The sequence below is a fragment of the Klebsiella sp. HMSC25G12 genome (assembly GCF_001807705.1).
Lineage (GTDB): Bacteria > Pseudomonadota > Gammaproteobacteria > Enterobacterales > Enterobacteriaceae > Klebsiella > Klebsiella variicola.
Genome location: NZ_KV789801.1, coordinates 27,394 through 83,965, shown reverse-complemented (window position 1 = coordinate 83,965; position 56,572 = coordinate 27,394). Strand labels below are relative to the sequence as shown.

General features: G+C 56.6%; 55 protein-coding genes and 1 pseudogene (1 of these 56 cut by a window edge). 25 read left to right on the top strand and 31 right to left on the bottom strand.

Annotation, left to right across the window (positions count from 1 at the left end):
- Positions 1-528, top strand: the 3' portion of a protein-coding gene (locus HMPREF3096_RS02370; protein WP_032731553.1) for a substrate-binding domain-containing protein. It extends 489 nt beyond the left edge of the window; the window shows 528 of its 1,017 coding nt (coding positions 490-1,017); its start codon lies beyond the left edge, outside the window; it ends in the stop codon at positions 526-528.
- 2 nt (positions 529-530) lie between these two features.
- Here the strand turns inward: HMPREF3096_RS02370 and HMPREF3096_RS02365 are convergent, their stop codons facing one another.
- Positions 531-1,439: a LysR family transcriptional regulator gene (locus tag HMPREF3096_RS02365; RefSeq protein WP_032731552.1), complete on the bottom strand. Its 909-nt coding sequence runs from the start codon at positions 1,437-1,439 to the stop codon at positions 531-533.
- 91 nt (positions 1,440-1,530) lie between these two features.
- On the opposite strand from HMPREF3096_RS02365, the gene HMPREF3096_RS02360 reads away from it, so the two are divergent.
- Complete coding sequence (locus HMPREF3096_RS02360) at positions 1,531-1,902, top strand: carboxymuconolactone decarboxylase family protein (protein ID WP_008807865.1); 372 nt, start codon at positions 1,531-1,533, stop codon at positions 1,900-1,902.
- Between the two features lie 38 nt (positions 1,903-1,940).
- Here HMPREF3096_RS02360 and HMPREF3096_RS02355 read toward each other — a convergent pair whose 3' ends face one another.
- Both HMPREF3096_RS02355 and metB read right to left on the bottom strand, forming a co-directional pair.
- Positions 1,941-4,373 (bottom strand): bifunctional aspartate kinase/homoserine dehydrogenase II, encoded by a 2,433-nt coding sequence (locus tag HMPREF3096_RS02355; RefSeq protein ID WP_008807866.1) that lies wholly within the window; start codon positions 4,371-4,373, stop codon positions 1,941-1,943.
- Between the two features lie 2 nt (positions 4,374-4,375).
- Complete coding sequence (gene metB / locus HMPREF3096_RS02350; RefSeq protein ID WP_008807867.1) at positions 4,376-5,536, bottom strand: cystathionine gamma-synthase; 1,161 nt, start codon at positions 5,534-5,536, stop codon at positions 4,376-4,378.
- A gap of 267 nt (positions 5,537-5,803) precedes the next feature.
- Here metB and metJ point away from each other — a divergent pair, with 267 nt between their 5' ends.
- The gene (gene metJ / locus HMPREF3096_RS02345) at positions 5,804-6,121 is read left to right on the top strand and encodes a met regulon transcriptional regulator MetJ (protein ID WP_004107547.1); all 318 of its coding nucleotides are present in this window, start codon (positions 5,804-5,806) and stop codon (positions 6,119-6,121) included.
- A gap of 102 nt (positions 6,122-6,223) precedes the next feature.
- Here metJ and rpmE read toward each other — a convergent pair whose 3' ends face one another.
- The gene (rpmE, locus tag HMPREF3096_RS02340; RefSeq protein ID WP_008807868.1) at positions 6,224-6,436 is read right to left on the bottom strand and encodes a 50S ribosomal protein L31; all 213 of its coding nucleotides are present in this window, start codon (positions 6,434-6,436) and stop codon (positions 6,224-6,226) included.
- A gap of 252 nt (positions 6,437-6,688) precedes the next feature.
- Between rpmE and priA the strand changes: the two genes are divergently transcribed.
- From priA to rraA, 7 genes are all read left to right on the top strand, one after another.
- Positions 6,689-8,884, top strand: a complete 2,196-nt coding sequence (gene priA / locus HMPREF3096_RS02335) for a primosomal protein N' (RefSeq protein ID WP_008807869.1) — start codon at positions 6,689-6,691, stop codon at positions 8,882-8,884.
- Between the two features lie 150 nt (positions 8,885-9,034).
- On the top strand, positions 9,035-10,063 hold the full coding sequence (cytR, locus tag HMPREF3096_RS02330; protein WP_004203676.1) for a DNA-binding transcriptional regulator CytR: 1,029 nt from the start codon (positions 9,035-9,037) through the stop codon (positions 10,061-10,063).
- Between the two features lie 93 nt (positions 10,064-10,156).
- Complete coding sequence (gene ftsN, locus HMPREF3096_RS02325) at positions 10,157-11,107, top strand: cell division protein FtsN (RefSeq protein WP_071983335.1); 951 nt, start codon at positions 10,157-10,159, stop codon at positions 11,105-11,107.
- A gap of 91 nt (positions 11,108-11,198) precedes the next feature.
- Positions 11,199-11,729, top strand: a complete 531-nt coding sequence (gene hslV, locus HMPREF3096_RS02320; protein ID WP_002882918.1) for an ATP-dependent protease subunit HslV — start codon at positions 11,199-11,201, stop codon at positions 11,727-11,729.
- A gap of 9 nt (positions 11,730-11,738) precedes the next feature.
- Positions 11,739-13,073, top strand: coding sequence for an HslU--HslV peptidase ATPase subunit (gene hslU, locus HMPREF3096_RS02315; protein ID WP_008807871.1), 1,335 nt, complete (start codon positions 11,739-11,741; stop codon positions 13,071-13,073).
- Positions 13,074-13,142: 69 nt separating this feature from the next.
- Complete coding sequence (gene menA / locus HMPREF3096_RS02310; protein ID WP_032731549.1) at positions 13,143-14,063, top strand: 1,4-dihydroxy-2-naphthoate polyprenyltransferase; 921 nt, start codon at positions 13,143-13,145, stop codon at positions 14,061-14,063.
- Between the two features lie 92 nt (positions 14,064-14,155).
- Complete coding sequence (gene rraA / locus HMPREF3096_RS02305; RefSeq protein ID WP_002882913.1) at positions 14,156-14,641, top strand: ribonuclease E activity regulator RraA; 486 nt, start codon at positions 14,156-14,158, stop codon at positions 14,639-14,641.
- Between the two features lie 61 nt (positions 14,642-14,702).
- Here the strand turns inward: rraA and pfkA are convergent, their stop codons facing one another.
- The 3 genes from pfkA to cpxP form a co-directional block, all read right to left on the bottom strand.
- Positions 14,703-15,665 (bottom strand): 6-phosphofructokinase, encoded by a 963-nt coding sequence (pfkA, locus tag HMPREF3096_RS02300; protein ID WP_002882911.1) that lies wholly within the window; start codon positions 15,663-15,665, stop codon positions 14,703-14,705.
- Positions 15,666-15,861: 196 nt separating this feature from the next.
- Entirely contained in the window at positions 15,862-16,764 is a 903-nt protein-coding gene (gene fieF, locus HMPREF3096_RS02295; RefSeq protein ID WP_070544268.1) for a CDF family cation-efflux transporter FieF, read from the bottom strand.
- 158 nt (positions 16,765-16,922) lie between these two features.
- Positions 16,923-17,426, bottom strand: a complete 504-nt coding sequence (cpxP, locus tag HMPREF3096_RS02290; protein WP_004178004.1) for a cell-envelope stress modulator CpxP — start codon at positions 17,424-17,426, stop codon at positions 16,923-16,925.
- A gap of 149 nt (positions 17,427-17,575) precedes the next feature.
- On the opposite strand from cpxP, the gene cpxR reads away from it, so the two are divergent.
- Together cpxR and cpxA are read left to right on the top strand one after the other, a co-directional pair.
- Positions 17,576-18,274 carry an envelope stress response regulator transcription factor CpxR gene (cpxR, locus tag HMPREF3096_RS02285; RefSeq protein WP_002882901.1) on the top strand — a complete coding sequence of 233 codons (699 nt, stop codon included), beginning with the start codon at positions 17,576-17,578 and terminating at the stop codon, positions 18,272-18,274.
- Positions 18,271-19,644 carry an envelope stress sensor histidine kinase CpxA gene (gene cpxA, locus HMPREF3096_RS02280; protein WP_008807874.1) on the top strand — a complete coding sequence of 458 codons (1,374 nt, stop codon included), beginning with the start codon at positions 18,271-18,273 and terminating at the stop codon, positions 19,642-19,644. The genes cpxR and cpxA overlap by 4 nt, the downstream gene beginning before the upstream one ends.
- Positions 19,645-19,707: 63 nt before the next feature.
- Here cpxA and yiiM read toward each other — a convergent pair whose 3' ends face one another.
- Complete coding sequence (gene yiiM, locus HMPREF3096_RS02275; RefSeq protein ID WP_032731548.1) at positions 19,708-20,382, bottom strand: 6-hydroxyaminopurine reductase; 675 nt, start codon at positions 20,380-20,382, stop codon at positions 19,708-19,710.
- Positions 20,383-20,454: 72 nt separating this feature from the next.
- On the bottom strand, positions 20,455-21,075 hold the full coding sequence (gene sodA / locus HMPREF3096_RS02270) for a superoxide dismutase [Mn] (protein WP_004203668.1): 621 nt from the start codon (positions 21,073-21,075) through the stop codon (positions 20,455-20,457).
- A gap of 289 nt (positions 21,076-21,364) precedes the next feature.
- On the opposite strand from sodA, the gene rhaT reads away from it, so the two are divergent.
- Positions 21,365-22,399, top strand: a complete 1,035-nt coding sequence (gene rhaT, locus HMPREF3096_RS02265; RefSeq protein ID WP_012543269.1) for an L-rhamnose/proton symporter RhaT — start codon at positions 21,365-21,367, stop codon at positions 22,397-22,399.
- Positions 22,400-22,431: 32 nt separating this feature from the next.
- On the opposite strand, the gene rhaR is transcribed toward rhaT, so the two are convergent.
- Together rhaR and rhaS (HMPREF3096_RS02255) are read right to left on the bottom strand one after the other, a co-directional pair.
- Positions 22,432-23,277 carry an HTH-type transcriptional activator RhaR gene (gene rhaR / locus HMPREF3096_RS02260; RefSeq protein ID WP_008807878.1) on the bottom strand — a complete coding sequence of 282 codons (846 nt, stop codon included), beginning with the start codon at positions 23,275-23,277 and terminating at the stop codon, positions 22,432-22,434.
- Positions 23,278-23,350: 73 nt separating this feature from the next.
- On the bottom strand, positions 23,351-24,187 hold the full coding sequence (rhaS, locus tag HMPREF3096_RS02255; RefSeq protein WP_008807880.1) for an HTH-type transcriptional activator RhaS: 837 nt from the start codon (positions 24,185-24,187) through the stop codon (positions 23,351-23,353).
- Between the two features lie 310 nt (positions 24,188-24,497).
- Between rhaS (HMPREF3096_RS02255) and rhaB the strand changes: the two genes are divergently transcribed.
- The 9 genes from rhaB (at position 24,498) to rhaM (ending at position 34,550) form a co-directional block, all read left to right on the top strand.
- Positions 24,498-25,964: a rhamnulokinase gene (gene rhaB, locus HMPREF3096_RS02250; protein ID WP_032731547.1), complete on the top strand. Its 1,467-nt coding sequence runs from the start codon at positions 24,498-24,500 to the stop codon at positions 25,962-25,964.
- Complete coding sequence (gene rhaA, locus HMPREF3096_RS02245) at positions 25,961-27,220, top strand: L-rhamnose isomerase (protein ID WP_012543272.1); 1,260 nt, start codon at positions 25,961-25,963, stop codon at positions 27,218-27,220. Before rhaB ends, rhaA begins: the two co-directional genes overlap by 4 nt.
- 151 nt (positions 27,221-27,371) lie before the next feature.
- Positions 27,372-28,202, top strand: a complete 831-nt coding sequence (gene rhaD, locus HMPREF3096_RS02240) for a rhamnulose-1-phosphate aldolase (protein WP_008807883.1) — start codon at positions 27,372-27,374, stop codon at positions 28,200-28,202.
- An 81-nt stretch (positions 28,203-28,283) separates the two neighbouring features.
- On the top strand, positions 28,284-29,270 hold the full coding sequence (rhaS, locus tag HMPREF3096_RS02235) for a rhamnose ABC transporter substrate-binding protein (protein ID WP_022064613.1): 987 nt from the start codon (positions 28,284-28,286) through the stop codon (positions 29,268-29,270).
- A gap of 146 nt (positions 29,271-29,416) precedes the next feature.
- Entirely contained in the window at positions 29,417-30,928 is a 1,512-nt protein-coding gene (locus tag HMPREF3096_RS02230; protein WP_032731546.1) for a sugar ABC transporter ATP-binding protein, read from the top strand.
- Complete coding sequence (locus HMPREF3096_RS02225) at positions 30,925-31,932, top strand: ABC transporter permease (RefSeq protein WP_008807886.1); 1,008 nt, start codon at positions 30,925-30,927, stop codon at positions 31,930-31,932. The genes HMPREF3096_RS02230 and HMPREF3096_RS02225 overlap by 4 nt, the downstream gene beginning before the upstream one ends.
- Positions 31,929-32,933, top strand: a complete 1,005-nt coding sequence (locus HMPREF3096_RS02220) for an ABC transporter permease (RefSeq protein WP_012969223.1) — start codon at positions 31,929-31,931, stop codon at positions 32,931-32,933. The genes HMPREF3096_RS02225 and HMPREF3096_RS02220 overlap by 4 nt, the downstream gene beginning before the upstream one ends.
- Before the next feature lie 157 nt (positions 32,934-33,090).
- Complete coding sequence (gene fucO / locus HMPREF3096_RS02215) at positions 33,091-34,239, top strand: lactaldehyde reductase (protein WP_032731545.1); 1,149 nt, start codon at positions 33,091-33,093, stop codon at positions 34,237-34,239.
- The gene (gene rhaM, locus HMPREF3096_RS02210; protein ID WP_002882870.1) at positions 34,236-34,550 is read left to right on the top strand and encodes an L-rhamnose mutarotase; all 315 of its coding nucleotides are present in this window, start codon (positions 34,236-34,238) and stop codon (positions 34,548-34,550) included. Before fucO ends, rhaM begins: the two co-directional genes overlap by 4 nt.
- Before the next feature lie 90 nt (positions 34,551-34,640).
- On the opposite strand, the gene HMPREF3096_RS02205 is transcribed toward rhaM, so the two are convergent.
- From HMPREF3096_RS02205 to HMPREF3096_RS02155, 11 genes and pseudogenes are all read right to left on the bottom strand, one after another.
- Positions 34,641-36,014 carry a NosD domain-containing protein gene (locus HMPREF3096_RS02205; RefSeq protein WP_032731544.1) on the bottom strand — a complete coding sequence of 458 codons (1,374 nt, stop codon included), beginning with the start codon at positions 36,012-36,014 and terminating at the stop codon, positions 34,641-34,643.
- 104 nt (positions 36,015-36,118) lie between these two features.
- Positions 36,119-37,507, bottom strand: coding sequence for a glycoside-pentoside-hexuronide (GPH):cation symporter (locus HMPREF3096_RS02200; RefSeq protein WP_004187899.1), 1,389 nt, complete (start codon positions 37,505-37,507; stop codon positions 36,119-36,121).
- 70 nt (positions 37,508-37,577) lie between these two features.
- A pseudogene (locus tag HMPREF3096_RS02195) lies at positions 37,578-38,588 on the bottom strand (LacI family DNA-binding transcriptional regulator).
- A 379-nt stretch (positions 38,589-38,967) separates the two neighbouring features.
- Positions 38,968-40,233 (bottom strand): MFS transporter, encoded by a 1,266-nt coding sequence (locus HMPREF3096_RS02190; RefSeq protein WP_012969227.1) that lies wholly within the window; start codon positions 40,231-40,233, stop codon positions 38,968-38,970.
- 41 nt (positions 40,234-40,274) lie between these two features.
- The gene (locus HMPREF3096_RS02185) at positions 40,275-42,398 is read right to left on the bottom strand and encodes an alpha-galactosidase (protein WP_032731543.1); all 2,124 of its coding nucleotides are present in this window, start codon (positions 42,396-42,398) and stop codon (positions 40,275-40,277) included.
- A 115-nt stretch (positions 42,399-42,513) separates the two neighbouring features.
- Positions 42,514-43,509: a substrate-binding domain-containing protein gene (locus HMPREF3096_RS02180; RefSeq protein WP_012969229.1), complete on the bottom strand. Its 996-nt coding sequence runs from the start codon at positions 43,507-43,509 to the stop codon at positions 42,514-42,516.
- A 103-nt stretch (positions 43,510-43,612) separates the two neighbouring features.
- Positions 43,613-44,890, bottom strand: coding sequence for an MFS transporter (locus HMPREF3096_RS02175; RefSeq protein ID WP_022064607.1), 1,278 nt, complete (start codon positions 44,888-44,890; stop codon positions 43,613-43,615).
- Positions 44,887-45,378 (bottom strand): NanQ anomerase/TabA/YiaL family protein, encoded by a 492-nt coding sequence (locus HMPREF3096_RS02170; protein WP_022064606.1) that lies wholly within the window; start codon positions 45,376-45,378, stop codon positions 44,887-44,889. The genes HMPREF3096_RS02175 and HMPREF3096_RS02170 overlap by 4 nt, the downstream gene beginning before the upstream one ends.
- A 13-nt stretch (positions 45,379-45,391) precedes the next feature.
- Positions 45,392-46,315, bottom strand: coding sequence for a dihydrodipicolinate synthase family protein (locus tag HMPREF3096_RS02165; RefSeq protein ID WP_032731542.1), 924 nt, complete (start codon positions 46,313-46,315; stop codon positions 45,392-45,394).
- Positions 46,316-46,330: 15 nt separating this feature from the next.
- Positions 46,331-47,542, bottom strand: coding sequence for a PfkB family carbohydrate kinase (locus HMPREF3096_RS02160; RefSeq protein ID WP_032731541.1), 1,212 nt, complete (start codon positions 47,540-47,542; stop codon positions 46,331-46,333).
- Between the two features lie 200 nt (positions 47,543-47,742).
- The gene (locus tag HMPREF3096_RS02155) at positions 47,743-48,291 is read right to left on the bottom strand and encodes a helix-turn-helix domain-containing protein (RefSeq protein ID WP_002882865.1); all 549 of its coding nucleotides are present in this window, start codon (positions 48,289-48,291) and stop codon (positions 47,743-47,745) included.
- Between the two features lie 100 nt (positions 48,292-48,391).
- On the opposite strand from HMPREF3096_RS02155, the gene HMPREF3096_RS02150 reads away from it, so the two are divergent.
- Together HMPREF3096_RS02150 and HMPREF3096_RS02145 are read left to right on the top strand one after the other, a co-directional pair.
- A complete protein-coding gene (locus tag HMPREF3096_RS02150) occupies positions 48,392-49,051 on the top strand; it encodes an AzlC family ABC transporter permease (RefSeq protein ID WP_008807892.1) in 660 nt (219 codons plus the stop codon).
- Positions 49,051-49,374 carry an AzlD domain-containing protein gene (locus tag HMPREF3096_RS02145; RefSeq protein ID WP_008807893.1) on the top strand — a complete coding sequence of 108 codons (324 nt, stop codon included), beginning with the start codon at positions 49,051-49,053 and terminating at the stop codon, positions 49,372-49,374. Before HMPREF3096_RS02150 ends, HMPREF3096_RS02145 begins: the two co-directional genes overlap by 1 nt.
- Here the strand turns inward: HMPREF3096_RS02145 and HMPREF3096_RS02140 are convergent.
- The 9 genes from HMPREF3096_RS02140 to fdhD all read right to left on the bottom strand — a co-directional run bounded on the left by HMPREF3096_RS02140 (position 49,371) and on the right by fdhD (position 55,802).
- A complete protein-coding gene (locus HMPREF3096_RS02140; protein WP_032731540.1) occupies positions 49,371-49,964 on the bottom strand; it encodes a P-loop nucleotide/nucleoside kinase family protein in 594 nt (197 codons plus the stop codon). The two genes, HMPREF3096_RS02145 and HMPREF3096_RS02140, sit on opposite strands and share 4 nt — an antisense overlap.
- Entirely contained in the window at positions 49,961-50,398 is a 438-nt protein-coding gene (locus HMPREF3096_RS02135; protein ID WP_008807895.1) for a PTS sugar transporter subunit IIA, read from the bottom strand. The genes HMPREF3096_RS02140 and HMPREF3096_RS02135 overlap by 4 nt, the downstream gene beginning before the upstream one ends.
- A gap of 9 nt (positions 50,399-50,407) precedes the next feature.
- Entirely contained in the window at positions 50,408-50,677 is a 270-nt protein-coding gene (locus HMPREF3096_RS02130) for a hypothetical protein (RefSeq protein ID WP_002882858.1), read from the bottom strand.
- A gap of 58 nt (positions 50,678-50,735) precedes the next feature.
- Positions 50,736-51,578 (bottom strand): class II fructose-bisphosphate aldolase, encoded by an 843-nt coding sequence (locus HMPREF3096_RS02125; protein WP_008807896.1) that lies wholly within the window; start codon positions 51,576-51,578, stop codon positions 50,736-50,738.
- Complete coding sequence (locus tag HMPREF3096_RS02120) at positions 51,565-52,932, bottom strand: PTS sugar transporter subunit IIC (protein WP_032731539.1); 1,368 nt, start codon at positions 52,930-52,932, stop codon at positions 51,565-51,567. The genes HMPREF3096_RS02125 and HMPREF3096_RS02120 overlap by 14 nt, the downstream gene beginning before the upstream one ends.
- Positions 52,925-53,239, bottom strand: a complete 315-nt coding sequence (locus HMPREF3096_RS02115; RefSeq protein ID WP_004151864.1) for a PTS sugar transporter subunit IIB — start codon at positions 53,237-53,239, stop codon at positions 52,925-52,927. Before HMPREF3096_RS02115 ends, HMPREF3096_RS02120 begins: the two co-directional genes overlap by 8 nt.
- Before the next feature lie 11 nt (positions 53,240-53,250).
- A complete protein-coding gene (locus HMPREF3096_RS02110) occupies positions 53,251-54,231 on the bottom strand; it encodes a 6-phosphofructokinase (RefSeq protein ID WP_032731538.1) in 981 nt (326 codons plus the stop codon).
- Between the two features lie 393 nt (positions 54,232-54,624).
- Positions 54,625-54,837 (bottom strand): YdgH/BhsA/McbA-like domain containing protein, encoded by a 213-nt coding sequence (locus HMPREF3096_RS02105; protein ID WP_004127125.1) that lies wholly within the window; start codon positions 54,835-54,837, stop codon positions 54,625-54,627.
- 128 nt (positions 54,838-54,965) lie between these two features.
- Positions 54,966-55,802 carry a formate dehydrogenase accessory sulfurtransferase FdhD gene (gene fdhD / locus HMPREF3096_RS02100; protein WP_012969233.1) on the bottom strand — a complete coding sequence of 279 codons (837 nt, stop codon included), beginning with the start codon at positions 55,800-55,802 and terminating at the stop codon, positions 54,966-54,968.
- A 156-nt stretch (positions 55,803-55,958) separates the two neighbouring features.
- On the opposite strand from fdhD, the gene HMPREF3096_RS31280 reads away from it, so the two are divergent.
- On the top strand, positions 55,959-56,572 hold a 614-nt coding region (locus tag HMPREF3096_RS31280), incomplete at its 3' end, for a molybdopterin-dependent oxidoreductase (RefSeq protein WP_228704795.1).

Here is a 56,572-nt window from a genome sequence, read left to right as displayed (position 1 = left end):
CGCCAGGCCGCCAGCATCGCCACCCGTTATCTGATTGAGCGCGGCCATCGCTACATTGCCTACATCGGCGGACAGGATAACGACCTGATCCGTCAGCAGCGGCTGCTTGGCTTATTCAGCACACTGGAGAAGAACGGCATGACGGTGCGGGAAGAATTTGCCCCCGCCTGCAGCGACAACACCCAGGCCGCCAGTATCGCCACCCGCCAGCTGCTGGAAAAAAATAATGCCATTACCGCCCTGCTGTGCCACTCGCCTGATGCAATGATTGGCTGCCTCAGCGGCATTCATCAGGTTGGACGCACGGTGGGAAAAGATGTCTTTCTCACTCAGCAGGTGGCGCTGGTGGGTTTCGAAGACATGATGCACGTGAATTTAACCTCGCCATCCTTCACTTACGTCTCTTCCGCCAGCGAAGAGACAGGACGTCAGGTTGCCTCGCTCATTATCCGCAAGATCAAAGAACCTGCCCTGCCGACCCAGCGCATTACCCTTTCCGGACAGCTGGTGGCTCGAGAGTCAGCCTGAGGCTAGCGCGTCGTCAGATGGTCATCCAGCAGAGGAAGCCATTGCTGCACGGATTCTGCCTGGTGAGGCGCATAGACCACGCCAAGGCTTAACGGCATGCTGTCGCCTTCAGCGACAGGACAGAACACCACCCCCTGACGCTGGATCGCGGAAAAGGACGCCGGCAGCAGGATCATGCCTTCGCCACGCGCAATTCGCGCCAGCAGTACATCATGTTCGGCAGGCTCTTCCACGTAAGCGGGGGTATAACCAGCCCGGTCGAAAATACGTCGCGTGTAGTCAAAGAAATCGGGATTGCGCTCGCGTTTAAACCAGAACAGCGGCCGATGATTGAGCGCGCGTAGCGTTAACGCTGGTCTGGCGGCTTCCGGCCAGGAGACAGGCAATGCCGCGATGAGCGGCTCCTGATACGGCAAAGGATGCAGGTGCAGCCCTTCAGTATTCAGCGGCAGCGCGACCAGCGCCGCATCGAGTTTGCCTTTGCGTACCTGCTGAGCCAGTGCCGGTGAGGCGTGGCGGGTAATATGCAACGCGCGGGTATGATCGCTCAGCGCAGATTCAACGGCGGCGAAAATGCCCTGTTCAAAGGCGGTGGTCAATCCCAGACGCAAGGGCTGCGGCGAGTGAGCGGAGAGCTGGCTCAATGCCGCCAGCGTGCGTTCCTGGAGCACCAGCAGAGGTCGAATCATCTCCAGCACCTCTCTTCCCGCGTCGGTCAGGATCAAGCCTTTGCTGTGGCGCTGAAACAGCGTCACCCCCAGCTGCGCTTCCAGATGGCGGATATGGCGGGTCAGCGGCGGCTGCGAGATAAATAACCGCTGCGCCGCCCGGCTGATGTTATTTTCCTCCGCCACCACGGCAAAGGCGCGCAGCAGGCGAATATCCAGGGAATGTAATCGCGAAGTTGTCATACTGAAAAGGTATCACGAAAAGGGTATTACTCAAGTCCGGCACACTTCCCTACCCTTCCTCTCAACGCTTCATCACAGAGAGGAAAAAATGATGTCCAGCGAACGTTATATCACCGGTCAGGAAATGCTGCAGCGGGTGGATGGCCACGGCGGGGAAGCCGTCGTCGACAGCCTGCAGGATATCGCCCCCGATTTCGCCCGCTATCTGATTGAGTTCCCCTTCGGCGATATTTACGCCAGGCCAGGGCTCGACTTACGCAGCCGGGAAATCGCCACTATTGCCGCGCTCACCGCGCTGGGTAACGCCGCGCCGCAGCTGAAAGTACATATTGCCGCGGGATTAAATGTCGGTCTGACGCAAGAGGAGATTACGGAAGTGATCATGCAGATGGCGGTCTACGCCGGATTCCCGGCGGCGCTCAACGGCCTGTTTGCCGCTAAAGCGGTTTTTGCGGCGCACTAACAAAAAAGACCAGGCAGCGCCTGGTCTTTTTCTCGGAACTACAGCAGCTGCGCCAGACGGTTAATATCCGACTGGATCGCCCCGGCGGTCACATCGCGCCCGGCGCCGGGCCCGCGGATCACCAGCGGGTTATCGCGATACCAGCGGCTTTCGATGGCGAACACGTTATCGCACGGCAGCAGCGCCGCCAGCGGGTGCTCTTCGCGTACCGCTTCCACGCCGACGCGTGCTTTGCCGTTAGCATCAAAGCGCGCCACGTAGCGGAGCACCAGCCCCATCTCGCGGGCCGCTTCCAGACGCTGCAGCATTTGCTCGTTCAGCTCTTCGCCATTTTCAAAGAAGTGATCGACCGACCCCTCTTCGCAGTGTGCAGGGACCAGTGATTCCACACGGACCTGATCCGGTTCGATGTCATAACCCGCTTCCCGCGCGAGGATCACCAGCTTACGCATCACATCCTTACCGGACAGATCGACGCGCGGATCCGGCTCGGTCAGCCCCTGCTGCCAGGCCTGGTCCACCAGGTCGGTGAACGGCACGGTGCCATCAAACTGCAGGAACAACCAGGAGAGCGTTCCCGAGAAGATACCGCTCAGGCCGAGGATGGTGTCGCCGCTGTCGATCAGATCGCGCACCGTATGGTTCACCGGCAAACCCGCGCCAACGGTAGCGTTATACAGCCAGTGGCGACCCGTCTTCTCAAACGCGTCGTGGATCTGGCGATATTTATCACTGCTGCTGGCGCCCGCCAGCTTGTTGGCGCTGATCACGTGGAAGCCATGGCTGGCGAAATCAAGGTACTGGTCGGCCAGCTGTTCGCTGGCGGTGACGTCCAGTACCACTAAATCATCGTACGGATGCGCGCGCATCCACAGGAACAGCGACTCTTCATCCTGCTCCACCGCTTCATCGTTGAAGAAGGCCAGCGCCCGGCTGGCATCCAGCCCGTCGTAGTTCAGCAGGCTGCGTTTACTGTCGACTACGCCGGCGAGAACAAACTCGAAGCCAGTGCGCGCCGACAGCGTAGTTTGTTCACGGGCAAACAGCTCCAGCCAGCGGGAGCCAATGTTCCCTTTGCCGAACAGCATCAGGCCAATACGCTTCTCTGCACGAAACAAGGTCTGATGCAGACCCTGGATCAGGCTTTCCGTTGGTCCGGCGCGCAACACGGCTACCAGACTGATCCCCTCTTCGGACTGCCAGGTGAACTCCACCGGTTGCCCTTTCAGTTGCTGCCAGAAACGATGGCAGTGCAGTGGGTTACGGGTGACACCCGCGCCCACCATCGCCACCAGCGCCAGCTTCTGACGCAGACGCAGCTCGCCCGGCAGACCCGCTTCATCGAGCAGCTTCAGCGCGCTGTCGGCGACCTCGGAGGTATAGCAGAACTGCAGCAGCTTACGGTCGGCATGGACGCCAACGGCTAACGGGCGCAGCTGGGCGCGTTTGAGCAGGGCATCCAGCTCTTTATGCGCCAGTTTGAAATCATGGCTGGCCGGCACCTGGAACTCCACCAGACAGACGTCATCATGGCTGGTGACAATCCGCGCGCCGGTACCGGAGGCCAGCACGCGCTCAATGCGCGTAGAACCCTGTTCCGGCGTATAGCTGCAACGTAACTGCAGATCGATATCGCTGGCGGACACCGGCTGCAGCGTGCGGGCGTGGAGCACTGGAGCGGCCAGACGCGCCAGCTCGCTGGCTTCATCCAGACGCAGCAGCGGCAGCAGACAGGCATCTTTGACCTTACGCGGATCCGCGCTGTACACCCCGGCGACATCACTCCAGATGGTGACGCGAGAGGCGCCCGCCAGCGCGCCGATCTGCGTGGCGGAGTAGTCAGACCCGTTACGGCCCAGCAGGACGGTTTCCCCGGCCTGGTTGCGGGAGATAAAGCCGGTCACCACCAGACGCTTATTCGGATGTTGCGCCATCAGCTGTTGCAGCAGTGGATAAGATAATCCTTCATCCACCTGCGGCTGCGCGGCGCGTTCCGCACGCAGGAAAGCGCGAGCATCCAGCCAGGCCGCTTCCATACCCAGTTGGTTAAGGACCGCCGCCATCAGGCGTGCGGACCAGACTTCACCATGGCCGACTACTTCCGCATAAACCGCTTCGGTAACCCCGCCATCAAGCAGCCCTGCCAGACGCTCAAGGTCATGGATGAAGGCGGCGATCAACGTATCCGCCGCCGCCGGCTCCACCAGACCGCCAATCAGCTCGGTCTGATAACGGCGAAGCGACTGCTGAACCTGATGCGCAGCAAGGCGATCGCTCTGGCTAAGTTTAAGCCAGCTGATCAGCTGGTTGGTGGTGCTGCCAGCGGCGGAGACAACCATCATGTCGCCCGCCTGCGAATATTCCTTCATGATCCCCGCGACGCGCAGGTAACATTTCGCATCCGCTAAACTACTCCCACCAAATTTGTGCAGCTGACGACCCTTCGCCCCTGCCTGCGCAATCACACTCATTTTTATTCCTCGTTTGCTGCCCGGAAGCCATTTTCCAGGTCGGCAATTAAATCTTCACCATCTTCAATACCGGTTGAAATACGCAGAAGCGTTTCTGAAATTCCGGCGGCGGCACGCGCTTCAGGCGCCATGCCGGCATGCGTCATCGTTGCCGCATGGGAAATCAGGCTTTCAACGCCCCCCAGCGATTCCGCCAGTGTAAACAGCGACAGCCCGCTCAGGAAACGGCGCAGCGTCTGCTCGTCACCGTCCAGCTCGAAGCTTAACATTGCGCCAAAACCTTTTTGCTGACGCGCCGCAATTTCATGCCCCTGGTTTTCCGGCAGCGACGGATGATACAGCTTTTTCACCAGCGGCTGGGTTTTCAGATACTCAACAATCGCCAGGGCATTACGCTGCGCCACTTCCATACGCGGAGACAGCGTCCGCAGACCGCGCAGCAACAAATAGCTGTCGAAGGCGCCGCCGGTGACGCCAATATTATTCGCCCACCATGCCAGTTCGGTGACAGTCGCCGGATCGTTGGCAATCACCACCCCGGCCACCACATCGGAGTGGCCATTCAGGTATTTAGTACAGGAATGCAACACCAGATCGGCACCCAGCGCCAGCGGGTTTTGCAGCGCCGGGCTCAGGAAGGTGTTGTCCACCACGCTCACCGCGCCTGCCTCACGCGCCAGACCACAGATTTTCGCAATATCCACCACCCGCAGCAATGGATTACTTGGGCTTTCGACCAGCACCAGCTTCGGTTTTTCCGCCAACGCCGCCCGCAGCGCCTGCTCATCATTTTGATCGACGAACTGGACGCGATAACAGCCGCGCTTCGCCAGGCTGTCGAACAGACGGTAGCTGCCGCCGTAGCAGTCGTGCGGCGCCACCAGCAGATCGCCCGGCTTAAGGAACACCGTCGTCACCAGCAGGATCGCCGACATACCGGTATTGGTCAGCACCGCGCCGGCGCCACCTTCCAGCTCCGCTAAGGCGCGCTGCACCACATCACGCGTCGGGTTGCCGCGGCGGGAGTAGTCGTGGGCGCGAGGTTCATTAAAGCCGGTGAAGTTATAGGTACTGGAAAGGTGGATCGGCGGGACAACGCAACCGTACTGCTCGTCGTCATTTAAACCGCTACGCACTGCGATGGTGGCCTGTTTACGCGTCATGTTGGGAAGTTCCTGGGCTGAATCGGTGAAAAGTCAGGCTCCAGAGTAAACATTGTCACAATAGACGTCAATACATCTGGACATCTAAACTTCTTTGCGTATAGATTGAGCAAAGTGCAAATAGCCGTTAAAATTATATGCATTAGCGCACGTCGGTAGCGGCTTATCTCATGTTAGAAAGCGCGCTCATACGGTAAACTACGCGCAATTATAGCCCGGGCGGAATATTCTGGCCCTTCACTAATAAACAGAGGATTAAGGTATCTCATGGCTGAATGGAGCGGCGAATATATCAGCCCATACGCTGAGCACGGTAAGAAGAGTGAGCAAGTAAAGAAAATTACGGTTTCCATTCCTCTGAAGGTGTTAAAAATCCTCACCGATGAACGCACGCGTCGTCAGGTGAACAACCTGCGTCACGCGACCAACAGCGAGCTGCTGTGCGAAGCGTTCCTGCATGCCTTTACCGGACAACCGTTGCCTAACGATGAAGACCTGCGTAAAGAGCGCAGCGATGAGATCCCGGAAGCGGCGAAAGAGATTATGCGTGAACTGGGGATCGACCCGGATACGTGGGAATACTGAGTTGATAAAAAGGGCGGAAGCAATTTTCCGCCCTTTTTTGTGTCCCGCCCAGGCTGGCGAGAGGCACAAAAAAGCCGCCCTGAGGCGGCTTCTTCTGGCAACTTACTTGCTGCCCGGGATGCTGAAGCGCTTGTTGAAGCGGTCAACACGGCCACCGGTAGCAACATCACGCTGTTTGCCGGTGAAGAACGGGTGGCATTTACCGCACACGTCGAGGTTCAGGTCGTGACCAACGGTGGAACGGATTTTCATGACATTACCGCAAGAACAGGTAGCAGTAATTTCTTCGTATTTTGGGTGAATACCTTTTTTCATGGGAGAACCTCAGTTAAGGCCGCGTCGCTCTTCCAGCCCTAACGCCAGACACCACGCGATATTAATAATTTCCCGTCGTCTTCCACGCTGCTGACAGCGCGAAGCGTACGGTAATGGTCAATCTCCAATGCGGTATAAAGTGCATTGAAGGCGGCGAATCATACAGAATTTGACCAGCATATGCAAACTGATCCGCGCCGCCTTATCGTAATGTGTATACTATCCCGCCAGATTTCAAGTCAGGAAGATGACATGCCCGTCGCCCACGTTGCCCTACCCGTTCCGCTACCGCGCACCTTTGACTATCTGCTGCCTGATGGCATGACGGTCAAAGCGGGCTGTCGGGTGCGGGTGCCGTTCGGCAAACAGGAGCGGATCGGCATTGTCGCGGCGGTGAGCGAGCGCAGCGAGCTGCCGCTGGATGAACTCAAACCGGTCGCCGAAGCGCTGGACGACGAGCCGGTCTTCTCTGGCACCGTCTGGCGACTGCTGATGTGGGCGGCTGAGTATTACCATCATCCGATTGGCGATGTGCTGTTCCATGCGCTGCCCATTCTGCTGCGCCAGGGCAAACCCGCCAGCGCGACGCCGCTGTGGTACTGGTTCGCCACCGAGCAGGGGCAGGCTGTCGACCTCAACGGTCTGAAACGCTCCCCAAAGCAGCAGCAGGCGCTGGCGGCGCTGCGCCAGGGAAAGATCTGGCGTCATCAGGTTAGCGAACTGGAATTTAATGAAGCGGCGCTGCAGGCGCTGCGTGGCAAAGGGCTGGCGGAGCTGGCCTGTGAAGCGCCCGTCCTCACCGACTGGCGCAGCACGTATTCGGTTGCCGGCGAGCGCCTGCGTCTGAATACCGAACAGGCCACCGCCGTCGGAGCGATCCACAGCGCTGCCGATCGCTTCTCCGCCTGGCTACTGGCAGGCATCACAGGCTCAGGGAAAACGGAAGTCTACTTGAGCGTGCTGGAGAATGTACTGGCGCAGGGGCGCCAGGCGCTGGTGATGGTGCCGGAGATCGGCCTGACGCCGCAAACTATCGCCCGTTTTCGCCAGCGCTTTAATGCGCCGGTGGAAGTGCTGCACTCCGGACTCAATGACAGCGAACGTCTCTCGGCCTGGCTGAAGGCGAAAAACGGCGAAGCGGCCATTGTGATAGGCACTCGCTCCTCGCTGTTTACGCCGTTTAAAGATCTCGGCGTCATCGTCATCGACGAAGAGCATGACAGCTCCTACAAACAGCAGGAAGGCTGGCGCTACCACGCCCGCGACCTGGCGGTATGGCGCGCTCACAGCGAACAGATCCCGATTATTCTCGGCTCGGCGACGCCGGCGCTGGAGACCCTGCACAACGTCCGCCAGGGCAAATATCGGCAGTTAACCTTAAGCAAACGCGCGGGCAACGCGCGTCCAGCCCAGCAGCACGTGCTCGACCTGAAAGGACAGGTGCTGCAGGCGGGTCTGTCACCCGCGCTGATCAACCGCATGCGCCAGCATCTGCAGGCGGATAACCAGGTGATCCTGTTTCTTAACCGCCGCGGCTTTGCGCCGGCGCTGCTGTGCCACGACTGCGGCTGGATCGCGGAGTGCCCGCGCTGCGACAGCTACTATACGTTGCACCAGGCGCAGCACCATCTGCGCTGCCACCACTGCGACAGTCAGCGCCCTATCCCGCGCCAGTGCCCTTCCTGCGGTTCCACACATCTGGTGCCGGTGGGTATCGGCACCGAGCAACTGGAGCAGTCCCTAACGCCGCTGTTCCCTGGTGTGCCCATCTCGCGTATCGACCGCGATACCACCAGCCGTAAAGGGGCGCTTGAGGAACATCTCGCCGCAGTCCACCGCGGCGGCGCGCGCATTTTGATCGGCACCCAAATGCTGGCCAAAGGCCACCACTTTCCGGACGTGACCCTCGTCTCCCTGCTGGACGTCGACGGGGCGCTATTTTCCGCTGATTTCCGCTCCGCAGAGCGTTTCGCTCAGCTCTATACCCAGGTCTCCGGACGAGCGGGCCGGGCAGGAAAACAGGGCGAAGTGATCCTGCAAACCCACCATCCGGAGCATCCTCTGCTGCAGACCCTGCTGTATAAAGGCTACGACGCCTTTGCCGAGCAGGCGCTGGCCGAACGCCAGACGATGCAGCTACCGCCGTGGACCAGTCACGTGTTGATACGTGCTGAAGACCATAACAACCAGCAGGCGCCGCTTTTTTTACAGCAGTTACGTAATCTCTTGCAGGCCAGCCCGCTGGCCGACGATAAACTGTGGGTGCTCGGTCCGGTTCCGGCGCTGGCGCCGAAGCGCGGCGGCCGCTGGCGCTGGCAAATATTACTGCAGCACCCTTCGCGGGTGCGCCTGCAGCACATCGTTAGCGGTACGCTGGCGTTAATCAATACGCTACCGGAGGCGAGAAAAGTGAAATGGGTGCTGGATGTCGATCCTATTGAAGGGTAAGGCTTCTCTTGCGAGCCGGATCGAAAAATTCAACAAGCATCACGTTTTTCATGAAAATTCTGTAACTCACTGCCGCGACTATCTGATAAAAATGATGCAGCAGTTAGCGCGCAAGGGAAATGTCAGCGCCATTCAGCGAGGAGAAACCAGGTGAAGCCCAAAAAACAAGTGGTTGCCGCCACCATGAAAGACGTCGCCCTCAAGGCAAACGTTTCCACGGCAACCGTGTCCCGAGCGTTGATGAACCCTGATAAGGTGTCGCAAGCCACCCGTAACCGGGTCGAGCAGGCGGCGCTGGAAGTCGGCTATTTACCGCAGTCGCTCGGGCGAAATATGAAGCGCAACGAATCGCGGACGATCCTCGTGATCGTGCCGGATATCTGCGATCCCTTTTTTAGTGAAGTCATCCGCGGAATTGAAGTCACGGCCGCCGAGCACGGTTATCTGGTGTTAATCGGCGATTGCGCCCACCAGAACCAGAAAGAAAAAACCTTTATTGACCTTATTATCACCAAGCAGATCGACGGCATGGTGCTGCTCAGCTCGCGCCTGCCGTTCGACGCCAGCGTGGAAGAGCAGCGCAATTTGCCGCCGATGGTCATGTCGAACGAATTCGCGCCGGAGCTGGAGTTACCCACCGTCCACATCGATAACCTGACGGCGGCCTTTAACGCGGTGAACTATCTTCATGAGCTGGGACACCAGCGTATTGGCTGTATCGCCGGCCCGGAAGATATGCCGCTGTGCCATTATCGCCTGCAGGGTTATGTGCAGGCGCTGCGCCGCAGCGGTATCACCGTCGATCCGCACTATATCGCTCGCGGCAATTTTACCTTCGAAGCCGGCGCCAATGCGCTGGAGCAGCTGCTGTCACAGCCGGTGCCGCCCACCGCGGTCTTCTGCCATAGTGATGTGATGGCGCTGGGCGCCTTGTCGCTGGCGAAACGCCGCGGCCTGAAGGTGCCGGACGACCTGTCGATTGTCGGCTTCGATAACATCGCGTTGTCTGAATTTTGCGATCCGCCGTTGACTACCGTTTCACAGCCGCGTTTTGATATCGGCCGTGAAGGAATGCTGCTATTACTTGAGCAAATGCAGGGTCATAATGTGAACAGCGGCTCGCGTCTGCTCGATTGCGAACTGATCGTTCGCGGCAGTACGCAAAAAATCAGACGATAACCATCAGGCTTTCGGGCCTGCTCTTCTGGTCAAAGGCCCGCCGCTTAAGTAACATGGCGGGCTGACGAACAAATATAAGACAGCGAAACGATAGTGGCACAACGAGATTATGTACGCCGCAGCCAACCGGCTTCTTCGCGGCGCAAAAAGAGCACTACCCGAAGCTCAAGGAATAAGCAAAGCAGCCTTCCGGCGATTTCACCGGCTATGGTGGCGATCGCGGCGGCGGTGCTGGTGGCCTTTATCGGTGGACTTTATTTCATTACGCACCATAAGAAAGAAGAAGCGGAAGCGATGCAAAATCGCCAGGCCGCCGGTAACGGCTTGCCGCCAAAACCGGAAGAGCGCTGGCGCTATATCAAAGAGCTGGAAAGCCGCCAGCCTGGCGTCCGCGCGCCGACCGAACCGACCGCCGGTGGCGAGGTGATGAAACCGGAACAGCTGACCGACGAGCAGCGCCAGCTGCTCGCCCAGATGCAGGCCGATATGCGCCAGCAGCCGACCCAGCTGACCGAAGTGCCGTGGAACGAACAAACCCCGGCACAGCGCCAGCAGACGTTGCAGCGTCAGCGTTTAGCACAGCAGCAACAGCAGCAGTGGGCGCAAACTCAGCCGCAGGCCGTGCAGCAGCCGCCGCGCGTCCAGCAGCCGAAGCCGGTGCAACAGCAACAGCCGAAGCAGACCGCGTCGAACCAGCAGCCGTACCAGGATCTGCTGCAGACGCCGGCGCATACCAATACCACGCAGCCACGTACGCAGGCCGCCGCGCCGGTAACCCGCGTGGAGGAAGCGCCGAAAGCCGCCGAGAAGAAAGACGATCGTAGCTGGATGATCCAGTGTGGCTCCTTTAAAGGCGCCGAGCAGGCCGAAACCGTCCGCGCTCAGCTGGCTTTCGAAGGGTTCGCTTCGCACATCACCACTAATAACGGCTGGAACCGCGTAGTCATTGGTCCGCTGAAAGGCAAAGAAAGCGCCAACGAGATGATCACCCGTCTGAAGATGGCCGGACACGCGAACTGCATTCGTCTCGCCGCCAGGGGTTGAAACCCTCAAAATCCCCCCCATCTATAATTGCATTCGGCCCCGCGGACAGCGCGGGGCCCCTGTTCCGCTTTTGCAACCAAGGGGTCTGCTCGTGACTACAATTGTAAGTGTTCGCCGTAACGGCCATGTTGTTATTGCCGGTGATGGCCAGGCCACGCTGGGCAACACCGTGATGAAGGGCAACGTGAAGAAAGTGCGTCGTCTGTATAACGACAAAGTGATTGCCGGTTTTGCTGGCGGCACCGCTGACGCCTTCACGCTGTTCGAACTGTTTGAACGTAAACTGGAAATGCACCAGGGCCATCTGGTGAAGGCCGCCGTTGAGCTGGCCAAAGACTGGCGAACCGATCGGATGTTGCGCAAGCTGGAAGCGCTGCTGGCCGTCGCGGACGAAAACGCGTCGCTTATCATCACCGGTAACGGCGACGTGGTACAGCCAGAAAACGATTTAATTGCTATCGGCTCCGGCGGTCCTTACGCCCAGGCCGCGGCCCGCGCGCTGTTGGAAAACACCGATATGGGCGCGCGCGACATCGCCGAGAAAGCGTTGGATATTGCAGGTGATATCTGCATCTATACCAACCATTTCCACACCATCGAAGAATTACCTTCTAAAGCGTAAGGATCTCCCATGTCTGAAATGACCCCACGCGAAATTGTCAGCGAACTGGACAAACACATTATCGGCCAGGACGCCGCCAAGCGTTCTGTTGCTATCGCCCTGCGTAACCGCTGGCGCCGGATGCAGCTTAACGAAGAGCTGCGTCATGAAGTCACGCCGAAAAACATTCTGATGATCGGCCCAACCGGCGTCGGTAAAACCGAGATTGCCCGTCGTCTGGCGAAACTGGCCAACGCGCCGTTTATTAAAGTTGAAGCGACCAAGTTCACCGAAGTGGGCTATGTTGGTAAAGAAGTGGACTCGATCATCCGCGATCTGACCGATGCGGCGATCAAAATGGTTCGCATGCAGTCCATCGATAAAAACCGTTACCGCGCGGAAGAGCTGGCGGAAGAGCGCGTGCTTGACGTGCTGATCCCACCGGCGAAAAACAACTGGGGCCAGGCTGAACAGCCGCAGGAACCCTCTGCTGCGCGCCAGGCGTTCCGCAAGAAACTGCGTGAAGGCCAGCTGGACGATAAAGAGATTGAAATCGATCTCGCTGCGGCGCCGATGGGCGTTGAAATCATGTCCCCTCCGGGCATGGAAGAGATGACCAGCCAGCTGCAGTCCATGTTCCAGAACCTCGGCGGTCAGAAGCAGAAACCGCGTAAGCTGAAAATCAAAGACGCGATGAAGCTGCTGATTGAAGAAGAAGCGGCCAAGCTGGTCAACCCGGAAGAGCTGAAGCAGGAAGCCATCGACGCTGTAGAACAGCACGGTATCGTCTTTATCGACGAAATCGACAAAATCTGTAAGCGCGGCGGCAACTCCTCCGGCCCGGACGTGTCTCGCGAAGGCGTACAGCGCGACCTGCTGCCGCTGGTTGAAGGCTGCACCGTCTCCACCAAGCACGGGATGGTTAAGACCGACCACATTCTGTTTATCGCCTCCGGCGCGTTCCAGGTGGCCAGTCCGTCCGATCTGATCCCTGAGCTGCAGGGGCGTCTGCCGATCCGCGTTGAGCTGAAAGCGCTGACCACCCATGACTTCGAGCGCATCCTGACCGAGCCGAATGCCTCCATCACCGTGCAGTACAAAGCGCTGATGGCGACCGAAGGGGTGAATATCGAATTCACCGAAGACGGTATCAAGCGTATCGCCCAGGCCGCGTGGCAGGTAAACGAAACCACCGAGAACATCGGTGCGCGTCGCCTGCACACCGTGCTGGAGCGTCTGGTGGAAGATATTTCCTATGATGCCAGCGAGATGAACGGCCAGACCGTCATTATCGATGCCGAATATGTGAGTAAACACCTGGATGTTCTGGTGGCAGATGAAGATCTGAGCCGTTTTATCCTATAATCCGGTGCAATGCATTTTCATCACTGTTGATGGGGGCTATAGCCCCCATTTTTATTGGCTAAAATAACTATGACTGATATCAGCCGTTCTCGGGCATGGCTGGAAAGCCTGCGTCCTAAAACGTTACCGCTGGCGTTTGCCGCGATTATTGTTGGCTCCACCCTTGCCTGGCAGCAGGGCCATTTTGATCCCTGGGTTGCTCTGCTGGCGCTGATCACCGCTGGCTTGCTGCAAATTCTTTCTAACCTGGCGAATGACTATGGCGACGCAGTCAAAGGGAGCGATAAACCCGATCGCATCGGGCCGCTGCGCGGCATGCAGAAAGGGGTGATTACCCCCCAGCAGATGAAGCGCGCTCTCATCGTCACCGTCGCGCTGATCTGTCTGTTTGGTCTGGCGCTGCTGTGCGCCGCCTGGCAGAGCGTCGGCGACTTCATCGGCTTCCTCGCCCTGGGAGGCCTGTCTATCGTGGCCGCCATCACCTACACGGTGGGCACCCGCCCCTATGGATATATTGGTCTGGGTGATATCTCAGTACTCGTTTTCTTCGGCTGGCTGAGCGTCCTCGGCAGCTGGTATCTGCAAGCCCATAATGTGGAAGCGGCCATTTTTCTGCCGGCGACGGCCTGCGGTCTGCTGGCGACTGCCGTGCTGAACATCAATAATCTGCGGGATATTGATAGCGACCGGCAGAACGGGAAGAACACCCTCGCCGTGCGCCTGGGGCCGGTCAATGCCCGTCGCTATCATGCTTGCCTGCTGTTCGGCTCCCTGCTGTGTCTGGCGCTGTTTAATCTGCTGGCGCTGCATTCTGTGTGGGGCTGGCTGTTTATTCTCGCCACGCCGCTGCTGGTCAAACAGGCGCGCTACGTCCTGCGCGAATCCGATCCGCTGGCGATGCGGCCAATGCTCGAAAAGACGGTCAAAGGGGCCTTACTGACCAACCTGCTGTTTGTTATCGGAATTATTGCCAGTAAGCTAATGGCTTAACTGACAAATATCAATTAACAATTGATGATTTTGCCAACAATGGGATTCGCGGGATATACTAAAAACTCTCGCAGCAACTGAACGTTAAGCCTATGAAATACGATACTTCCGAGCTTTGTGACATCTACCAGGAAGATGTCAACGTCGTGGAACCGCTGTTCTCTAACTTTGGAGGACGGTCGTCGTTTGGTGGACAAATCATTACGGTAAAATGTTTCGAGGATAACGGGTTGCTCTATGATCTGCTCGAGCAGAACGGCCGTGGTCATATTCTCCTGATCGACGGCGGCGGCTCAGTACGACGCGCGTTAATTGACGCCGACCTGGCGCGTCTGGCCGTACAGAATGAATGGGAAGGGTTAGTGGTCTATGGCGCGGTGCGCCAGGTTGACGACCTTGAGGAACTGGACATCGGCATCCAGGCGCTGGCGGCTATTCCGGTCGGCGCGGCTGGCGAAGGCATCGGCGAAAGCGACGTGCGCGTCAATTTCGGCGGGGTGACCTTCTTCTCCGGCGACCATCTGTATGCCGATAACACCGGGATGATCCTGTCGGAAGACCCGCTGGATATCGAATAAACCCTCCGCCATAAAAAAGGCCTTCTCCATGAGAAGGCCTTTTGTTTATCCGACGCGCAACTTAGTACAGTTTCTTCGCGCAATCCAGCCAGTCGTTCTTGAACGGACGCTTCATGTTCTCGATGGCATCGATGATGTCGTGGTGCACCAGCTTCTCGTTCTGGATGCCGACGCAACGGCCGCCATGGCCTTGCAGCAGCAGCTCAATTGCATAGGCGCCCATGCGGGAAGCCAGGATGCGGTCGTAAGGAACCGGGGAACCGCCGCGTTGAATGTGGCCAAGAACGGTAGCGCGAGTTTCACGGCCGGTTTCTTTCTCGATGTAGCTTGCCAGCTCGTCAACGTCGCACATGTGCTCGGTAATCGCCACGATAGCGTGTTTTTTCCCTTTCGCGATACCAGCTTTGATTTCAGCGACCAGATCGTCACGGGTGTATTCCACTTCCGGCACCATGATGAACTCACAGCCGCCGGCAATCGCCGCCGCCAGGGTCAGGTCGCCGCAGTAACGGCCCATTACTTCCACCACGGAGATACGCTGGTGTGAAGAAGAGGTGTCGCGCAGGCGGTCAATCGCTTCCACCACGGTGCTCAGGGCGGTGAAAAAGCCGATGGTGTAGTCAGTGCCTTTGATATCGTTGTCAATGGTGCCAGGCAGGCCGATGCACGGGAAGCCCATCTCGGTCAGGCGCATTGCGCCCATATAGGACCCGTCACCACCGATAACCACCAGCGCGTCCAGGCCGCGCTTCTTCATGTTTTCGATAGCCACAGCGCGAATGTGTTCTTCGCGGAATTCCGGGAAGCGAGCGGAGCCCAGGAAGGTGCCGCCGCGGTTGATCATGTCGGAAACGCTGTAACGGTCGAGCTGAACCATACGGTCTTCATACAATCCGAGGTAACCGTCATAGATTCCAAAAACTTCCAGACCTTCCGTTAATGCCGCGCGCACAACGCCACGAATTGCTGCGTTCATGCCCGGCGCATCACCGCCACTTGTCAACACACCGATTTTCTTAATCATGACTACCTCTGAACTTAGGAAGCAAAAAATAATTCTGTTGCCTGAAGCGCTCCCTCACCAGGAGTGCACGACGCTAATGACAATAGTATATCAAACGCCTCAAGCTGAATTGATTCAGGTCAGACCAAACGGCGGTAATTTATACAAAAAATGCCGATCTGCCCCACATTTTTACATCGAGTTTACAGACTATAACCTAACGCTCAAAAAAGCCCTGCTGCGCCGCTGGCACCACAGAACTGGGATCCTGATGGATAATGACATCGGAACCCGGGAAACGGCGCAGAATCGCCTGCTCCACCTGGTCTGCAATCACGCGGGCTTGCACCAGCGGGAGGTTATCTTCCATTTCCAAATGAATCTGAATAAAGCGGGTCGGCCCTGACTGCCGCGTTCGTAGATCGTGCGCCCCGCGGATGCCGGGCCATGCGGTCACGATGGTGATAATGTCCTGACGCTCCTCGTCAGGCAAGGCGCGGTCGAGTAGTGACTGAACCGCCTCATAGCCCATCCGCAGCGCGCTATATAAAATATAGATGCCAATTCCTAAGGCAAACAACGCATCGGCGCGATGCCAGCCGTACCAGGAAAGGCCCAGCGCCACCAGAATAGCGCCGTTCATCATAACATCAGACTGATAATGAAGCATATCTGCCCGCACCGCCTGGCTCTGGGTTTTTCGCACCACCCAGCGCTGGAAGGTCACCAGCGCCAGCGTGCTGAACAGGGCGATCAACGTGACGACGACCCCGACGCCAGCGGCCTGCAGCGGCTCCGGACGCACCAGGTGCTGGATGCCGGTGAGAAACAGAAACAACGCCGAGCCGGAGATAAACATGCTTTGCGCCAGCGCCGCCAGCGATTCCGCTTTGCCGTGGCCAAAGGTATGCTCTTCATCAGCAGGTTGCAGCGAATAGCGAACCACCAGCAGGTTGGTCAGCGAGGCGGCAATATCCACCAGCGAATCCACCAGCGCAGCCAGAATACTGACTGAACCGGTATACCACCACGCAAAAATTTTGATCAAAAGTAACGCGGAGGCCATGGCCGTCGCGGCGATAGCGGCGCGGCTGACCAACCGGCCATAAGATTGATTCATATAGGCTCCTTCTCCTGCACTGCGCTTAGTATAACCTGAACTTGTGACGCTCACGGGATACGCGAAGAAGTTGATTTGCCGAAAAAAGGGCAAAAAAAACCCCCACATCATGTGGGGGAAGACAGGGATGGTGTCTATGGCAAGGAAAACAGGGTTTGTTACTGGGGTTGCAGGGTGTTGCTACTACTCGAAAGCATCATGGCTGAGCCTTTCTGCATCCTTGCAACCTCACGCAACTGATCCATACGTTGCTGGTGCTTAGCATTTAAAACCGCTTGCTGCTCTGGCGTAAGCAGGTGATACATCTGGTTGCGGACCTTAGCCATTTCGACCTGGCGAGCAACCTGTTCCTGCGCCATCTTTTCTGCCTGAGCGCGCACAGCGTTTTCATCAAAATTTTCTGCGGTGACAAGGCGATGCATTGTCTCCATTTCGCTAACATTAACGGGGAGCCTGTCGTGGCGTGCCCGTTGCATAAGATCCCGTAACTGCTGACGTTGCTGCTCGGTTAAACTTATGCCGTCAAACATATGGCTCTGGCTACCGCGCTGTCCCCCTTCGTCTCCGGGGAGCCAGTTAACGCTGGTAACGACTTCAGCGGCCTGGCTATATGCACTTAGCGCCAGCGTTGAGGCCATGACGGCAGCGATAACATTGCGCATCACATACTCCCAAAACGTTTGTGTCGCGATTCAACGAGAGACAGTCTACGATTCAGGCTGCAAACATGCGTCAGGGGGTGTAAAACAACGTAAAGTCATGGATTAGCGGGCCTTGATGACGTAATTTCTGCCTCGGAGGTATTTAAAAGATGAATAAAATCCTGTTAGTTGATGATGACCGGGAGCTCACCTCCCTGTTAAAAGAGCTGCTCGATATGGAAGGTTTTAACGTGCTGGTGGCCCATGATGGGGAACAGGCGCTGGCCCTTCTGGACGACAGCGTTGATTTATTGCTGCTCGACGTGATGATGCCGAAGAAAAACGGTATCGATACGCTGAAAGAGCTGCGTCAGACACACCAGACCCCGGTTATCATGCTAACAGCGCGCGGGAGCGAGCTGGATCGCGTTCTCGGCCTTGAGCTGGGCGCGGATGACTATTTGCCTAAGCCGTTCAACGATCGTGAACTGGTGGCCCGTATACGCGCGATTCTGCGCCGTTCCCACTGGAGCGAGCAGCAGCAGACGACCGAAGCCGGATCGCCAACGCTGGAAGTGGATGCCTTAAGCCTGAACCCGGGCCGCCAGGAAGCCAATTTCGATGGTCAGACGCTGGAGCTCACCGGTACCGAGTTCACCCTGCTCTATCTGTTAGCGCAGCATCTCGGCCAGGTAGTGTCGCGTGAACATTTAAGCCAGGAAGTGTTAGGCAAGCGCCTGACGCCGTTCGACCGCGCCATCGATATGCATATTTCCAACCTGCGGCGTAAGCTGCCGGAGCGCAAAGATGGCCATCCATGGTTTAAAACGCTGCGTGGTCGCGGGTATCTGATGGTTTCCGCTTCATGATTGGAAGTTTGACTGCACGCATCTTCGCCATCTTCTGGCTCACGCTGGCGCTGGTGTTGATGCTGGTGCTGATGTTGCCCAAACTGGATTCCCGGCAGATGACCGAGCTGCTGGAAAGCGAGCAGCGTCAGGGCATCATGATCGAGCAGCACGTCGAGGCCGAGCTGGCCAACGATCCGCCAAACGACCTGATGTGGTGGCGCCGTCTGTTTCGCGCCATCGATAAATGGGCGCCGCCGGGACAACGCCTGCTGCTGGTGACCAGCGAAGGCCGCGTGATCGGCGCAGAACGCAACGAGATGCAGATCATTCGTAACTTTATCGGCCAGGCCGATAATGCCGATCATCCGCAGAAAAAACGCTATGGCCGCCTGGAAATGGTGGGCCCGTTTTCCGTCAGGGACGGTGAGGATAACTATCAGCTCTATCTGATTCGTCCCGCCAGCACCTCACAATCCGACTTTATCAACCTGCTGTTTGATCGACCATTGCTGCTGCTTATCGTCACGATGCTGGTCAGCGCCCCGCTGCTGCTGTGGCTGGCGTGGAGCCTGGCGAAACCGGCGCGTAAGCTGAAAAACGCCGCCGACGAAGTCGCCCAGGGCAACCTGCGCCAGCATCCGGAGCTGGAAGCCGGGCCGCAGGAGTTCTTAGCCGCTGGCGCCAGCTTTAACCAGATGGTCACCGCGCTGGAGCGGATGATGACCAGCCAGCAGCGGCTGCTGTCGGATATCTCGCATGAGCTGCGCACACCACTTACGCGCCTGCAGTTGGGCACCGCCCTGCTGCGTCGCCGCAGCGGTGAGAGCAAGGAGCTGGAGCGCATCGAAACCGAGGCGCACCGGCTGGACAGCATGATCAACGACCTGCTGGTGATGTCGCGCAATCAGGCCAAAAATGCCCTGGTCAGCGAGACGGTGAAAGCCAATCAGCTGTGGGGCGAAGTGCTGGACAACGCGGCGTTTGAAGCCGAGCAGATGGGTAAATCTTTCACCGTTGAATATCCGCCGGGCCCCTGGCCGCTGTACGGTAACCCTAATGCGCTGGAAAGCGCGCTGGAGAATATCGTCCGCAACGCCCTGCGCTACTCGCACACGAAGATTTCCGTCAGCTTCTCGGTGGATAAAGACGGGATTACGGTTAACGTCGACGACGACGGCCCGGGCGTCAGCCCGGAGGATCGCGAACAGATTTTCCGGCCATTCTACCGGACCGACGAGGCGCGCGACCGCGAGTCCGGCGGCACCGGTCTGGGGCTGGCGATTGTCGAAACCGCTATTCAGCAGCACCGCGGTTGGGTGAAGGCCGACGACAGCCCGCTGGGTGGTTTGCGCTTAACCCTTTGGCTGCCGCTGTATAAGCGCACCTGACTCTGTCCCGGCTTGCGCTGCGCTAAGCCGGGAGCATCCCCGAAAATACTCAATATGGGGGAATTATTTCCCCCACAATCTCCGCGAACTATCCTCGATCTTGCCGCTTAAACGCCGCTTCTGCATCGTTCTGCTCCAGCTCACCGACAGGCCCGCAGCCGACAATAAACGATGATACTGATCATCATCAAACGGCATCTGCCAGGCAATCGCCCCGGCCTCATGGACACTGACATCGCTCAGCCGGGAAACCAGTTCGAGGGGCGCATCGCTGGAGACTTGCCCCCCGGCAATCACCCGATACAACCAGCCGGTCTTCCCGCTGTTTTGCACCAGCTGCGCCATATCACCGATCGCAAAATGAAAGTTGAGCTTGAAGCACGGCGATCGCGGCTGGGTGACCTGGATCAGCGCCTCGCCCCAGCGAAAGATATCGCCGATATAAACATTTTGCTCGGTAAGCCCGGTGGTGGAGAGGTTTTCGCCGAACGCCGGCGCGCAGAAGCGCTCGGCCTGCTGGGGGAATTCACGCATCCAGTCGGCATAGTGTTCGCCCGGATAGTGGCACAGCGCGCGGTCCGGCCCGCCGTGAATTTTCTTCTCCGCCTGCTCATCCCCATCGAGGCCGAGATCGCCGAGCTGCAATTCGCCATCGACCTGGATTTTGCCGATCGCGCTGGGGCGACTGCCCGCGTAGTCCCTGATTTTGCCGACAAAGACATTCACCGGATAATGCATGGCTGCTCTCCTTGCTACAGATATAAAAAAAGCGAGTCATCAGACTCGCTTCTCTCTTAGCGCAATGCAACCTTATTTTTTAGCGGCAAAACGCGCTGCAGCTTCGTCCCAGTTCACTACGTCCCAGAAGGCTTTGATGTAGTCCGGACGACGGTTCTGGAATTTCAGGTAATAAGCGTGTTCCCACACGTCCAGACCCAGGATCGGGAAGCCGGAAGCGCCGGAAATGGCTTCGCCCATCAGCGGGGAATCCTGGTTGGCGGTGGAGACAACGGCCAGTTTGTCACCTTTCAGGACCAGCCACGCCCAGCCAGAGCCGAAACGGGTCGCAGCGGCTTTTTCGAATTCCGCTTTGAAATTGTCTACAGAGCCGAAATCGCGCTCGATAGCCGCTTTCAGGTCGCCCTGCAGGGTGGTGCCGGTTTTCAGGCCTTTCCAGAACAGGCTGTGGTTAGCGTGGCCGCCCGCGTTGTTACGCAGTACGGTCTTTTTGTCAGCCGGCAGCTGATCCAGCTTGGTGATCAGCTCTTCAGCGGACAGGTTAGCGAACTCCGGCAGGCTTTCCAGCGCGGCGTTGGCATTGTTCACGTAGGTCTGATGGTGTTTAGTGTGATGGATCTCCATCGTCTGCTTGTCGAAGTGCGGTTCCAGAGCATCGTAAGCGTACGGCAGGGATGGCAGGGTATAGCTCATAATCATCTCCATTATTGTCGAGCGGCTCAAGTGTTAACGCCGCGTAAGCAGTTTGTCCATTATAGTTAATTAAATGGTATTGAAAATGCTTATCAATGCCGTATTTTTCATATGGATATAACCAGAAGAAATACCCGTCATTTTGTGATGTAGAACAACTAATTAAGCCCATGGTTGCCAGGGTTCGCCATCCTGTGGCAACGGCTTGAAGGCGGCCAAAGCGGCTAATTTTTACACTCATCACATCGGAAGCCGCCGTCTCCGATAAAAAAAGATGAGGATAAAATCAATGAACCACGCGATTACGATGGGTATTTTTTGGCATTTGATAGGGGCCGCCAGTGCCGCCTGTTTCTATGCCCCGTTCAAAAAAGTAAAACACTGGTCGTGGGAAACCATGTGGTCGGTTGGAGGGATCGTCTCCTGGCTGATCCTGCCCTGGGCCATCAGCGCCACGCTGTTACCCGACTTCTGGGCCTACTACCGCTCCTTTAACGCCTCCACGCTGCTGCCGGTCTTCCTGTTCGGCGCTATGTGGGGCATCGGTAATATCAACTATGGCCTGACCATGCGCTATCTTGGCATGTCGATGGGGATTGGCATCGCCATTGGCATCACGCTGATTGTCGGCACGCTGATGACGCCGATTATTAACGGTCAGTTTTCGGTGCTGATGCACACCCAGGGCGGTCAAATGACGCTGCTCGGCGTGCTGGTGGCGGTGATTGGCGTCGGCATCGTCACCCGCGCAGGCCAGCTGAAAGAGCGCAAAATGGGCATCAAAGCCGAAGAGTTCAATCTGAAGAAAGGACTTCTGCTGGCGGTGATGTGCGGTATCTTCTCCGCAGGGATGTCGTTCGCGATGAACGCCGCCAAACCGATGCATGACGCCGCCGCAGCGCTCGGCGTCGACCCGCTGTACGCGGCGCTGCCAAGCTACGTAGTCATTATGGGCGGCGGGGCGCTGGTCAACCTCGGCTTCTGCTTTATTCGTCTGGCGAAAGTGAAGAACCTGTCAGTCAAAGCCGATTTCTCGCTGGCCAAACCGCTCATCATCAGCAACCTTCTGCTCTCCGCCCTCGGCGGCCTGATGTGGTATCTCCAGTTCTTCTTCTATGCCTGGGGCCACGCCAGCATTCCGGCGCAGTATGACTATATGAGCTGGATGCTGCACATGAGTTTCTACGTGCTGTGCGGCGGTCTGGTGGGTCTGGTGCTGAAGGAGTGGAACAACGCCGGTCGTCGTCCGGTGAGCGTCCTGAGCCTCGGCTGCGTGGTGATCATCATCGCCGCCAATATCGTCGGTCTGGGGATGGCCAGTTAACCACCGGGTCATCAGCCAGACAACGACGGTCTTCAGGCGGCGGCGCGACTGCGCTGCCGCCACTGCCCCGGCGACATGCCGATTTCCCGGCTAAAAACCACCGAAAAGTAGTTACTGTCCTCAAAGCCGCACTGCATGGCGATATCGCCGATTAAGCGCTCGGTATGCTGCAGCAGATACTGCGCATGGCAGATCCGCAGCTGGCGTAAATAGTGATTGATGGTCATCCCGGTTTGCTGGCGAAACTGCTGGCGAAGCGCCCGCTCGCTGCCGCCCTCCTGCTCGCAGAAACGCTCCAGAACAAAGGGGCGGCTGAGGCTGGCCGCCAGCGCGGCCAGCAGTTTGTCCAGCAGCGCTTCGCGCTGCGTCGCCGCGGGATCATCCGTCGCGTAGCGATGGCGCTGCAACGTCAGCGCCAGCTGGGCAAAAAGCAGTTCGGCCATCGCATTTCCCTGCGCGTCGCGCCGGGCGCACTCATGCTCAAGCTGGCTAATCACCTGGCGCGCCTGCGCCATACCTGTGCTGCCCATGCGCCAGTGGGGCTTCCACGGCGTGCCAAAGAGGCCAGGGATCGTCCCCGCCCAGTCAAAATTGAGCTGCAGCCGCTCCGGGCAATAGATGATGTTCTGCAGGACTAAATCATTAACCGAAGCATAGGAGTGTTTATCTTCGGCGCGAATATAGAACAGATCGCCGCGGGTAATGCGCCAGGGGCGATCGTTAAGGACGTGCAGCCCGTTGCCGCGCCACACCAGCACCAGCTCGCAGAACTCGTGGGTATGCTCGGCAAAAACATTTTGCGGGTAGCGGTCAGCCACCGCCACTGCCTGCGTGGCGGAAGGGAAAAACTCCTCTTTACGTAGAATCAGACCGGCCACGGCTCACACTCCAAACGCGGATAAGGGCGCATTATTCGCGTTTTTAGCCCGCAATACGTTGACTCTTCTCGCGTTACTGAAGAATGGCGTCGCGGCCCTGGCGGATATCGCGCGGCGACCAGTCAAATTCGCGGCGAAAAAGCGTCGAAAAGTGGTTACTGTCGCCGAAGCCGCAGCGAAAAGCGATATCAGTCACGCTTTCATCGCTGTGGCGCAGCAGATGCCGGGCCTTCATCAGGCGCACCCGATTAAGATAGCGCTGCGGCGTCAGGCCGGTCTGCTGCTTCAGCTGGCGGTGCAGGGTACGCAGCGACAGCGAAAACTGCGCCGCCACCTCCTCCCAGCAGATCTCCTGGGCAAAATGATCTTCCAGCCAGGCCAGCAGCTGATTCAGCCGCGCATCATTGTTGGTAGCCTCTTCCGCAAGACTGCTTTTACGCAACAGCACCAGCAGCTGCATAAACAGGATCTCACGGCTGGCGACGGCATGGGTATCCGTTTCGCTCCCCATGGCCTCCATCTGCGCCACGATATGCCGAACCTGCTGCAGGACCGTCTGGTTCACCCGCCAGTGCGACGGGTAGTTCCCCTCCTGCTCCTGGGGCAGCAGTTGGCTGACCCCGGCGAGAAAACGAAACGCATCCGGCGCGCGATAGAGCACGTTGGTCAGACACAGGTTATCCGTATGCTCGTACAGATGCCGGTCGTGATCGCGAATAAAGCAGACCGAACCGCCGCCGATGGTATAGGGCTGACCATTGAAGACGTGAATACCCGTGCCCTGCTCCACGATGACAATTTCATGGAAATCATGGTGATGTTCCGGAAAGGCCGACTGAGGGAGGCGGGGTTCAATAGCCACCGTCGAGATCCCGGCCTTAAAGAAATCCGTACTGTGCAATATGGTCATGATGCCACCCTCGTAATGAGAAAAATTATCAGTCACCGGCTGATAGTAATGAAGGGTTGGCTATCCGGCCTTCAATTTTTGACCATGAAATTCGTAAATCCTGCCGCTTTTTCAAGAATCAGCCGGAAAGATACGGAACTGCGGACGCCATCACATCCCCCTCGCCACCCCCTAAAACCGCAAATTGTGATTTCCCTCACGGTCACCTTTGCTTTCTTGCCAGCGGCCAGTTTTGACTGTCCGTAGCGAGAAGGTGTCAGTAAGCGGCCTTTTTTAGACTGCGGACAATGATTTTAAGAAGGGTCTTTCCATGAGTATTCGTCATTGTGTCGCCGTCGATTTAGGCGCCTCCAGCGGGCGGGTGATGCTCGCCAGCTATCAGTCCGGGCCACGCGCCCTGATCCTGCGGGAAATTCATCGCTTCACCAACAGCCTGCAGAAGGTGGATGGCTTCGACTGCTGGGATGTGGATAGCCTGGAAGGCGAGATCCGTCGCGGGCTGGAGAAAGTGTGTGAGCAGGGCATCCTGATCGACAGTATCGGCATCGATACCTGGGGGGTGGATTATGTCCTGCTGGATAAGCAGGGCCAGCGCGTCGGACTGCCGATCTCCTATCGCGACGACCGCACCCAGGGCCTGCTACGTCACGCTGAAGAACAGCTGGGCCGGGCGGAGATCTATCGCCGCAGTGGTATTCAGTTTCTGCCGTTTAACACCCTTTACCAGCTGCGCGCCCTGGTGGAGCAGCAGCCGGAGCTGGTCAGTCAGGCCGCGCATGCCCTGCTGATCCCCGACTATTTCAGCTTCCGCCTGACCGGCAATCTGAACTGGGAATATACCAACGCCACCACCACCCAGCTGGTTAACATCAATAGCGATAGCTGGGATGAGACGCTGCTGAACTGGACCGGCGCGCCGTTGGCGTGGTTCGGAACGCCGACCCACCCCGGCAATGTGATTGGTCACTGGATCTGCCCGCAGGGCAACCGTATTCCGGTGGTCGCTGTCGCCAGCCACGACACCGCCAGCGCGGTGATCGCCTCTCCGCTGGCCGACCGTGATGCCGCCTATCTCTCCTCCGGCACCTGGTCGCTGATGGGGTTTGAAAGCCTGACCCCATACAACTGCGACGCGGCGCTGCAGGCCAATATCACCAACGAAGGCGGAGCGGAAGGCCGCTATCGGGTGCTGAAAAATATCATGGGCCTGTGGCTGCTGCAGCGGGTGCTGAAAGAGCAAAACGTCAGCGACCTGCAGGGGCTGATCGCCCGCACCGCCGCGCTACCGGCGTGCCGCTTCATGATTGACTGCAACGATGACCGCTTTATCAACCCGGCCAGTATGAGCGCCGAGATCCAGGCCGCCTGTCGCGATGCCGGGCAGCCCGTTCCTGAAAGCGATGCCGAGCTGGCGCGCTGCATTTTCGACAGCCTGGCGCTGCTCTACGCCCGGGTGCTTAACGAGCTGGCGGCGCTGCGCGGCCAGCCCTTCAGCCAGCTGCATATCGTCGGCGGCGGCTGCCAGAACGCGCTGCTTAACCAGCTGTGCGCTGACGCCTGCGGGATCGCCGTCGTGGCCGGCCCGATAGAAGCCTCCACCCTCGGCAATATCGGCATCCAGTTAATGACCCTCGACGAGCTGGCCAATGTCGATGAGTTTCGTCAAGTGGTGCGCGACAACGCGGCGCTCACCGCTTTTACCCCCAATCCTGATAGTGAAATTGCCCGTTTCGTGGCGCAGTTTCAGCCACAACAGACCAAGGAGCTTTGCGCATGACCACTCAACTTGAACAAGCCTGGGAAATTGCTAAGCAGCGCTACGCCGCCGTCGGCGTGGATGTCGAGGAGGCCCTGCGCCAGCTGGACCGTCTGCCCGTCTCCATGCACTGCTGGCAGGGTGACGACGTCGCCGGTTTCGAAAACCCGGCGGGAAGCCTGACCGGCGGCATCCAGGCGACCGGCAACTACCCGGGCAAAGCGCGCAATGCTGAAGAGCTACGCGCCGACCTTGAGCAGGCGCTGAGCCTGATCCCGGGACCAAAGCGTCTCAACCTGCACGCTATTTACCTGGAATCCGACGCGCCGGTAGCGCGCAATGAGATTAAGCCGGAGCACTTTAAAAACTGGGTTACGTGGGCGAAAGCCAACAAACTGGGGCTGGATTTCAACCCCTCCTGCTTCTCGCATCCGCTGAGCGCCGACGGCTTTACCCTGTCGCACGCCAACGATGAGATCCGCCAGTTCTGGATCGACCACTGCAAAGCCAGCCGTCGCGTATCCGCTTATTTTGGCGAACAGCTGGGTACCCCATCGGTGATGAATATCTGGGTGCCGGACGGCATGAAAGATATTACCGTTGACCGCTTCGCGCCGCGCCAGCGGTTGCTGAATGCCCTTGATGAAGTGATCAGCGAGAAGCTCGACCCGGCGCACCATATTGACGCCGTGGAGAGCAAGCTGTTCGGCATCGGCGCCGAAAGCTACACCGTCGGCTCCAACGAGTTCTATATGGGCTACGCCACCAGCCGCCAGACGGCGCTGTGTCTCGATGCCGGCCATTTCCACCCGACGGAAGTGATCTCCGACAAAATCTCTGCCGCCATGCTCTACATCCCGCGCCTGCTGCTGCACGTCAGCCGCCCGGTACGTTGGGACAGCGACCACGTGGTGCTGCTGGATGATGAAACCCAGGCCATCGCCAGCGAAATCATTCGCCATAACCTGTTTGACCGCGTGCACATCGGCCTCGACTTCTTCGATGCCTCCATCAACCGCATCGCAGCCTGGGTGATTGGTACCCGCAATATGAAAAAAGCGCTGCTGCGCGCCCTGCTGGAACCAACTGCTCAGCTTCGTCAGCTGGAGAACGACGGCGATTACACCGCCCGCCTGGCGCTGCTCGAAGAGCAAAAATCGCTGCCGTGGCAGGCTATCTGGGAGATGTACTGTCAGCGTCACGACACGCCGGCGGGCAGTCAGTGGCTGGACAACGTGCGGGCTTATGAGAATGCGGTTCTGAGCCAGCGCGGGTAATGCACGGGCTTTCCCGGGTCGCGGCTGACGCCTTACCTGGGCTACGAACTGCGCGATGTTGCCAGAGCGCACCGAACAGTTCCCTCTCCCCTGTGGGGAGAGGGTTAGGGTGAGGGGCTACCCCCACCGAATCAACAGGAAAGACAAGACTATGCAGACCATTATCGACGCCTGGTTCGTCCAGGGCATGATCAAAGCCACCTCCGACGCCTGGCTGAAAGGCTGGGACGAACGCAACGGCGGCAACCTGACGCTGCGTCTGGATGAAGCGGATATCGAACCTTATGCGGCGGATTTCCACGCCAAACCGCGTTACATCGCCCTCAGCCAGCCGATGCCAATCCTGGCCAACCAGCCATTTATCGTCACCGGCTCCGGCAAATTCTTCCGTAACGTCCAGCTCGACCCGGCCGCTAACCTCGGCGTGGTAAAGGTCGACAGCGATGGCGCGGGATACCATATCCTGTGGGGCCTCACCGAGGATGCCGTACCGACCTCCGAGCTGCCGGCACACTTCCTGTCGCATAGCGAGCGCATCAAACTGACCGGCGGCAAAGACCGGGTGATCATGCACTGCCATGCCACCAACCTGATCGCCCTGACCTATGTTCTGGAGAACCACAGCGATCTGTTCACCCGCAAGCTGTGGGAAGGTAGCACCGAATGTCTGGTGGTCTTCCCGGACGGCGTCGGCATTCTGCCGTGGATGGTGCCGGGCACCGATGAAATCGGCCAGGCGACCGCCGAAACCATGCAAAAACACTCGCTGGTGCTGTGGCCATTCCACGGCGTCTTCGGCAGCGGCCCCACGCTGGATGAGACCTTCGGCCTGATCGACACCGCCGAGAAGTCCGCCGAAGTGCTGGTGAAAGTCTTGTCCATGGGCGGGATGAAGCAGACCATCACCCGCGAAGAGCTTATCGCCCTTGGCAAACGCTTCAACGTGCAGCCGCTGCAGTCCGCTTTAGATCTTTATCCATAACAACATCGCGCCCCGCTCACCGAGACGGGGCGAAATATCACCTGCAAACCCTACAAAACTAACTCATGTGGAGTAAAAGCAATGAAAACAAAGACAAGCTTGATCCTCACCGTTGCCGCCCTGGCGTTGTCCGGTTCCGCCTTAGCCGAAGTTAAAATCGCCCTTGTGGCGAAATCGCTGGGAAATGGCTTCTTCGAAGCCGCCAACGCTGGCGCCCAACAGGCAGCCAAAGAGTTAGGTGATGTCAAAGTGATCTACACCGGCCCGACCACTACCACCGCCGAAGCGCAGATCGACGTGCTGAATGGGTTGATCGCCCAGGGGGTGGATGCGATCGCCATTTCCGCCAACGATCCGGACGCGGTGGTGCCGGTGCTGAAAAAAGCGATGCAGCGCGGCATCAAGGTGGTCTCGTGGGACTCCGGCGTGGCGCCGGCAGGCCGCCAGATCCATCTTAACCCCTCGAATAACGCCTTAATTGGCGAAACCAACGTCAAGCTCGCCGCCGATGCGCTGAAGGCGCTGAACGTTGAGAAAGGCGAGGTGGCCGTGTTAAGCGCCACCCCAACCTCCACTAACCAGAACATCTGGATTGAGGAGATGAAAAAGGTGCTGCCGCAGTATCCGTCCGTGCAGCTGGTCACTGTCGCCTACGGGGATGATCTGTCGGATAAAAGCTACCGCGAAGCGGTGGGCCTGCTGAAATCATATCCGGACCTGAAAGTCATTGTTTCGCCGTCGTCGGTGGGCATTGTTGCCGCCGCGCAGGCGGTGAAGGATCAGGGCAAAATCGGCAAAGTCTATGTCACCGGGCTGGGGCTGCCGTCGGAAATGGCCGGCGCGATCAAGTCCGGCGCCAGCAAAAGCTTCGCCATCTGGAATCCGATTGACCTGGGCTACGCCGCCACCTATCTGGCCGACGATTTAGTCAAAGGCACGGCGACCAAAACCGAAGCCAGTATGGGCAAGCTGGGCAAAGTGAAGCTGGATGCTGAGGGGAATGGCGCGATGGCCGAGCCGTTCGTCTACGATGCGAGCAACATCGATAAGTTCTCGAAAATTTTCTAACCCTTGTTCCCTCACCCCGGCCCTCTCCCGGAGGGAGAGGGGGAAAGGCTGGTCCTCTGCACGATGTGGCCAGCGGACGCCGGACCGTACCCACGCCCCTTTGGGGAGAGGGTTAGGGTGAGGGGTGATTTTTGTGGAGAACTATCATGTCAGCATCAACGCCACTGCTGTCGCTGAAGGGGATCACCAAGATTTTTCCCGGTGTGCGCGCCCTTGAGAACGTGCAGCTTGATCTCTGGCCCGGCAAAGTGACCGCCTTAATCGGCGAAAACGGCGCGGGGAAATCCACGCTGGTCAAAGTGATGACCGGTATTTATCAGCCCGAAGAGGGCGAGATCCTCTATAAAGCGATCCCTATTCATCTGCCAACGCCGGAATCGGCGCATAAGGTAGGGATCACCGCCATTCACCAGGAAACCGTGCTGTTTGACGAACTCTCGGTCAGTGAAAATATTTTCGTCGGCCAGTATCTGTATAAGGGACTGTTAAAAACGCTCGACTGGCCGGCGATGCACCGCAGAGCCAGCGAGATCCTCACCCGGCTGGAAGTCCAGATCGACCCGCGGGCCACGCTGAAAACCCTCAGCATCGCCCAGCGGCACATGGTGGCGATTGCCCGGGCGCTGGCTTTCGACGCCCAGGTGGTGATCCTCGATGAGCCGACCGCCGCGCTCTCCCAGCATGAAATCCTGGAGTTTTATCACATCGTTGAGCGTCTGAAGCAGGACGGCAAAGCGATCCTGTTTATCTCGCATAAGTTCGATGAAATCTTCGAGGTGGCCGATTATTACACCATCCTGCGCGATGGGGTGTACGTCAGCTCCGGGGCGATAAGCGACATCACCGAAGAGCGAATGGTGTCGATGATGGTGGGCCGGGCGATCACCCAAACCTACCCGAAAATCGACTGCACGCCCGGAGAAACGGTGCTGGAGGTGACCGATCTCTGTCATCCTACCGAGTTTGCCCATATCAGCTTCCGCCTGCGCAAGGGCGAAATTCTCGGCTTTTACGGCCTGGTGGGCGCCGGACGCACCGAGCTGATGCAGGCGCTCTCCGGTGTCTCGCGTCCCTCCTCCGGCGAGATCCGCCTGAACGGCAGCCCCATGCGCTTTCGCCAGCCCGCCGACGCCATCCGCGCGGGCATCGTCTGCGTGCCGGAAGAGCGGCAGAAACAGGGAGCGATCATCGCCCTGCCCATCGCCCAGAACATCAGTTTACCGCAGCTCAGCAAGCTCAACCCTAACGGCATTCTGAACGACGCCCGGGAATGGCGGCTGGCCGACGAGTACGCCTCGCGCCTGCAGGTTAAAGCCTTCAGCTGGCGGCAGCCGGTGGAGACCCTCTCTGGCGGCAACCAGCAGAAAGTGGTGATCGGCAAATGGCTGGCGACCCATCCCGAGGTGATTATCCTCGATGAGCCGACCAAAGGCATCGATATCGGCTCAAAAGCCGCCGTGCATCAGTTTATGTCCGAGCTGGTCAGCCAGGGGCTGGCGGTGATTATGGTGTCGTCAGAGCTGCCGGAAGTGATGGGCATGGCCGACCGGATTATCGTGATGCACGAAGGGCTGATGGTCGCCGAATACCAGGCCGGGGAAGCGACAGCGGAAACCATCGTTAGCGCCGCCAGCGGCATCGGCCAGGAGGCGGCATGATGGGACACGCATGGCTTAAACATCGCGAAGCGCTGCTGGCGGTGGTCATCATTTTGATGATCGGCGCCATCGGCAGCCGGGCGCCGTCGTTCGTTTCACCGGGCAATCTGGTGGAGATGTTTAACGATACCGCCATCCTTATCATTCTCGCCCTCGGGCAGATGATGGTGTTGCTCACCAAAGGCATCGATCTGTCGATGGCCGCCAACCTGGCGCTGACCGGGATGATCGTCGCCCTGCTTAACGCCCACTATCCGGGTATTCCGGTGGTGGCGCTGCTGGCACTGGCAACCCTGCTGGGCCTGCTGATGGGGATGATTAACGGCCTGCTGGTCTGGCGCCTCGGCATTCCCGCCATCGTGGTGACCCTGGGCACCATGAGCATTTATCGCGGCATTATCTTCCTGCTGACTGACGGCGGCTGGGTTAACTCACATCAGATGAGCGCTGATTTTCTCAGTCTGCCGCGCAGCACGCTCATGGGATTACCGCTTCTGAGCTGGTGCGCCATCGCCGCGCTGCTGCTGGTGGGTTATTTCCTGCGCTACAGCCGCACCGGCCGGGCCTTATACACCGCAGGCGGCAACGCGACGGCGGCGTACTACACCGGCATTAACGCCGGAAAAATGCAGTTCGTCAGTTTCTGTCTCTCCGGCGCGCTGGCCGGCTTCTGCGGCTATCTGTGGATCTCGCGCTTCGCCGTCGCCTATGTCGACGTGGCGAACGGCTTTGAACTGCAGGTGGTCGCGGCCTGCGTGATCGGCGGTATCAGTACCATGGGCGGAAGCGGACGGGTGCTGGGCTGCCTGTGCGGCGCGCTGTTCCTCGGGGTCATCAATAACGCCCTGCCGGTGATCGGCATCTCGCCCTTCTGGCAAATGGCGATCTCCGGGGCGGTGATCGTCATGGCGGTGCTGCTCAACGAGCGCGGCAATCGCGGTCACGGGCGGTTAATCCTGCGCAACGCGGCGTTAGCCCGACAGAAACAGGCGGTAAAATCATGAGCAAGATGATGGTATCTGAAGAGATGAAAAACGCCCCGGCCGCGCCGTCGCCGCTGCGCCGCCTGCTGTGCTGGGAAGGGTTTTTACTGGCGGTCACCCTGGCGGTATTTATCGGCAACGCGGTGGCTTCCCCGTACTTCCTCAATATCTGGAACCTCTCGGACGCGACCTTTACCTTTACCGAGAAGGCGATCGTCGTCCTGCCGATGGCGATGCTGATTATCGCCCGGGAAATCGATCTGTCGGTGGCCTCGACGATGGCGCTCAGCTCAACGGTGATGGGCTTCTGCGCGGCAGCGGGGGTGGACACCCCGCTGCTGGTGGTCATCGGTCTGGGCGTAGGTCTGCTGTGCGGCCTGTTCAACGGCTTGCTGGTGACTCGCTTTAACCTGTCGTCCATTGTGATCACCATCGGCACCATGAGCCTGTATCGCGGCATCACCTATATCCTGCTGGGCGATCAGGCGCTCAATCACTATCCGGAGAGCTTCGCCTGGTTCGGCCAGGGCTACGTGTGGGGGGCGCTCTCTTTTGAGTTTGCGCTGTTTATCCTCCTCGCGGCCGCCTTCACCTTCCTGCTGCATAAAACCAACTTTGGTCGCCGGACCTACGCCATCGGCAATAACCCGACCGGCGCCTGGTTTTCGGGGATCAACGTTAAGCGTCATAACCTGGTGCTGTTCGCGCTGGTCGGGCTGATGGCCGGGCTGGCGGCGGTCCTGCTGACCTCACGGCTCGGCAGTACCCGCCCTACCCTGGCGATGGGCTGGGAGCTGGCGGTTGTCACCATGGCGGTGCTCGGCGGCGTCAATATTCTTGGCGGCTCCGGCAGCATGCCCGGGGTGATCATTGCCGCCTTTCTGATGGGGCTGGTGACCTTCGGCCTGAGCCTGCTGAACGTCCCCGGCATCGTGATGTCGGTGATTATCGGCGCCATGCTGATCGTGGTGATCTCCCTGCCGATTATGACCCGGCGGATGATGCAGCGAAGACGATGTTAATTTCCCCCTCACCCTGGCCCTCTCCCCAAGGGAGAGGGGACTGCCCGGCGCACGCAGGCAGCCTGTAGTCCGGGACCGGTTTTCCCCCTCTCCCTGCGGGAGAGGGCTGGGGTGAGGGGAAACGGATTTTCCAAAATCAACATTAAGGAGAATTATCATGAGTTTTATGTTGGCACTACCTAAAATCAGCCTCCACGGCGCAGGCGCTATCGGTGATATGGTTAAACTGGTGGCCGGTAAGCAGTGGGGCAAGGCGCTGATCGTCACCGACGGTCAACTGGTGAAGCTGGGCCTGCTGGACAGTCTGTTTTCCGCGCTGGATGAACAGCAGATGGCTTATCAGCTATTTGACGAGGTGTTCCCCAACCCCACCGAAGCGCTGGTGCAGCAAGGCTACGCGGCTTACCAGGCGGCCCGCTGCGATTACCTGATCGCCTTCGGCGGCGGTAGCCCGATTGATACCGCCAAGGCGATAAAAATCCTCACCGCCAACCCTGGTCCCTCCACAGCCTACTCCGGTGTCGGCAAAGTGAAAAACGCTGGCGTGCCGCTGGTGGCCATCAACACCACCGCCGGCACGGCGGCGGAGATGACCAGCAACGCAGTGATTATCGATAGCGAGCGGCAGGTAAAAGAGGTGATTATCGACCCGAACCTGATCCCGGATATCGCCGTCGACGACGCCAGTGTGATGCTCGACATCCCGCCAGCCGTTACCGCCGCCACCGGCATGGACGCCCTGACCCACGCCATCGAGGCCTTTGTCTCCGTTGGCGCCCATCCCCTGACCGACGCCAACGCCCTCGAGGCCATTCGCCTGATTAACCTGTGGCTGCCGAAAGCGGTAGACGATGGGCACGATCTGCAGGCCCGCGAGCAGATGGCGTTTGGCCAATACCTGGCGGGCATGGCGTTCAACAGCGCCGGTCTCGGGCTGGTACACGCCCTGGCCCATCAGCCTGGCGCCACCCACAACCTGCCGCACGGGGTGTGCAACGCCATCCTGCTGCCGATCATCGAAAACTTTAACCGCCCGAACGCGGTGGCGCGCTTCGCCCGCGTGGCGCAGGCGATGGGCGTCGATACCCGCGGCATGAGCGATGAAGCTGCCAGCATGGAGGCCATCAACGCCATCCGCGCGCTGAGCAAACGCGTAGGGATCCCCCAGGGTTTCAGCCAGCTTGGCGTCAGCAAAGCCGATATCGAAGGCTGGCTGGATAAAGCGCTGGCCGACCCGTGCGCGCCGTGTAACCCGCGCCCCGCCAGCCGCGATGAGGTTCGCGAGCTCTATCTGGAGGCCTTATGATCCGTAAAGCTTTCGTCATGCAGGTGAACCCCGACGCGCACGAGGAGTACCAGCGCCGCCATAATCCCATCTGGCCGGAGCTGGAGGCAGTGCTGAAGGACCACGGCGCGCACCATTACGCCATTTATCTCGATAAAGAACGCCATCTGTTGTTCGCGACGGTGGAGATTGAGTCGGAAGCCCGCTGGGAGGCGGTCGCCAGCACGGAAGTGTGCCAGCGCTGGTGGAAATACATGCGCGAGGTGATGCCCAGCAACCCGGATAACAGCCCGCTGAGCGCGGAGCTCAAAGAAGTGTTTTATCTGGCGTGAAATCATGGCTGCCTCGCTGTGCTGAGTGGGGCAGCCGTTTTCAGCGCTGAGTAGGACGACTTACTCTGCGCCGTCGCGTCTCCTGCCGGTTTATTCCATCTCTATATTGCCGGGAGCTGGCGTAGCCCTGAAGGCATTCGTCGCTCTGTCCATCATCACCTGTTGGCTATTGCCGCAATCAAGTATCGTGTTTTGAGACGACGCTTTTTCTACCAGCACCGCGACCGCATCAAGGGCTTTTAATCTATCCGTCGTCAGCAAAGCGCTGACCTGAGCCGCAAAGCAAGCGTCCTCTTCGGAAGGGTGCGCCTGCTGCACTGACGCTTCCGTGGTCGCAACAATATGATTATTCGCAAGGTAGTTTCCTTTACCGGCAACCAGCCGGATGATGACCGGCTTTATTCCCTGTGGCCGAAGATACTGGATATCAATAGTTTCGGAAATATGATTGGCAATAACCGAGTTATTACTACCATTGATATGCAGCAGACCATAGGCATCATCCAGGCCATTGTCATAGGTCTGCATCGGCGGCCAGGGTTCGCGATCGCGGAAAAAATGATTTGCAGCGATAAGATTCTCCGCACAGTTATTTTCAAGAACCAACATTCCTGGATAAAATGAGTGCAATCGATTACTAGTAACGCTAGAACGAACAACGCCAGAAAAATGAACGCTGCTGGCGCCACGCGGAAAGATATTGTTACCGGAAATCAATAACCCACCGAAGTTTTGGGCATAAATCGAATAACCTTTATAGCCTGCGCCAATCAGATTATCGGTTATTTTAGAAGCCTGTCCGGCGCCACGAAGCTCGATGCAGTTGCCGCATTCGGCGATAAAGTTATTATGGATAGCCATAGCATCACTATTGTACGTCGTGAGACCATGCTCAAGATAGATAAATCCCATGCCTGTAATCCGGAAAGCATCCTGAGCGCTGGCGATATAAATCCCTGTTTTGCCGTTAATATAGCTATTTTCCGGATCGTTGTTTCCCAATCCATCATCAATAAAGTGCAGGCCATCAATACAGAAGTTTTCAAACGCCACCGAACTAATTCGCGGCGCTCCGCTGCGTTTCACGTAAAATGCAGCGCCAGCATGTTCTTCATCGCCGGGATGCAAACAAATATCGACCAGAATACGGCTACCACCCGGCCAAATATCATGCAAATACGCCCACTCGACAGCCGGCGTATTGAAACGAATACTTGAGGAGACAAAACCGTGTCCGGCACCCATAATTTTTAAATAACTGATATCGATAAAAACCTGCGTCTTGAGATGATAATCGCCGGGCGGAATATAGATAACGGCGCCAGGTTTCCCGCCGTTATTAACATCAGTTGCGGTTTGTCGTTTTTTAATATCGAGGATAATACTGTTAATAACCTCCCCAATATCCTTATAAGGATTACCGATATGCCACTGCGTCACGTCATAATAATTATTATGCGTCATAAAGAACCTCCTCTGATATGAACAGAAAATCACTTAAAATATTCTAGTTTCATTAAGACTGATATTGAATGATAAATAATACGGATAGACTGCTCCCCTACCCATTAACCGCGTCCTTTTTCCAGTTCACGTTTTGCAAGATCGGCTTTGATTTTTTCAAGGAAGGCGTTATTCAGCTTGAAGTAGCGCACCAGATACGCGCTAATGAAATAACTCACCATCGGCAGCAGTGAGAACATCATGATAATGCCTTGAATGGTCTGGGAATTTTGCTGTGGTTCATTAGCGATATAGCCGGTAAACGCCAGAATCCAGGCGACGATTGCGCCAGCCACCGCCAGCCCCATTTTGAGCATAAAAAGGTTACCCGCGAAAGAGATACCGGTCAGGCGTTTACCGAACTTCCAGTCACCGTAGTCATCGACATCGGACATCATCGCCCACAGAATGGGGCCAGATTGAATTAAATGCAGAACGTTAATGACGATAAATAGCGCCATCAGCGGGGTCAACGATTGCGGATCGATAAACCACAGCGCCAATGACAGAAACCCGAGAATAATATTAATAATACGGAACAGCGCCAGCTTATCAAAGCGATCGGTAAGCGGTTTGGCAAGCACGCTGCCCAGCATATTACAGGCCACGCCCAGCGCCATAAAGAAGGTAATAAATCCGACAGACGCCTTCATGACATAAGTCGCATAATAAATAGTGACGCCACCGCGGATAAATGCCGGAAAAACGTTCAGGAAAGTAATAGAGATCATTAAGAGCCACTGATCGTTTTTGATAATATCCCGCAGGTCTTTCTTCAACGACTCGTTTTGCTTAACCGATACCACCCGCTCTTTAATGCTGGAAAAGCAGAACAGGAACATCAGCGTTGCCGCCCCGCCCATAATGACCATGGTCAGCTGGAAACCGGAGGCGCGGTCGCCGTTACCCAGCCAGTCGGTTAACGGCAGAATAGAGGAGGAGATAATTAATGTTGCCAGGCCATTCAGGAAAAAGCGCCATGACAGACAACCCATGCGCTCTTTTTGATTGAGGGTAATGACGCCGCCGACGGAGCAATAGGGAATATTAATCGCGGTATAAATCAGCGACATGACCAGATAAGTAACCCAGGCATAGATAATCTTTCCGTTCATGCTGAGTTCTGGGGTAGTGAACATCAGTACCGCGCCTAGACCAAACGGAAGCGCCATCCATAATAGCCATGGACGGAATTTTCCCCAGCGTGACACCGTGCGGTCGCAGATTGCCCCCATCAGCGGATCGCTAAACGCGTCAAAGATGCGAATAACGAGGAATAATGTGCCCACCACCCCGGCATTGAGGCCATAGACATCGGTATAAAACCACGTCAGATAGAGCGCCAGTACACTCCATATCATTCCTGAACCAGCGTCCCCCATCCCGTAGCCGATCTTCTCCCTCAACCCCAGCTTTTCATAAGCACTTGGCTTTTCCATTGCGGTAGCAGACATAAATATACCTATTTTTTGTTAAAAGGAGCCCATGGCGCAAATTGTCGCGCCATTTCTAAACATATATCCCTTACAGGGAAGTAATATTAATTTTTACGCTGCTCTCACGAACAATTAACCGAGAGACAATTTCGTGCATTTCAATACTGTCCGGCTGCTGTTGATGCTTCACCATCTGAAACGCGAGGTGAGCAATTTCATTTACCGGCTGTGCAACGCTGGTTATTTTTTTAGTTTGTGCCAGCAAGGTATTGTCAAAACTGGCAATCGCAACATCTTCAGGAATGGAGATGCCTTTTTCTTTTAGCCCATCGATAATATAATTTGCCGCAATATCGTTATACACTAGCAGACATGTACAGATTCGCTTCGGATCGCTGAGTTTCGCAATAATATCATCAAGAATGCTAATATGGCCTGATATCTTTTCCCCCTCTCCTTTGGCTATCCAGAACGAATTATCTTTAGCAAGTTTTAAACCATGACTCGCTATTTTTTTGGTATACGATGAAACCTTACGATTATCAACCCCTTCCTGGGCAACAAAGCCAAACGAAAGATGGCCTGTATGAATAAAATGTTCCGCAATACTTTCTGCCCCCCGGTCCTAGTTAATCGATACGGAGTTAAAGAACCGGGACACCTGGGTGACGACGGCGACCGGGATCCGGGTAATGCTTAACCATTCTGAAAGTTCGGCTTCTGCTTCTGTCGGCACCCATAGCAAACTGTCAATGCCCATCCCCACTAAGGTCAGAATAATATGTTTATCCTGCTGCGGCTGATTCTGATGCGTTTTAACGATCACCGATTTGCCGATATACCGGGCCTCTTCTTCCACCGTCGCCAGCAGTTCACAGAAATGAGGATTCACCAGGTTAGGCAAAACCACACCAATCAACCCTGAACATTTACCGCTAAGCTGAAACGAACTTTTGCTGGGGACATAGCAGAGATAATCCATCGCATCACGCACAGCCTGCCGCGTTTCCGGCACGACGCTGGGATGATTGTTGAGCACTCGCGATACGGTTGCCGTCGAGACCCCAGCTCTTTTCGCTACGTCTTTAATAGATGCCATGATGATTGAACATACCCTCTAACAATGGTGTTCACTATAAATTGTGATCTCTGCCAAGAATGTAATCCAGTTCACATGTTGCTGCGTTACATAGATCCATACTCTGGCCTCGCATTTTTATTTTACTGGCCATCGTTATTCATTTACGTTCCTTGAGAGAAATTAATGAACTCAAAAGATATCAATATTTTTAGGCAGGAAAACAGAGGAGTGATTATATCATTACCCCTCATCACGGGGATGAGGGGGTTAGCTATACAAGTATTAATACTTCTTTACTGAAGAAAAATAACCCATAGCCCTTTCATGTGTTTCTCATATTTAACATGTCAACTTTCTTATCTTTCAGGCACATTCCTGTGCCATGAAATTTCGGAGATTAAACAATCATCGCATTATCCCGAAGCGGCTCGGTTTTCGCCTTACCCGCTAACGTAAACGCGGAGATTAAGGTGACCGTCAGGGCAATACCGCCGAGGATCATATAGGTATCCTGAAAGCCGATCCGATCGTACATATTGCCGGCGAAGGCGGAGAGGAAGATCGCCGCCACCTGCTTGGCGAACTGGAAGCCCACCAGGTAAATGGTCGCCGACAGCCGGACATCAAACACGCCGGTAATGTATTTAAAGGCGCCCACCAGCAGGAACGGCACCTCCAGCGCATGGAGCATTTTCAACGCTACGACTTCCGCGGCCGTAGTGGCGAAGGAAGAGCCAATCATTCTTGCCGCCATCACCATCCCGGCGATCAGCAGGGTATTCTTCGCCCCGATGCGATTAATAATCCACGGCGAGCTGAACATAATGATGGCGTTACATATTTCTCCCGCGGTGGTGGCGAAACCAAAGGCGCGGGTGCCCGCTTCCGGGGTCGCAAAGAACGATTTGAAGAAGGTGGCGAATTGCTGATCGAAAACGTCATACACGCAGGCCACGCCGATAACATACAGAATAAACATCCACATCTTACGCTGGCGGAACATGCGCACCGCCGTTTTTAAATCGATCGCCGGGCGATTGGCGCCGAGCGAATCCATTACCTGCGCGGACTGACTGGCCTGCGGTTTGGCGATGGCCACCAGCACCACCAACAGCAGCGCGGCGGCCGACCCCATCCAGAACACCCATTCGGGATTAATGCTGAACAGCATTCCGGCGGTGGTCGCGCACAGCGCCCATCCCAGACAGCCAAAGGTGCGCGCCTTGCCGTATTCAAACCCGCTGTTGCGGCTTACCCGTTCAATATAGGCCTCCATCGCGCCGGCACCTGCGGAGAATACAAAGCCGATATAGGCGCCGCCGCTCAGCGCCCCGAGCCAGATGTTGGTTTTCAGCAGCGGAGCGAAAACATAGAGGAAGAAGGGAGCAATCAGCACCAGCAGAACAGTCACGATCCACATCAGGTGTTTTTTCAGCCCCAGCTTGTCAGAGATCACCCCGAGGACCGGCTGGAAACAGATGGCGAACAGCGACAGGCTGGAGAAAACGAGGCCGGTTTCGGTTTTATTCAGGCCGATGACGTCCGACAGCCAGATCGGCAGAAACGGAAAGCAGGTGGCCATGATGAAGAAGTAGAGAAAGAAGAACAGCCCGAAAATCCAGAAGTTGGGGTTGTTTTTGTGGGTACAGACGGTCGGGTTCATTATATTTTCCTCAAGAAGGGCCGCGACGCGGCCCGATACCATCACACGCGTTGCAGGCCAATCAGAATGGCGCTTTCCGGGTCGAGGATGGGCAGCGCCAGCCCCGCCTGCTGTAGCCACTCACCGCTCACCGTCTGCGGCGTCGTCATCCATGCCGGCAGCTTCCGCATGGTGTGGCCACCCTCGCCGGTTATCTGAATGTTCGGATGATCGAGGAGCGTCACCTGATAGCGGGCGCTCGCCTCCAGCCCCGCCAGGCGCAGCGGCGCCATCAGGGTGTAGTCCGGCATCGCCAGCTGGCTGACGAGGAAAATCGCCTGCGCTTTATCCGGGCTGACGACGCCATGGGCAAGGGTGGTAGCGTCCGGCATATCCATCCGCCACTGCACGCCGTGATGGATCACGTCGCGCCACTGTTTATGTAAGGCCGCATATTTCCGGTATCCGGCGCGCTCTTCTTCATCAGCGCTCACCGGATCCAGCTCAAGTCCCATATGACCAAACAGCGCCGTCAGGCCGCGGAAGGCGATACTGTGCTGGCGGAAGGTGGCATGACAGTGGCGATTACCGATGTGCGCGCCCATCACCTCCGGCGGGAAGAAGTAGCTCATGCCGCGCTGGATAGTGTTGCGCTCAAGGGCGTCATTGTTGTCAGACGCCCAGAAGCGATGGCTGCGCTTGAGGACTTCATAATCGATCCGCCCGCCCCCGGAGGAGCAGGATTCAAATTCAATGTGCGGGAAACGGGCCACCAGCGTATCCAGCAGGCGGTAGAACTGGCGCGTTTGCGCGTCCGCGGCGGCGCGTCCCTGATGCCCAGGCTGCACCAGCTCGCGGTTCATATCCCACTTCACGTAGTCCACCGCGTGCTCGCCCAGCAGCCAGCTCATCCGCTCCAGCAGATAATCAAACGCTTCCGGAATGTTGAGATTCAGGACAAACTGATGGCGGCCGGTCAGCGGGGTATAGCCCGGCAGCGCCAGCACCCAGTCCGGGTGCGCCCGGTACAGATCGGAGTCCGGGTTAATCATTTCCGGCTCCACCCAAATACCGAATTCCATCCCCAGCGATTTCACGTGATCAATAACCGGCGTCAGGCCGTGGGGGTACTTTTTCTCATCAAGATACCAGTCCCCAAGCGCCGCCCAGTCGTCGTTGCGCCCTTTAAACCAGCCGTCATCGATAATAAAGCGCTCGACGCCCAGCGCCGCCGCCTCGTCAGCCATACGCATGATGTAGTCCGGGTCGTGGTCGAAATAGATCCCCTCCCAGGTGTTGAGATGCACCGGGCGCGGCTTGTTGCCCGGGAAGCGAATAATCCGTTCGCGCAGATAACGATGGAACTGCTGGCTCATGCCGTTCAGCCCGTTCGCCGAGTAGCTGGCATACAGGTACGGTGTCCACAAGGTTTCCCCTTCCGCCAGCGCCATTTCACCCGGCAGATAGAGCGCCTCGGCCTGTAGATAGCGGCGGCCATCGGTTTTCACCTCTGCCCGCAGGCGATGGTTACCGCTCCAGGCCAGATGTACGCCCCAGACTTCACCCTGCATCTCGCTAAAGGCGCGGCTGCCGGTGATCAGGGCCGGGAAATGTTCGTGAGAGGTGCGCCCGCGGCGGTTCTCCAGCACAAAGCTGTCGTGCTCCAGCGTCAGGCGGTGAGGCTGGAACTCGCGGATCCAGCGGCCATGGAAAGCCATCACCTCGCGAGCGCGTTCGGCGACCGGCAATGTGACCGCCAGGCGATCCACCTGCCATGGGCTGGCGCGCAGATTGGTCACGCCATGGCGCACACTCAGCACGCCGCTGGCATCCAGCGCGATCTCGCTGTGCAGACGCAGGCCGGCCTGTGGATCTTCGCTGACCAGGGTCAGCGTCTGGCCCTCGTGCCGCACTTCGCTGGTGGTGAACAGCGGAGAGGCATCCAGACCCTGACGATGGCCTTCAATGCCCGGCGCACCAAACAGGCCATGGCCCAGCTCTGCCATTAAGGTCACTGGCGAATCGACATCCAGTCTGCCGTTGGCGACCGGGCGCGTCAGGCTGTCGGCATCCTGCGGTGAAAAGTGGCTTAAATGGGGCCCCCAGTAGACAATTTCGGCGAAAGGGCGAGTTTTAATGACAACATCGGCACCGGCACTTTGCAGGTGAATCAGCGAATCAGACATCAGACATCTCCATAACAAGGAATGTCTTACTGTTGATCCGAAACGTTTCGGATGCCAACCAAAACGTTTCGGATTCGTGATCGGCTTCAGAATTACGGGTTAAAAAGGGGTCAGGTCAGGCAGTTTCGCCGGGGATGAATTCGGGCTGCCAGAGCACCTGCAGCGAGGCCAGATCCTCGCCAGCAATTAAGCGGCGGACCATATCGGCAATCTGCCGCCCCACGCCCTGGCGCGTGGACTGGATCACCGCGGCGACATCGGTCTCTATGATGCTGTCCTGCGGCAGCCCGTCATACACCACCAGGGCGACGCGGTTGTCGCCGGTTAAACGGCCCAGATGGGCGAGCGCCATGGCGGCGCCATCGCCATGGGTGTTGCAGTCGGTGATGATCGCGGTAGGCGGCTCCGGCAGACGCAGCAGCTCCAGCGTGGCCTGATAGCCGCCGCGGCGCGTCGCCGGCACGCTACGCAGCCACGCATCGGATAACCCCGCCTCGCGCAGAGCATCGAGGTAGCCGTTACGCCGTTGCAAAATAAACGCCTGATTGTTGTTCTCGCCCAACAGCGCGATACGCTGGTGGCCCTGTTGAATCAGATGGCGGGTGGCGCGGCAGGTGCCGGCATAGTTATCGAAATCAAACCAGGCGTAGGGCTGTGCCAGGCGGCTACGGCCAAGCGCCAGAAACGGAAAGCCTGAGGCCTGCAGCTGCGCCAGCCGCGGATCGTCATCCAGGGTATGGGCCACGATTAAAGCGTCGACGCGACGGCCCTGCACCATGCGCATATAGCCATGTTTATCCGCCTGTTCATCATCGGCGATCAGCAACAAATCAATGTCATGGCGCGCCAGCTCATGGCTGATCTCCCCAACCATCTCAAGAAAAACGTTATTGTTGAGCGGCACGGGGCGGACAGGAAAGACGAGACCAACGGCATCAATGGTGCCCATTTTCAGACGGCGGGCGAAAGTGTTGGGGCGATAGCCCCGGCGCTGCGCTTCAGCCTCAACCCGGGCGCGGGTCTCCTGTGACACATCGTCATAGCCGTTCAACGCCCGGCTGACGGTCGTGACGGAGATCCCAAGTTGTTTGGCAATGGCTTTCAGCGACATAAAAATCCCTGTTTTCGCATAGGAAAGCTAGTTTCCCGCAATATGGCTATGACGTCCAGCAACAGAGACAAAGCGCCGTTCGGCGCTTTGTTCTGAGGAAAAACTACTGCGTCAGCGGTTTACGCACAAAGAAGCCATAGAGACAGGCGCCAAGGAACAGCAGGCAGCCGCCGAGAATAAAGACATTGGTGAACTGACCGGTAGCATCAAGGATAATCCCGGTGATCACCGGTGCCAGCGCGGCGCCCAGAAAACCGCCAAAGTTCTGGATCGCACCGAGAGAAGCGACCTGCTCTTTGGGCGCCATATCCGCCGCCAGCGCCCAAATAACCCCGGACGGCATTTGCGAGCAGAAATAACCCAGCGTCAGTAGCGTAATCGCGGTACCGCTGTTGCTGACAAACGGAATTGGCATCACAAAACAGGCCGCCATTGCCGCCCCCACCACAATAGGCACCTTCCGCGCCGTTACCGCATTAATCCCTCTGCGCACCAGACGGTCAGAGAGCATCCCGCCGCAAAGGACGCCAAGAATACCGGCAAAGAATGGAATCGAGGCAATAAAGCCCGTCTGCTTCAGGCTGAATCCCATCGATGTTTCCAGATAACCCGGCAGCCACGTCAGATAAACCCAGATAGTAAACATGATGCAGAAGTTGCCGGAGATCATGAACCAGGTCGTTTTATTGCGAAACAGCTCGCCCCAGCTAACTTGTGGCTTATCGGCCTCAGCCATCACCACCTTACCAGTGTGGATCAGCATCGCTTCCCGCGCATCCGGATCGCGATAGAACTTCAGCCACGCCAGAATCAACGGTATACCCAGCAGACCCACGGCGATAAACATCCCGCGCCAGCCAACCCACAACAGCAGAAGCGTCAGCAGCGGCGGCGCGATGGCGTTAGCGATTTGCGAACCCGTATTGATAATCGATGTCGGCAGGCCGCGCTCTTTATCCGAAAACCAGCTTTGGGTGATCTTGATACCAGAGGTAAAGAACGGCGACTCAGCCACCCCCAGCAGCACCCGCAGGCCATAGAAGAAACTATAGGTATTCACAAATCCCATCAGAAAGGTCACGGCAGACCATAGCGTCAGCGCGCCGGTGAACATTTTCTTCGAGCCGAAACGGTCGACCAGCCAGCCGGCCGGCAGGTTCGCCAGCGCATAAGGCCAGAGAAACGCCGATAGCAGCAGACCCATTTCGGTTCCGGAGAAACCAAACTCCTTCGAAATGGTGGTATTAGCAATACTCAGGTTGGCGCGATCAAGGTAGTTCACCACCGCAGCCAGCAGCAGGATTAAAATGATCCCCCAGCGTCGGCGTGAGAGTTTCGGCGCCGCGATAGCCGCTGCAGTAGTGTGATTTAGCGAACTCATAAACCGTCCTCCAGCAAGGCGCGATCGATTTTCATCACCGCTTTCCGGAGATGTTTCTGTTCGCCCTCTCGCGGGTGGCAGCAGGGGCGGTGGATGTCCTGTGGAAAGAAAATGGCAAACATGCCGGGCGTCAGCCTTATTTGCGTTTCCTCGTCTTCGACCTGCCAGAACAGAATGTCCTGCTGCGGCGTCAGATCCTCGGTAACGTGATGGCAACGGCTTTCAGCACGGCTGACCCCCATGCGCTCCTCGCCGGAGATCAGATACTGAATATCAATAAACTGGCGGTGCGATTCAGGACGCGCCTGCGCAAAAGGCATGCTGTCCATCTCCTGCAACAGGCAGAAGAGTTTCCCCGGGATCAGGTCGATTTTACCCGGCGCAAAGTGCTGAAAATCCTGGCTGGCGATAAACGCCAGCGCCTGACGAATCACCGGATGAAACGCGGCCTGTTGTGCAGGCCACGCGTGCAGACTTGATACGATCATAATGATCCCTCCCTTAGCCTGCGATCCGCTGCTGCCACAGTTCAGTGCCCACGCGGATCTGATCGAGGATCACCGTCAGCCCCCAGAACTTGCTCAGTACATCGTCTTTGTTAACCCGGCAGGTAACACTGTCGAAGGTCCCCAGCCGCTGATGGTAAATTTTGGCGTTCTTCGGGTAGCCCAGTGTTTCGGTGACCGCTCCCAGCGACAGGAATACCGCCAGCTCGTCGGCCAGCGCCCGCTGGTTTTTGCCTTCTCGCCACAGCCAGCTATACAGCTCCGGGTGGAAGTTGGTAAACACACCGCTAAAGCCCTCGGCACCCGCCAGCATCGCAGGCCAGGCGATAGCAGCATTGGCGTTGATCACTTTCAACGGGGTTCCCTGAGCCAGGCGCACGCGGCGCTCAACGGTCGGCAGATCACAGCTCACATCTTTCAAAACCACAAAGCGGCCGCTGTTGGCGCACCAGGCGAACTCGTCGTCGCTAAGCAGACGGCGATACGGCGCCGGACACTCATACAGCCCCAGCGGCATCGAAACCGGCAGCACCGCCAGCAGCGATTGCAGGGTAGCGAAAAAGAACTCACTGCCTTCATTGCGCGGATCGAGATGATTGGTAACCAGCACCAGCGCATCAATGCCGGTCTGCGACATTGCCAGCAGCTCTTCCTTTTGCGCCGCCAGGTCGTCACTAATATGGCCCGAGGCAATCACGGGGATGCGCCCCGCCACGTGATACACCACGAAACGCGCCAGCTCGACACGCTCCTGCAGACTGAGATATTGCATTTCACTGGACTGGCAGACGGCAAAAAGCGCATCCACGCCTTTTGCCAGGTACCAGTCGATCAGCTTCGCCAGAGCCGGATAATCAATCTGGTCGTCAGTGGTAAATGGGGTCAGCATGACGGGAACAACACCGTTAATCGTTTTCATCTTATTTTTCCTGGATTAGAGGGTACGGAGTCGAGAGTTTGCCTGTGCAAAGTCAGGCATGTTGGAAGCCCCCTCCAGCTCGACGGCCAGAGAGGCGAATGCGGAGGCCCAGGTCGCGGCCTGAACCAGGGTGTTGCCAGCAGCTAGCGAGGCGGCGAGCGCGCCATTAAAGGCATCGCCAGCGCCGGTGGTATCGACAGTGACCGCCGGGAAAGCGCGAATATGGCTAAACTGGCGATTATCCAGCAGCAGCGCGCCGCGCGATCCCATGGTAATAAGGACTTTCTTAGCCCCTAATTCAGCGATGCGCAGTGCAGCCTCTTTGGCGGTATCAACATCGTTAATCTCGATACCAGATAACAATGAAGCCTCGGTTTCATTCGGTGTAATCACATCGACATAAGGAATACTGGGAATGATTTCTGCTGAGTACGGAGCAGGGTTTAGAATGACGGTCTTTCCTAGCTCCCTGGCTATTTTTATTAACGCATGGGTAGCGTCAAAATTATTCTCAAGCTGAACTAATAAAACATCAGAAGAGGTGAGTTCAGGAATAATCGCCTCAATTTCATTATGCGTTATCGTCGTATTCGCGCCGGAGTAAATAGCGATCATATTTTCGCCATTTTCCTGCGAGACATAAATAATGGCATTGCCGGTTGGTTCGCTCTCAGATTGATAAAGCGTAAAGGAGTGTATGTCAGAACGGGTCAGATGATCGGCCGCTAAATGGCTAAACTGATCTTTGCCAACCTTAGCGACAAAATGTACCTGCGCACCGGCTTTACTGGCAGCCGTCGCCTGATTTGCCCCCTTTCCACCGGGCCCAAGGCTGCTGGCGAGCGCCAGTAGCGATTCGCCACCGCGCGGAAAACGTTCCACTCGGGCCACAATATCCACATTAAATGAGCCGAATACACACACTTTGCCGTTCATCGATTTTCCTTTCTGCTGACCACTCACCGTAGGTTTTCGGTGATTAATAGGCTGCAACAGCACCCCGAAACTATCACCGGTTTCAGAAATAAGCTCAGCCTGTAAATTGCGCCGTGAAATAATCGCCCCGCCATAACAACGTTGCACGACACCCATTTCTGAAAGAGTATTTAAATCACTACGAATGGTTTCTTTTGAAACACCAAAATAAGCAGCAAAATAATTAACAAAACCACGTTCATGATCGTTTAAATATTTCAGGATATGCCGTCTGCGTTCTTCTAAAAACATAATAGACCCCAATGTCACGAATTAAGTATACGAACCCCTTCCGGCAGGAAGAGTGACATCAATCCCATGTTTTTAGGCAAAACGGAAGGAAACAAAAATGGAAAAACGATGAAGATATTGAGCAGATAAATAGCTCACTCAATCATTAATGAGAAATGAAAGAATCTTCTGCGCATCAAAATAAAATGCGCAGATTATGACTAATTTTGCTCAGCGATCAGCAGAGCCTGCGTATCCGGCTCCAGCGCCTGAAAAACATGCTCCTGATCCGCCGGGTAGCAGATATAGTCGCCCTCGCCGAGCTCTTCCGGCGCCGACGTCAGCCCTACCCGCGCCCGCCCCTGGGTGACGATAATATGTTCCACCGAGCCTGGCGGATGCGGATGCGAAATACGATCGGCGCCGGGCTGGGTTAACAGTAAATAGATGTCCCGACGCGCGCCTGGCGGACAAGCGGCCAGCAAAATGGCCTGATAGTTCGCCTGCTCCGCCACCACCTTTGTCCCCTCTCCGCGGCGGATCACCTGCGTTTTGTTCACCTGCGGCTCAAGCAGGCGGGCAAACGGGATATCCAGCGCCACGCAGAGCGACCACAGCGTTTCCAGACTCGGATTGCCGTTGCCGGACTCCAGTTGCGATAGCGTGGATTTTGCGATACCCGCCCGACGCGCGACTTCCGCCAGCGAGAGACCGGTCCGCGCCCGCTCCCGCACCAGGCTTTTGGCAATAACGCTGATTGGCTGTGTCATACCCGCCCCTTTGTTTTTTATATCGAACGATTCGTTCGTCTTGAAAAACGTTCATTATGTGTTCATTATAATGGGAAATCGTTCGATATGGCTAAGTGATATGAAACAAACTCTCTCCAGTCTCAGCGGAGACACGATAAAAGCGATCGTTTTGGTCTGCCTGGCCGTCGGGGTGGTGGGTATGTCCTATGGGTCGCTGGCGGTGGCTTACGGCTTCCCCTTATGGGTGCCGCTCTTGCTTTCGGTGTCCGTGCTGGCAGGCGCTTCTGAATTCATGTTTATCGGCATTATCGCCAGCGGCGGTAGCCCACTGGCCGCCGCTGCCGCTGGCCTGTTAGTCAACGCGCGCCATATCCCGTTCGGGGTGACCGTGCGCGAACTGGTTGGTCGGCGCGCCTTAAGCTTTATCGGGTGCCACATTATGAACGACGAGAGCGTGGTCTTTGGCTTGTCGCAGCCCACCCCTGCGCAGCGCAAAGCGGCCTACTGGCTGTGCGGCGCCGGCGTCGCGCTGATCTGGCCCCTCGGCACGCTAACCGGCGCGGCCGTCGGCAAACTGCTGCCAGCGCCGGAAACCATCGGGCTTGATGCGGTCTTCCCGGCGATCCTGCTGGCGCTGGTGATCCCGGCCTTTAAAAACCGCACTACGCTGATCCGCGCCGCCAGCGGCGCCGCACTGGCGCTTGCCGCCGTACCGTTTGTGCCCACCGGGCTGCCGGTGCTGCTTTCGCTGTTTGGTTTACTGTCGAGGAAAAAATAATGGGCAATATGACGCTGTTTATCGCCGGTATCGCCATCCTGTCGCTGGGAACCTATCTAATGCGCCTCGGCGGCGCGAAGCTCGGCAATCGGCTGGCATTTTCCGAGCGCTCGCAGGCGCTGCTTTCCGATGCGGCGACGGTGCTGCTTTTTTCCGTCGCCCTGGCCACCACCTTCTATGAAGGGGCGCATTTCGCCGGCATGGCGCGCGTTCTGGGTGTGGCTGTCGCCGTGTTCCTCGCCTGGCGCAAGGTCCCGCTGATCGGCGTGATTATCGCCGCCGCCGTGGTGACCGCGCTGCTGCGCCTGGCGGGTATGCCTTAGGGCGGGTAAGCGTAATCCGCCAAACCGGCGTGCTTTCCAGCGATCGTGCCTTCAAGCCAGTGAATAATCGGTTTTATCTCCAGCGGATACCGCTGGTCTATCGTCAATACGGGCCCTAAAGACATGGGCTGCGCCCGCCCGGCCAGCTGGGCCAGCTCCGGCAGATACTCCTCGCCGGGGTGGCCCGGCGGCCGCGTCGCCAGCCGCGAGGCATAGCGTGCGACGGCCAGCTCCGGGGTAATATGGTTCCAGATCTCAATTACCTGCTCCACGCCCCCCTGCTGTAGCAGTCTCTGCAAGGTCTCCCGCGGCTGAAAACCGAACCAGGCGTCGATCAACCAAACCATGCTGGCAGGCGACGCGCCGACAATCGACCAAATCACCTCATACGCCGCACAGCCCAGCTGGCGATTCATCGGCCGGTCGACAGGGGCCAGGCGCGCCATAAACGGCTCTTTGATGCCGTCGATCGTCAACACTGGTAGACTAAAGGTCTCCGCCAGCAAACGGGTGATGGTGCTCTTCCCCGACGCCGGAATGCCGTTGATTAATATGGCCGTTTTGCAGCCTGGGGTCAGATGTCTGTTCATAGTAATGCGACGACCTCCTCCCGGCTGCGGGCCGTCCGCAGTTTGGCCATGGTGTCATTGTTATCCAGCAGCGCGACGATGGAACGGATGCCCTCCTCGATATGCGCATTGCTGTCCCGGGCACCAAACATAATAACAATGTCCGCCTTTTCACTGTCCGCAAACGGGATGGGCTTTTTCAGCACCACCAGGCTAAAGCAGTTGCGTCTGACGCCGCACTCGGGGCGGGCATGGGGGATGGCAATCCCTTCATCAAAAACGTAATAAGCGCCATGATTCAAGGTATTATCGATCACCGCCTGGCTATATTCCGCCGAAATAAAGCCTTTCGCCTCCAGCGGGCGGGCAGCCAACTTTATTACCCGCTGCCAGTCGGATTCCACAACGCCAACCTGAATGGCATCGGCCTCAATAAGCAGTTCTTTTATGGTCATTCTCTGTTCCTAGATATTGCGACGAATAATATTGCGTAAATTATCAATCTGCAGAAACAGCGCATCGATATCCTGCCGGTGGCTCTTACTCTTGGCATATACCGATAATGCCCGGTTGTAAGTCAACATCAATGTTTTTTGCACGTCGCTATTATCGGGCTGGCGCTGTAATTCGCCTTCCAGTCTGGCGATCTCTTCCGCCAGCTGACGGGACTGTTGATCATAATCCTGCAGCGGGTTTTGCTCTTTTTTCCACAGCGTTTTCAATGATTCAAACATAGCAAGCTCCCTCCCTGGCGGAAGACAGGGCAACAAAAGATATGTGTCGGTAAAAACGCTATTTAAATAGCGCCATTTTTTCCATTAATACGGCAGTCACTGCCTGGTTGGCGGGAATTAAAAATTTCCGTACGCTGTCATTTACTTTTCCTTTCTCGAACGTTGATTTACAGCGGTCGACCCACTGCACGTTCATTTCCGTTCCGACGTTCACTTTATTAATCCCTTCAGTGACGGCCAGCCGCATATCGTCGTCACTAACGCCTGTGCCGCCATGCAGCACCAGCGGCACGCCAGTCGCTTCGCTTATCGCCTTCAGCCGCGCATGCTGTATCTGCGCTTTACCGGTGTACAGGCCATGCACAGTGCCCACCGAGACGGCCAGCATATCGACCTGCGTCTCCTCCACAAAACGTTTCGCGTCGTCGACGGTAGTAAAACAGATATCTTCGGCAGCCACCGCTTTTCCATCCTCTGACCCGCCGATCGCCCCCAGCTCACCTTCTACCGTAATATTCCGCGGCCGGGCCATTTCCACCACAATCCGCGTGTTACCGATATTTTCCTCGAGGCTTAAGTGAGACCCGTCGTACATCACCGAAGAAAAGCCCGCATTCATTGCCGTCTCGATGGCTTTAATATCGGAGCAGTGATCGAGGTGCAGGCAGGTCGGGATATTTTCACTGTCTGCTAATGAACGCACGGCATCGACCAGTAACCGATACCCCAGATACTCTGCGGTACCGGTTGATATTTGGATCATTAATGGGCTGTGGCTGTTTTGCGCGGCTTTGAAAAAAGCCGGTAACATCTCAATACAGTGCAAGTTAAACGAGCCAATCGCTTTAAAATTTCTTTCCTGAGCGATGTTTAAAATCTCATTAAAATTATACAGACTCATGAACATTTTCCCCTTTCGGCTTAGCGGATTTACCGTTTACAAACCATGCCAGTGCGGCGACAAACACAATAAACAAGGCGACAAAGAGCCAGTTATTCTGGAAGGCGTGGCCTAATACCAGACCGGAGCTGATGACGTCAGAATCGCTGAAGGTGACGCCCGTAAAGCCGTAGCTCTCCAGCATGGGCACCAGAATAGCCGGCAGAAAAGTGATAAACAGACCGTGGATAACCCCGCCGATCATCGCCCCGCGACGTCCGCCCAGCGCATTACCAAATACCCCTGCCGTACCGCCGGCGAAAAAGTTGGTTAACAGCCCGGGGAGGATCATCGCCAGACCGAACATCGGGAAAACCAGCATGCCGATAATCGAGCCGACAGTCGTCGCCAGAAATCCGACAATCACCGCATTTGGCGCATAGGGAAACAGCACCGGGCAATCGAGAGCAGGCTTTGCATCCGGGACAATACGCATCGCGATACCGCGAAAAGCCGGCACCAGCTCATTGAGTAATAAACGCACACCGCTATAGAGGACAAAGACCCCGGCGACAAACTGAATGGACTGCATGAAGGCATACATCAGGTAATTAATGCCGCCGGAGAATTGCGCGATGTACTGCGGCCCCGCCGCAATAGCCGGGATGAGATACATCGGCACCATCACCACCGCCATGGCCAGATAGGTATCCTGCAGAAACTTAAAGTTATCAGGCAGTTCGAGATCTTCCGTGGAGCGAGAGCCTTTTCCGACAACTTTAGCGACCGCAGCCTGCACCAGATAGCCGATGGTACAGAAGTGCCCCAGGGCCACATCGTCAGACCCGGTAATGCGCCTGACCACCGACTGCGCCAGGGCCGGCATTAAGACCGCCATCACACCGCCGAAGATACCCCCGGTTAAAATCAGCGGTACGCCAGTGAGCCCGGACTTATAGCCAATCACAGCCCCAATTGTCGCCATCCACAGTAGCGCCTGGCCGGTCAGGAAAATATATTTCAGCGGCGTCAGACGGGCGATAATAATATTGACGGCAAAGATCACCAGCAGCGTCAGCGCCACTTCCGAACCTAATTCCCGATTCGCTAACCCGGCGATGGCGGCCACATCGGTGATGTAGCCTTTCATGCCAAACCCCTGGGTGAAGATATCATTCAGGAAGGTCAGGGTGGCGACAATGATGTTTATCCCGGCCATCATAATTAAGAAACCGAGCAGCGTTTTAAATGTCCCTTCCGCGGTTTTGCCTGGCGATTTCTTTTGCAGGATCAGGCCAAGCATGGCAATAAAAGCAATAAGGATGGATGCCTGGCCGAGTAAATCCTTAACGATAAACGCAACGAAGCTATTCATAATCAGCCACCTTCAGATGACGTTCTTTTAAGAATGCGACGATCTTGGTTTCAATCTCCTCTTTATCAGTAAGTTTATTCAATACCACGACACGTTTAATTTCTTCTTCACTGGCATCGGCGGTTAAGATGTCGGCAAAGGTTTTTTGCGTCAGAATCATATCCGATTTAAAGGCCCCAGCTTCGGAAACGGTGGTGTGTTCAATATGAGCGGGAATTTCCAGCTTCTTTAAAACTGCCTTCGCCGTCATTTCAATGGCAAAGCTTGAACCGAGGCCGCAGCCACATACGCATAAAATTTTCAGCATGGAGGGTCTCCTCAAATAATATTGAGTTGCTTGGCAAGTTTATAATGATGTCCTTCAGTATCGACCAGACGTTTTTTCATACTGACTAGATCAATCGGAATAGGTTTGTTACTGGAATTAATTATTATGGCTTTATTTTTCATACCTGACTGAATACAGCGAACCACTTCACTGGCCATAATGGTACCCTGATAAATCTCTTCACAGGTTGGATCACCGCTGCGTAAACCATAGCCGACGATCGTTTTACGGATACGGACACCTATTTGTGGTTCCAGCTGTTTAATCATGGTATCAATCGCCCCCTGAAAGCCGGGAGAGTACTCTTTGGTATAGCCTTCTGAGCAGAGGATCACGACGCTATTTTGCGTGCTCAGCTTCCGGGTAATCCGTTCCGCAAGCATGGTCAGCGGCATCTGTGCCTCCGGGATCAGGGCAATATCAGCATTACATTTAATGGCGGACTGTAACGTTAGTTCTCCACAATAGCCTCCTAATATCTCAACCATAAAAACCCGACCCGGCAGCGCTCTTCCGGTATTTCTTAAACGGGAGACTTCTTTAATAATTTGCTCACAGGCCGTGGAAAAACCAATCGTATAATCACTGCCATACACATCATTATCGATAGTCATCCCGACACCAAAGCAATTAATCTCAAATTCACTAAGGGTATTCAGAAACTGCAGGCTGCCATCCCCCCCGGCCATAATGAGCACATCAATACGCAGAGATTTAAGTTTTTTAGCAATGCTTTCATATTCACTGCGCTGCAGTTTGCGACTGGTTCGCCCCGAGGTAATGATCGGCACCGCGGTAATGGAGAAATCAACCAGATCGCGCCACGCCATATCCTGATGACTTTTCTCCAGTAGCCCTGGAATACCGCCATTAAACAGCGTGATATCGGCATTAGCCTGCCTGGCTATCTGGAATATAAAATTATTCATTCCCGAAACATCCCCGCCGCTAATAACGATGCCAATTTTCATGACGCTTCCTCGCTCATTTGCCTGACAACATTTTTCCCTGAGTACAAGCCTTCTATTTGCAATAAAGATCACATAATGCGTATTAAATTACGTCAGTGAATGGTTGACATTAGCAGTGACATGCTTATTTCTGTGATAAACATCTCATTTAAAGAGGGTGATCGCCATCGCTTTCTGTTTTTAATATCTTTATATTTCATAGCGTTAAAATATCGAGATATTCAGGCGTGCAGACCTTTCCTTTGCCGTTAATATGGGGATTTAAGAAAAGAGCGGAAACGTGATTACTGCCACATTTTTTCGTAGCAGAGGGGAATATCGGGTAATTTCGCCGATGCGGGAAGCGAAACAAAAAAAGCGCCCTAAGGCGCTCTTTCGACAGTAACTTTATGCTTATTTGTTCAGTTCCGCAGTCATATGCACGCGGTTGCCGGTAAAGGCTTCGGTAATTTTGTAAGACGAAGCGCCAGCAGCCTGCGCCTGAGCAGCGATTTTCGCTTCCGCACCATCCATCGTGGCAGCGGTTGCAGTCACGGTTTCAGCAGCGAATGAACCAAAAGAAGCGGCCAGTGCGATTACTGCGACAAAAGTTTTGATGCTTTTCATGATATAAACCCTTTCATTTAGTTGTTTAGATAAGGCGCCGTGCCTTGATGTGTTAAATAGTAGCCCGCACATCGCTAAACAAAAAGCGGAAGGATTTGCTGTCATTGTTCAAATTTATTGATCGATATTTAACCCGCAATTAAACGCTGCGGATGGGTGTAAACTGTCGCCCTGCCCGGCTTGCAAAAGCCCACCAGCGTCAGATTGCAGCGCTCGGCCACTTCCACCGCTAAGGTGGTGGCCGCCGAGACCGCGAACAGGATCTCGACGCCGCACATCGCGGCCTTCTGCACCATTTCATAGCTGGCGCGGCTGGAGACCAGCGCGGCGCCATGCTGCCAGTCCTCGCCAATTTCCGCGCGCTGGCCCAGCAGTTTATCCAGGGCGACATGCCGGCCAACGTCTTCAAAACCGCCCGCCAGCTCGCCAGTCGTCCTGACCCAGGCAGCCGCATGGGTACAGCCGGTGAGCCGGCCGACCGGTTGAAAGTCGTTAAGATGCGCCAGGGCGTGGTCGAGGTTGGCTAGATCGAACGTCTGAGTGAACGGTAGCGGCTGAACTGGCTTACCAATATCATTGAGCTGCTCGACGCCGCATACCCCGCAGCCGGTGCGCCCGGCCAGCGCGCGACGCCGGGCTTTGAGCCCCATAAAACGTCGGCTGGAGAGCTCAATCTGTACCTCAAGGCCATTGCACACCGACACCACGTCCATGCCGAAAATCTCCCGCCGATGCTCGATAATCCCTTCGGATAAGGAAAAGCCGACGGCGAATTGCTCCAGGTCTTTCGGCGTGGCCATCATCACCACATGGGAGATACCGTTGTAGACCAGCGCGACGGGAATTTCTTCGGCTAACTCGTCTGGCTGAGGGTGTTGCAGATCCTCGCGTTTCCAGAGGGAGACCTGGCGATATCCTGTGACATTCGTCACATTTTTGATTTGTTCGAGAGGCTTCTTGTTCACTTTGCTTTAACCGTATTGGAACAGGCATACACACAATGTGGTATTCTGTTTTTATCCCTTCAGGAATGAGGGAAATTAGCCCTAATTCTGAACCTTTGCGGCCTTCACCGCAAAGCAAATAACTACATGTGACAATGTCGAAACAAGGAGCGAACCATGCAGGTCAGCAGAAGGCAGTTCTTTAAGATCTGCGCTGGCGGTATGGCGGGAACCACGGCAGCAGCGCTGGGCTTTGCCCCGGCAACTGCGCTCGCGGAGACACGGCAGTACAAATTGCTGCGCACGCGAGAAACCCGTAACACCTGTACATACTGTTCTGTCGGCTGTGGGCTGTTGATGTATAGCCTCGGCGACGGCGCAAAAAACGCCAAAGCATCCATTTTCCATATCGAAGGCGATCCGGATCATCCGGTTAACCGTGGTGCGCTCTGCCCGAAAGGGGCCGGTCTGGTGGACTTTATCCATTCTGAAAGCCGCCTGAAATTCCCGGAATATCGCGCGCCAGGTTCCGATAAATGGCAGCAAATCAGCTGGGACGAAGCGTTTGATCGCATCGCCAAGCTGATGAAAGAGGACCGCGACGCCAACTTTATCGCGCAAAACGACGCCGGCACCACCGTCAACCGCTGGTTGACCACCGGGATGCTGTGCGCCTCCGCCTCCAGTAACGAAACCGGTTATTTAACGCAAAAATTCACCCGCGCCCTCGGGATGCTGGCGGTGGATAACCAGGCGCGTGTCTGACACGGACCAACGGTAGCAAGTCTTGC

What these genes read in the sequence shown, in the direction of transcription:
- HMPREF3096_RS02365 (WP_032731552.1), bottom strand. Translation starts at nt 1,439, where the DNA reads ATGACAACTTCGCGATTACATTCCCTGGATATTCGCCTGCTGCGCGCC.
- fieF (WP_070544268.1), bottom strand. Translation starts at nt 16,764, where the DNA reads ATGAATCAATCTTATGGCCGGTTGGTCAGCCGCGCCGCTATCGCCGCG.
- menA (WP_032731549.1), top strand. Translation starts at nt 13,143, where the DNA reads ATGACTGATATCAGCCGTTCTCGGGCATGGCTGGAAAGCCTGCGTCCT.
- HMPREF3096_RS02125 (WP_008807896.1), bottom strand. Translation starts at nt 51,578, where the DNA reads ATGAGTCTGTATAATTTTAATGAGATTTTAAACATCGCTCAGGAAAGA.
- HMPREF3096_RS02145 (WP_008807893.1), top strand. Translation starts at nt 49,051, where the DNA reads ATGGGCAATATGACGCTGTTTATCGCCGGTATCGCCATCCTGTCGCTG.
- HMPREF3096_RS02160 (WP_032731541.1), bottom strand. Translation starts at nt 47,542, where the DNA reads ATGTTTTTAGAAGAACGCAGACGGCATATCCTGAAATATTTAAACGAT.
- HMPREF3096_RS02225 (WP_008807886.1), top strand. Translation starts at nt 30,925, where the DNA reads ATGATGGGACACGCATGGCTTAAACATCGCGAAGCGCTGCTGGCGGTG.
- hslU (WP_008807871.1), top strand. Translation starts at nt 11,739, where the DNA reads ATGTCTGAAATGACCCCACGCGAAATTGTCAGCGAACTGGACAAACAC.
- HMPREF3096_RS02360 (WP_008807865.1), top strand. Translation starts at nt 1,531, where the DNA reads ATGTCCAGCGAACGTTATATCACCGGTCAGGAAATGCTGCAGCGGGTG.
- rhaS (WP_022064613.1), top strand. Translation starts at nt 28,284, where the DNA reads ATGAAAACAAAGACAAGCTTGATCCTCACCGTTGCCGCCCTGGCGTTG.
- HMPREF3096_RS02130 (WP_002882858.1), bottom strand. Translation starts at nt 50,677, where the DNA reads ATGTTTGAATCATTGAAAACGCTGTGGAAAAAAGAGCAAAACCCGCTG.
- HMPREF3096_RS02150 (WP_008807892.1), top strand. Translation starts at nt 48,392, where the DNA reads ATGAAACAAACTCTCTCCAGTCTCAGCGGAGACACGATAAAAGCGATC.
- HMPREF3096_RS02185 (WP_032731543.1), bottom strand. Translation starts at nt 42,398, where the DNA reads ATGTCTGATTCGCTGATTCACCTGCAAAGTGCCGGTGCCGATGTTGTC.
- HMPREF3096_RS02115 (WP_004151864.1), bottom strand. Translation starts at nt 53,239, where the DNA reads ATGCTGAAAATTTTATGCGTATGTGGCTGCGGCCTCGGTTCAAGCTTT.
- priA (WP_008807869.1), top strand. Translation starts at nt 6,689, where the DNA reads ATGCCCGTCGCCCACGTTGCCCTACCCGTTCCGCTACCGCGCACCTTT.
- fucO (WP_032731545.1), top strand. Translation starts at nt 33,091, where the DNA reads ATGAGTTTTATGTTGGCACTACCTAAAATCAGCCTCCACGGCGCAGGC.
- HMPREF3096_RS02165 (WP_032731542.1), bottom strand. Translation starts at nt 46,315, where the DNA reads ATGAAAACGATTAACGGTGTTGTTCCCGTCATGCTGACCCCATTTACC.
- HMPREF3096_RS02105 (WP_004127125.1), bottom strand. Translation starts at nt 54,837, where the DNA reads ATGAAAAGCATCAAAACTTTTGTCGCAGTAATCGCACTGGCCGCTTCT.
- pfkA (WP_002882911.1), bottom strand. Translation starts at nt 15,665, where the DNA reads ATGATTAAGAAAATCGGTGTGTTGACAAGTGGCGGTGATGCGCCGGGC.
- HMPREF3096_RS02175 (WP_022064607.1), bottom strand. Translation starts at nt 44,890, where the DNA reads ATGAGTTCGCTAAATCACACTACTGCAGCGGCTATCGCGGCGCCGAAA.
- HMPREF3096_RS02190 (WP_012969227.1), bottom strand. Translation starts at nt 40,233, where the DNA reads ATGAACCCGACCGTCTGTACCCACAAAAACAACCCCAACTTCTGGATT.
- HMPREF3096_RS02155 (WP_002882865.1), bottom strand. Translation starts at nt 48,291, where the DNA reads ATGACACAGCCAATCAGCGTTATTGCCAAAAGCCTGGTGCGGGAGCGG.
- rhaS (WP_008807880.1), bottom strand. Translation starts at nt 24,187, where the DNA reads ATGACCATATTGCACAGTACGGATTTCTTTAAGGCCGGGATCTCGACG.
- rpmE (WP_008807868.1), bottom strand. Translation starts at nt 6,436, where the DNA reads ATGAAAAAAGGTATTCACCCAAAATACGAAGAAATTACTGCTACCTGT.
- HMPREF3096_RS02230 (WP_032731546.1), top strand. Translation starts at nt 29,417, where the DNA reads ATGTCAGCATCAACGCCACTGCTGTCGCTGAAGGGGATCACCAAGATT.
- HMPREF3096_RS02170 (WP_022064606.1), bottom strand. Translation starts at nt 45,378, where the DNA reads ATGATCGTATCAAGTCTGCACGCGTGGCCTGCACAACAGGCCGCGTTT.
- HMPREF3096_RS02220 (WP_012969223.1), top strand. Translation starts at nt 31,929, where the DNA reads ATGAGCAAGATGATGGTATCTGAAGAGATGAAAAACGCCCCGGCCGCG.
- rraA (WP_002882913.1), top strand. Translation starts at nt 14,156, where the DNA reads ATGAAATACGATACTTCCGAGCTTTGTGACATCTACCAGGAAGATGTC.
- HMPREF3096_RS02355 (WP_008807866.1), bottom strand. Translation starts at nt 4,373, where the DNA reads ATGAGTGTGATTGCGCAGGCAGGGGCGAAGGGTCGTCAGCTGCACAAA.
- HMPREF3096_RS02135 (WP_008807895.1), bottom strand. Translation starts at nt 50,398, where the DNA reads ATGACCATAAAAGAACTGCTTATTGAGGCCGATGCCATTCAGGTTGGC.
- cpxP (WP_004178004.1), bottom strand. Translation starts at nt 17,426, where the DNA reads ATGCGCAATGTTATCGCTGCCGTCATGGCCTCAACGCTGGCGCTAAGT.
- HMPREF3096_RS02200 (WP_004187899.1), bottom strand. Translation starts at nt 37,507, where the DNA reads ATGTCTGCTACCGCAATGGAAAAGCCAAGTGCTTATGAAAAGCTGGGG.
- rhaD (WP_008807883.1), top strand. Translation starts at nt 27,372, where the DNA reads ATGCAGACCATTATCGACGCCTGGTTCGTCCAGGGCATGATCAAAGCC.
- HMPREF3096_RS02120 (WP_032731539.1), bottom strand. Translation starts at nt 52,932, where the DNA reads ATGAATAGCTTCGTTGCGTTTATCGTTAAGGATTTACTCGGCCAGGCA.
- yiiM (WP_032731548.1), bottom strand. Translation starts at nt 20,382, where the DNA reads ATGCATTATCCGGTGAATGTCTTTGTCGGCAAAATCAGGGACTACGCG.
- rhaT (WP_012543269.1), top strand. Translation starts at nt 21,365, where the DNA reads ATGAACCACGCGATTACGATGGGTATTTTTTGGCATTTGATAGGGGCC.
- metJ (WP_004107547.1), top strand. Translation starts at nt 5,804, where the DNA reads ATGGCTGAATGGAGCGGCGAATATATCAGCCCATACGCTGAGCACGGT.
- HMPREF3096_RS02110 (WP_032731538.1), bottom strand. Translation starts at nt 54,231, where the DNA reads ATGAAAATTGGCATCGTTATTAGCGGCGGGGATGTTTCGGGAATGAAT.
- sodA (WP_004203668.1), bottom strand. Translation starts at nt 21,075, where the DNA reads ATGAGCTATACCCTGCCATCCCTGCCGTACGCTTACGATGCTCTGGAA.
- HMPREF3096_RS02140 (WP_032731540.1), bottom strand. Translation starts at nt 49,964, where the DNA reads ATGAACAGACATCTGACCCCAGGCTGCAAAACGGCCATATTAATCAAC.
- cpxA (WP_008807874.1), top strand. Translation starts at nt 18,271, where the DNA reads ATGATTGGAAGTTTGACTGCACGCATCTTCGCCATCTTCTGGCTCACG.
- HMPREF3096_RS02180 (WP_012969229.1), bottom strand. Translation starts at nt 43,509, where the DNA reads ATGTCGCTGAAAGCCATTGCCAAACAACTTGGGATCTCCGTCACGACC.
- HMPREF3096_RS02205 (WP_032731544.1), bottom strand. Translation starts at nt 36,014, where the DNA reads ATGACGCATAATAATTATTATGACGTGACGCAGTGGCATATCGGTAAT.
- cpxR (WP_002882901.1), top strand. Translation starts at nt 17,576, where the DNA reads ATGAATAAAATCCTGTTAGTTGATGATGACCGGGAGCTCACCTCCCTG.
- metB (WP_008807867.1), bottom strand. Translation starts at nt 5,536, where the DNA reads ATGACGCGTAAACAGGCCACCATCGCAGTGCGTAGCGGTTTAAATGAC.
- rhaA (WP_012543272.1), top strand. Translation starts at nt 25,961, where the DNA reads ATGACCACTCAACTTGAACAAGCCTGGGAAATTGCTAAGCAGCGCTAC.
- rhaB (WP_032731547.1), top strand. Translation starts at nt 24,498, where the DNA reads ATGAGTATTCGTCATTGTGTCGCCGTCGATTTAGGCGCCTCCAGCGGG.
- rhaM (WP_002882870.1), top strand. Translation starts at nt 34,236, where the DNA reads ATGATCCGTAAAGCTTTCGTCATGCAGGTGAACCCCGACGCGCACGAG.